At 65.7% G+C, this 55,991-nt stretch carries 55 protein-coding genes and 1 pseudogene (1 of these 56 running past the window's edge); 35 read left to right on the forward strand and 21 right to left on the reverse strand.

Translation table 11 applies throughout. The features are described from left to right. Positions 1 to 159 precede the first annotated feature (159 nt). The 3 genes and pseudogenes from MFF62_RS22350 to MFF62_RS22360 form a co-directional block, all read right to left on the reverse strand. Positions 160 to 512: pseudogene (locus MFF62_RS22350) on the reverse strand (type II toxin-antitoxin system VapC family toxin). Next, positions 512 to 748, reverse strand: coding sequence for a type II toxin-antitoxin system Phd/YefM family antitoxin (locus MFF62_RS22355; RefSeq protein WP_238265303.1), 237 nt, complete (start codon positions 746 to 748; stop codon positions 512 to 514). The pseudogene MFF62_RS22350 and the gene MFF62_RS22355 overlap by 1 nt, the downstream one beginning before the upstream one ends. Positions 749 to 910: 162 nt before the next feature. Beyond that, positions 911 to 2,890 carry a PhoX family protein gene (locus MFF62_RS22360; RefSeq protein ID WP_238265304.1) on the reverse strand — a complete coding sequence of 660 codons (1,980 nt, stop codon included), beginning with the start codon at positions 2,888 to 2,890 and terminating at the stop codon, positions 911 to 913. Positions 2,891 to 3,857: 967 nt separating this feature from the next. Between MFF62_RS22360 and MFF62_RS22365 the strand changes: the two genes are divergently transcribed. From MFF62_RS22365 to MFF62_RS22375, 3 genes are all read left to right on the forward strand, one after another. Then, positions 3,858 to 5,285: an L-lactate MFS transporter gene (locus MFF62_RS22365; protein ID WP_238265305.1), complete on the forward strand. Its 1,428-nt coding sequence runs from the start codon at positions 3,858 to 3,860 to the stop codon at positions 5,283 to 5,285. 19 nt (positions 5,286 to 5,304) lie between these two features. Continuing rightward, a complete protein-coding gene (locus tag MFF62_RS22370; RefSeq protein WP_238265306.1) occupies positions 5,305 to 5,436 on the forward strand; it encodes an MFS transporter small subunit in 132 nt (43 codons plus the stop codon). Positions 5,437 to 5,600: 164 nt separating this feature from the next. Beyond that, a complete protein-coding gene (locus tag MFF62_RS22375) occupies positions 5,601 to 6,395 on the forward strand; it encodes an SDR family NAD(P)-dependent oxidoreductase (protein ID WP_238265307.1) in 795 nt (264 codons plus the stop codon). A 24-nt stretch (positions 6,396 to 6,419) separates the two neighbouring features. Here the strand turns inward: MFF62_RS22375 and MFF62_RS22380 are convergent, their stop codons facing one another. Beyond that, complete coding sequence (locus tag MFF62_RS22380) at positions 6,420 to 7,421, reverse strand: SDR family oxidoreductase (RefSeq protein WP_238265308.1); 1,002 nt, start codon at positions 7,419 to 7,421, stop codon at positions 6,420 to 6,422. Between the two features lie 214 nt (positions 7,422 to 7,635). Here MFF62_RS22380 and ligD point away from each other — a divergent pair, with 214 nt between their 5' ends. The 5 genes from ligD (at position 7,636) to ku (ending at position 13,917) form a co-directional block, all read left to right on the forward strand. Further along, a complete protein-coding gene (gene ligD / locus MFF62_RS22385; RefSeq protein WP_238265309.1) occupies positions 7,636 to 10,248 on the forward strand; it encodes a DNA ligase D in 2,613 nt (870 codons plus the stop codon). 168 nt (positions 10,249 to 10,416) lie between these two features. Next, positions 10,417 to 10,569, forward strand: a complete 153-nt coding sequence (locus MFF62_RS22390; protein WP_238265310.1) for a hypothetical protein — start codon at positions 10,417 to 10,419, stop codon at positions 10,567 to 10,569. Positions 10,570 to 10,755: 186 nt separating this feature from the next. Further along, positions 10,756 to 12,774, forward strand: coding sequence for a response regulator (locus tag MFF62_RS22395; RefSeq protein ID WP_238265311.1), 2,019 nt, complete (start codon positions 10,756 to 10,758; stop codon positions 12,772 to 12,774). Positions 12,775 to 12,801: 27 nt separating this feature from the next. After that, on the forward strand, positions 12,802 to 12,945 hold the full coding sequence (locus tag MFF62_RS22400) for a hypothetical protein (protein WP_283205366.1): 144 nt from the start codon (positions 12,802 to 12,804) through the stop codon (positions 12,943 to 12,945). Positions 12,946 to 12,951: 6 nt separating this feature from the next. After that, positions 12,952 to 13,917, forward strand: a complete 966-nt coding sequence (gene ku, locus MFF62_RS22405) for a non-homologous end joining protein Ku (protein ID WP_238265312.1) — start codon at positions 12,952 to 12,954, stop codon at positions 13,915 to 13,917. Positions 13,918 to 14,041: 124 nt separating this feature from the next. Here ku and MFF62_RS22410 read toward each other — a convergent pair whose 3' ends face one another. Continuing rightward, positions 14,042 to 14,512 (reverse strand): BON domain-containing protein, encoded by a 471-nt coding sequence (locus MFF62_RS22410; RefSeq protein ID WP_238265313.1) that lies wholly within the window; start codon positions 14,510 to 14,512, stop codon positions 14,042 to 14,044. 399 nt (positions 14,513 to 14,911) lie between these two features. Between MFF62_RS22410 and MFF62_RS22415 the strand changes: the two genes are divergently transcribed. After that, positions 14,912 to 15,154, forward strand: coding sequence for a hypothetical protein (locus MFF62_RS22415; RefSeq protein WP_238265314.1), 243 nt, complete (start codon positions 14,912 to 14,914; stop codon positions 15,152 to 15,154). 662 nt (positions 15,155 to 15,816) lie between these two features. On the opposite strand, the gene MFF62_RS22420 is transcribed toward MFF62_RS22415, so the two are convergent. Continuing rightward, positions 15,817 to 16,803, reverse strand: coding sequence for a tripartite tricarboxylate transporter substrate binding protein (locus tag MFF62_RS22420; RefSeq protein WP_238265315.1), 987 nt, complete (start codon positions 16,801 to 16,803; stop codon positions 15,817 to 15,819). Between the two features lie 98 nt (positions 16,804 to 16,901). Next, a complete protein-coding gene (locus MFF62_RS22425) occupies positions 16,902 to 18,008 on the reverse strand; it encodes an alpha/beta fold hydrolase (protein ID WP_238265316.1) in 1,107 nt (368 codons plus the stop codon). Positions 18,009 to 18,133: 125 nt separating this feature from the next. Between MFF62_RS22425 and MFF62_RS22430 the strand changes: the two genes are divergently transcribed. After that, complete coding sequence (locus MFF62_RS22430; RefSeq protein ID WP_238265317.1) at positions 18,134 to 19,081, forward strand: LysR family transcriptional regulator; 948 nt, start codon at positions 18,134 to 18,136, stop codon at positions 19,079 to 19,081. 94 nt (positions 19,082 to 19,175) lie between these two features. Here MFF62_RS22430 and MFF62_RS22435 read toward each other — a convergent pair whose 3' ends face one another. From MFF62_RS22435 to pcaH, 6 genes are all read right to left on the reverse strand, one after another. Then, positions 19,176 to 21,848, reverse strand: a complete 2,673-nt coding sequence (locus MFF62_RS22435; RefSeq protein WP_238265318.1) for a tannase/feruloyl esterase family alpha/beta hydrolase — start codon at positions 21,846 to 21,848, stop codon at positions 19,176 to 19,178. A 132-nt stretch (positions 21,849 to 21,980) separates the two neighbouring features. Next, positions 21,981 to 23,177: a 4-hydroxybenzoate 3-monooxygenase gene (gene pobA, locus MFF62_RS22440; protein WP_238265319.1), complete on the reverse strand. Its 1,197-nt coding sequence runs from the start codon at positions 23,175 to 23,177 to the stop codon at positions 21,981 to 21,983. A 99-nt stretch (positions 23,178 to 23,276) separates the two neighbouring features. Next, positions 23,277 to 24,455 (reverse strand): bifunctional 3-oxoadipate enol-lactonase/4-carboxymuconolactone decarboxylase PcaDC, encoded by a 1,179-nt coding sequence (gene pcaDC / locus MFF62_RS22445; RefSeq protein ID WP_238265320.1) that lies wholly within the window; start codon positions 24,453 to 24,455, stop codon positions 23,277 to 23,279. Between the two features lie 12 nt (positions 24,456 to 24,467). Further along, on the reverse strand, positions 24,468 to 25,853 hold the full coding sequence (locus MFF62_RS22450) for a 3-carboxy-cis,cis-muconate cycloisomerase (protein WP_283205367.1): 1,386 nt from the start codon (positions 25,851 to 25,853) through the stop codon (positions 24,468 to 24,470). Between the two features lie 104 nt (positions 25,854 to 25,957). Beyond that, the gene (gene pcaG / locus MFF62_RS22455; protein WP_238265321.1) at positions 25,958 to 26,527 is read right to left on the reverse strand and encodes a protocatechuate 3,4-dioxygenase subunit alpha; all 570 of its coding nucleotides are present in this window, start codon (positions 26,525 to 26,527) and stop codon (positions 25,958 to 25,960) included. A gap of 3 nt (positions 26,528 to 26,530) precedes the next feature. Then, positions 26,531 to 27,244 carry a protocatechuate 3,4-dioxygenase subunit beta gene (gene pcaH, locus MFF62_RS22460; RefSeq protein WP_238265322.1) on the reverse strand — a complete coding sequence of 238 codons (714 nt, stop codon included), beginning with the start codon at positions 27,242 to 27,244 and terminating at the stop codon, positions 26,531 to 26,533. A 95-nt stretch (positions 27,245 to 27,339) separates the two neighbouring features. Here pcaH and MFF62_RS22465 point away from each other — a divergent pair, with 95 nt between their 5' ends. From MFF62_RS22465 to MFF62_RS22490, 6 genes are all read left to right on the forward strand, one after another. Next, positions 27,340 to 28,317, forward strand: a complete 978-nt coding sequence (locus MFF62_RS22465) for a LysR substrate-binding domain-containing protein (protein WP_238265323.1) — start codon at positions 27,340 to 27,342, stop codon at positions 28,315 to 28,317. Between the two features lie 154 nt (positions 28,318 to 28,471). Beyond that, complete coding sequence (locus MFF62_RS22470; protein ID WP_238265444.1) at positions 28,472 to 29,005, forward strand: shikimate kinase; 534 nt, start codon at positions 28,472 to 28,474, stop codon at positions 29,003 to 29,005. Positions 29,006 to 29,137: 132 nt separating this feature from the next. Continuing rightward, positions 29,138 to 29,923, forward strand: a complete 786-nt coding sequence (locus tag MFF62_RS22475; RefSeq protein WP_238265324.1) for an SDR family NAD(P)-dependent oxidoreductase — start codon at positions 29,138 to 29,140, stop codon at positions 29,921 to 29,923. Then, positions 29,910 to 31,697, forward strand: coding sequence for an alpha,alpha-trehalase TreF (treF, locus tag MFF62_RS22480; RefSeq protein ID WP_404990820.1), 1,788 nt, complete (start codon positions 29,910 to 29,912; stop codon positions 31,695 to 31,697). The genes MFF62_RS22475 and treF overlap by 14 nt, the downstream gene beginning before the upstream one ends. A gap of 412 nt (positions 31,698 to 32,109) precedes the next feature. Beyond that, a complete protein-coding gene (locus MFF62_RS22485; RefSeq protein ID WP_238265326.1) occupies positions 32,110 to 32,295 on the forward strand; it encodes a hypothetical protein in 186 nt (61 codons plus the stop codon). 16 nt (positions 32,296 to 32,311) lie between these two features. Next, positions 32,312 to 32,788, forward strand: coding sequence for a type II toxin-antitoxin system VapC family toxin (locus MFF62_RS22490; protein ID WP_238265327.1), 477 nt, complete (start codon positions 32,312 to 32,314; stop codon positions 32,786 to 32,788). Here MFF62_RS22490 and MFF62_RS22495 read toward each other — a convergent pair. Next, entirely contained in the window at positions 32,775 to 33,773 is a 999-nt protein-coding gene (locus tag MFF62_RS22495) for a tripartite tricarboxylate transporter substrate binding protein (RefSeq protein WP_238265328.1), read from the reverse strand. The genes MFF62_RS22490 and MFF62_RS22495 overlap by 14 nt on opposite strands. A gap of 34 nt (positions 33,774 to 33,807) precedes the next feature. Then, positions 33,808 to 35,022: a CaiB/BaiF CoA transferase family protein gene (locus MFF62_RS22500; RefSeq protein ID WP_238265329.1), complete on the reverse strand. Its 1,215-nt coding sequence runs from the start codon at positions 35,020 to 35,022 to the stop codon at positions 33,808 to 33,810. A gap of 144 nt (positions 35,023 to 35,166) precedes the next feature. Here MFF62_RS22500 and MFF62_RS22505 point away from each other — a divergent pair, with 144 nt between their 5' ends. The 3 genes from MFF62_RS22505 (at position 35,167) to MFF62_RS22515 (ending at position 37,303) form a co-directional block, all read left to right on the forward strand. Next, positions 35,167 to 36,078, forward strand: a complete 912-nt coding sequence (locus MFF62_RS22505) for a LysR family transcriptional regulator (RefSeq protein ID WP_238265445.1) — start codon at positions 35,167 to 35,169, stop codon at positions 36,076 to 36,078. Positions 36,079 to 36,219: 141 nt separating this feature from the next. Further along, a complete protein-coding gene (locus MFF62_RS22510; RefSeq protein ID WP_238265330.1) occupies positions 36,220 to 36,612 on the forward strand; it encodes a cupin domain-containing protein in 393 nt (130 codons plus the stop codon). Positions 36,613 to 36,634: 22 nt separating this feature from the next. Continuing rightward, the gene (locus tag MFF62_RS22515) at positions 36,635 to 37,303 is read left to right on the forward strand and encodes an MliC family protein (protein ID WP_238265331.1); all 669 of its coding nucleotides are present in this window, start codon (positions 36,635 to 36,637) and stop codon (positions 37,301 to 37,303) included. A gap of 42 nt (positions 37,304 to 37,345) precedes the next feature. Here MFF62_RS22515 and MFF62_RS22520 read toward each other — a convergent pair whose 3' ends face one another. The 5 genes from MFF62_RS22520 to MFF62_RS22540 all read right to left on the reverse strand — a co-directional run bounded on the left by MFF62_RS22520 (position 37,346) and on the right by MFF62_RS22540 (position 42,307). Then, positions 37,346 to 38,311 carry an acyl-CoA dehydrogenase family protein gene (locus MFF62_RS22520; RefSeq protein WP_238265446.1) on the reverse strand — a complete coding sequence of 322 codons (966 nt, stop codon included), beginning with the start codon at positions 38,309 to 38,311 and terminating at the stop codon, positions 37,346 to 37,348. A 22-nt stretch (positions 38,312 to 38,333) separates the two neighbouring features. Further along, positions 38,334 to 39,494, reverse strand: a complete 1,161-nt coding sequence (locus tag MFF62_RS22525) for an acyl-CoA dehydrogenase family protein (protein WP_238265332.1) — start codon at positions 39,492 to 39,494, stop codon at positions 38,334 to 38,336. A 71-nt stretch (positions 39,495 to 39,565) separates the two neighbouring features. Continuing rightward, a complete protein-coding gene (locus MFF62_RS22530) occupies positions 39,566 to 40,585 on the reverse strand; it encodes a Bug family tripartite tricarboxylate transporter substrate binding protein (RefSeq protein WP_238265333.1) in 1,020 nt (339 codons plus the stop codon). Positions 40,586 to 40,640: 55 nt separating this feature from the next. Further along, positions 40,641 to 41,102: a MaoC family dehydratase gene (locus MFF62_RS22535; RefSeq protein ID WP_238265334.1), complete on the reverse strand. Its 462-nt coding sequence runs from the start codon at positions 41,100 to 41,102 to the stop codon at positions 40,641 to 40,643. A 38-nt stretch (positions 41,103 to 41,140) separates the two neighbouring features. Then, complete coding sequence (locus MFF62_RS22540; protein WP_238265335.1) at positions 41,141 to 42,307, reverse strand: CaiB/BaiF CoA transferase family protein; 1,167 nt, start codon at positions 42,305 to 42,307, stop codon at positions 41,141 to 41,143. Positions 42,308 to 42,417: 110 nt separating this feature from the next. On the opposite strand from MFF62_RS22540, the gene MFF62_RS22545 reads away from it, so the two are divergent. Next, a complete protein-coding gene (locus MFF62_RS22545) occupies positions 42,418 to 43,326 on the forward strand; it encodes a LysR family transcriptional regulator (protein ID WP_238265447.1) in 909 nt (302 codons plus the stop codon). Between the two features lie 55 nt (positions 43,327 to 43,381). On the opposite strand, the gene MFF62_RS22550 is transcribed toward MFF62_RS22545, so the two are convergent. After that, entirely contained in the window at positions 43,382 to 43,666 is a 285-nt protein-coding gene (locus MFF62_RS22550; RefSeq protein WP_238265336.1) for a hypothetical protein, read from the reverse strand. Between the two features lie 512 nt (positions 43,667 to 44,178). On the opposite strand from MFF62_RS22550, the gene napE reads away from it, so the two are divergent. The 15 genes from napE to MFF62_RS22625 all read left to right on the forward strand — a co-directional run. Next, a complete protein-coding gene (napE, locus tag MFF62_RS22555; RefSeq protein ID WP_238265337.1) occupies positions 44,179 to 44,343 on the forward strand; it encodes a periplasmic nitrate reductase, NapE protein in 165 nt (54 codons plus the stop codon). A 93-nt stretch (positions 44,344 to 44,436) separates the two neighbouring features. Further along, positions 44,437 to 44,763, forward strand: coding sequence for a chaperone NapD (locus MFF62_RS22560; protein ID WP_238265338.1), 327 nt, complete (start codon positions 44,437 to 44,439; stop codon positions 44,761 to 44,763). Further along, entirely contained in the window at positions 44,744 to 47,239 is a 2,496-nt protein-coding gene (gene napA / locus MFF62_RS22565) for a periplasmic nitrate reductase subunit alpha (protein WP_238265339.1), read from the forward strand. Before MFF62_RS22560 ends, napA begins: the two co-directional genes overlap by 20 nt. A 19-nt stretch (positions 47,240 to 47,258) precedes the next feature. Further along, positions 47,259 to 47,804, forward strand: a complete 546-nt coding sequence (locus MFF62_RS22570) for a nitrate reductase cytochrome c-type subunit (protein ID WP_238265340.1) — start codon at positions 47,259 to 47,261, stop codon at positions 47,802 to 47,804. Between the two features lie 39 nt (positions 47,805 to 47,843). Next, entirely contained in the window at positions 47,844 to 48,443 is a 600-nt protein-coding gene (locus tag MFF62_RS22575) for a NapC/NirT family cytochrome c (protein ID WP_238265341.1), read from the forward strand. 16 nt (positions 48,444 to 48,459) lie between these two features. Further along, the gene (gene ccmA / locus MFF62_RS22580) at positions 48,460 to 49,086 is read left to right on the forward strand and encodes a cytochrome c biogenesis heme-transporting ATPase CcmA (RefSeq protein WP_404990825.1); all 627 of its coding nucleotides are present in this window, start codon (positions 48,460 to 48,462) and stop codon (positions 49,084 to 49,086) included. Then, entirely contained in the window at positions 49,083 to 49,751 is a 669-nt protein-coding gene (gene ccmB / locus MFF62_RS22585; RefSeq protein WP_238265343.1) for a heme exporter protein CcmB, read from the forward strand. The genes ccmA and ccmB overlap by 4 nt, the downstream gene beginning before the upstream one ends. A gap of 4 nt (positions 49,752 to 49,755) precedes the next feature. After that, on the forward strand, positions 49,756 to 50,523 hold the full coding sequence (locus MFF62_RS22590; protein ID WP_238265344.1) for a heme ABC transporter permease: 768 nt from the start codon (positions 49,756 to 49,758) through the stop codon (positions 50,521 to 50,523). Next, positions 50,520 to 50,654 (forward strand): heme exporter protein CcmD, encoded by a 135-nt coding sequence (gene ccmD, locus MFF62_RS22595; protein ID WP_238265345.1) that lies wholly within the window; start codon positions 50,520 to 50,522, stop codon positions 50,652 to 50,654. The genes MFF62_RS22590 and ccmD overlap by 4 nt, the downstream gene beginning before the upstream one ends. Further along, positions 50,654 to 51,109 (forward strand): cytochrome c maturation protein CcmE, encoded by a 456-nt coding sequence (gene ccmE, locus MFF62_RS22600; RefSeq protein ID WP_238265448.1) that lies wholly within the window; start codon positions 50,654 to 50,656, stop codon positions 51,107 to 51,109. Before ccmD ends, ccmE begins: the two co-directional genes overlap by 1 nt. After that, positions 51,106 to 53,136 carry a heme lyase CcmF/NrfE family subunit gene (locus MFF62_RS22605; RefSeq protein ID WP_238265346.1) on the forward strand — a complete coding sequence of 677 codons (2,031 nt, stop codon included), beginning with the start codon at positions 51,106 to 51,108 and terminating at the stop codon, positions 53,134 to 53,136. The genes ccmE and MFF62_RS22605 overlap by 4 nt, the downstream gene beginning before the upstream one ends. After that, positions 53,133 to 53,690, forward strand: a complete 558-nt coding sequence (locus MFF62_RS22610; RefSeq protein ID WP_238265347.1) for a DsbE family thiol:disulfide interchange protein — start codon at positions 53,133 to 53,135, stop codon at positions 53,688 to 53,690. Before MFF62_RS22605 ends, MFF62_RS22610 begins: the two co-directional genes overlap by 4 nt. Next, positions 53,674 to 54,738 (forward strand): cytochrome c-type biogenesis protein CcmH, encoded by a 1,065-nt coding sequence (locus tag MFF62_RS30945; protein WP_404990821.1) that lies wholly within the window; start codon positions 53,674 to 53,676, stop codon positions 54,736 to 54,738. The genes MFF62_RS22610 and MFF62_RS30945 overlap by 17 nt, the downstream gene beginning before the upstream one ends. A 149-nt stretch (positions 54,739 to 54,887) precedes the next feature. Further along, positions 54,888 to 55,274, forward strand: coding sequence for a LysR family transcriptional regulator (locus MFF62_RS22620; RefSeq protein ID WP_238265348.1), 387 nt, complete (start codon positions 54,888 to 54,890; stop codon positions 55,272 to 55,274). 79 nt (positions 55,275 to 55,353) lie between these two features. Beyond that, a protein-coding gene (locus MFF62_RS22625; RefSeq protein ID WP_238265349.1) for an AI-2E family transporter crosses the window boundary here: on the forward strand, positions 55,354 to 55,991 show its 5' portion. The gene runs 421 nt beyond the window's last position; the window shows 638 of its 1,059 coding nt (coding positions 1-638); it begins with the start codon at positions 55,354 to 55,356; its stop codon lies off the right edge, out of view.

Raw genomic sequence — 55,991 nt, forward strand, 5'->3', positions numbered from 1 at the left:
TGAACCAGTTTGCTATTCTCTATGAGGAACGCTTCACCCACCCCGCATCGCTGAGATAATGCTGGCTCACCGGCTAAGTTGACGGTGAGCCTTTAACTGCCCTGAACACAAAAACGCTGACAGGCCCGGCATCGGCGCGAAACTCAAATAAAATCCAGCCTACGCGCGGATCACCAGGTCCGAGTACTTCCAGACATGCTCATCCGCCGACAATAGCCGCAAAGGTTCCGTGATGGACTGGGCCACCAGCAAGCGATCGAACGGATCGCGGTGATGATCTGGCAAGCTGCACACTGCGGCTGCGTGTGCCTTCGAGACCGGCAGCTCCAGGAATCCCGCTGCGCCATCTCCGCGATCAGTTCGTCCACGTCTACCGAGATCTTGTCGAGGCCTGCCTTGATGGATATCTCCCAGATCGTTGCCGCGCTGACATAGACCTCAGCCGCATCGACGATCAACTGACGCGCTTTCTTGGATAGTTTCCGGTCACCCGAAACGGCCCACAGAAAAATTACCGTCCTTCGAACGCCGCCAGCAAGTCGTCGGGGAGCGGCGCGTCAAAGTCGTCCGCAATCTGGATCTTTCCCTTCAGTCCGCCAAGGCGCCGTGGACTCTTCTTCTCGACAAACGGCACAAGGCGCACCATTGGCTTGCCCGCCTTGGCAATCACGACCTCATGGCCCTCCACTACCGCCTCGATGAGCCGCGAAAGATTCGTCTTAGCCTCATGGATGTTTCCAGTGTGCATGCTTTGCTCCCGGCAAGCGCTGAATGGAACTTAGTCTAGCTTTAGTCCATTTTTCGCCGCAAGTTCATATGCCGGATGTGCCGGGCAGGAGCGCACCAAAGCGAAAACAAAAAAGCCGCGGGCATCGCTGCCCGCGGCTTTCTTTCTACCGGACGGCGTGGCTTACTTGCCCAGCTTGACGCTCGTGGCGTCGGCGGTCAGGTAGCCCACCGATGCGCCCAGGCCGTTCTTGTAGTTGGCCAGCACCAGCGGCTCCACCACTGCCTTGACCTGCGTCTTGATGCCGTCGCCAGCGTGCTGGAAGTTGCTCATGATGTAGGTCCAGCCGTTGATTTCGTCCACGGCGTGCAGGCCCGTGGATTCGCCGCCAGCCGGCACCGACATCAGGCGCGACAGCTTCTTCGTGTCGACGTTGTACGCCCACAGGAAGTTGTTGGTGTGGCGGCTGCTGTCCTCGCCGATGAACAGCGTGCGCAGCTTTTCCGAGAACTTGAGGTTGTCGGGGTTACCGATGGTTTCCGGATCGGAGGTGTTGCCCAGCGCGTCGGCCGTGATGTCCTTGCCGACCAGCAGCGCCTGCGTATGCACCGGCACCCATTCGCTGTTGATGGCCGCGCCGCCCGTGTCCTTCTGGCCGCCGCCCAGCTTGTGCTGCATCACGCCGCCCGAGTTGATCGCGGCCGGTACGCTGATGTTGGCTTCGGAGTACCACGATGCGTGGCCCTGCACCATCGACTCGACGATGTTCTGCAGTGCTGAGTAGGCGATCTTGTCCTTGATGTTGACGGTCGTGCCTTCCATCTTGGTGAAGCCCATGCTGCCGCCAACCATGGCCGCGTAGCGGTGGGTTTCCAGGAATGCCGCCACCAGTTCCTTGCCGGCCTTCACGCGGATCCACTGCGCGGCGCCGCTGTACATCACCTTCTTGTAGGTGAGGTCGGCCGGGTCGGTGGCCGAGTAGTCCATGATGTCGGCAAACGTGTGCGACTTGGCCCAGGCTTCCACTTGCGCGCTGGTGGCATGGCCGAGCTTGATCCAGGTAAGGTCGGCGCCAGCGGCGGCCGGGTCGACCGAGAAACCGCTGCCCACCTTGGCCACGTACAGCGTACCGGCCGACAGGTCCTTTTCCTTGTCCGCCACGAACATGAACAGGCCGCTGTTGGTGGCGTCGTCGCCCATCAGCACCGTGCGGTTGTCCGGCATCACCTGAACCAGCTCGTGCGAGATGCGGCCCAGGCAGTAGTGCTTCTTGATCGTGCCGGTGCCGTCGGTGTTGACCGTCACTTCGGGCAGGTGGCCGTACAGGTACGGGTTGAACGGGATCGAGGCCGTGCCGTACAGGTTCAGCGCGAAGTCCAGGCACTGGGCGTTGGCCGAGGCGGTGCGTGCGTCCGGCTCGTACTCTTCGCTCGACAGGTGCGTGTTCCACGGCGACAGGCTCGCGCCGCAGGTGATCCACAGGCCGTTGGCACTGGACGTATCGACGTTGTGGTACTTCACCAGCTTCAGCTTGCCGGTGGCCGGGTCCTGGTCCAGCGTCAGCACGGCGATCGGCGACGGCAGGCGGCCGTACATGCTCTTGAGCTTGGCCTGGTCCCACGTCGTGTATTCGAACTGCACCACGGCAAAGACCGTGTTGCCCGCCACGCCGTCCACCTTGGCGCCGTCGATCTTGAGCAGCGACGTGCCGTCCGGCGAATCCGACCAGAACTGGCTGTTGTTCACCGACGGGTCGAGGATCGGGTTGTTGTTGATGTCGAAGTAACCGCCGGCCAGGATCTTGCCGCCCTTGCCGTCCGACACCATGTCACCGGTCATGAAGAACGGCTGGTAGGCCAGCTTGTAGGTCTGGGTGGTGTTGTCGCTCAGCTTCACGGTCAGGCTCGAACCCACCGTGGTGGTGGCCATGGCGGCCGGGTTGCTCAGCGAAGGCGCCGGCATGGCCGTGAACTCGGCCGAAACGAACGTCGGCGTGGCAGCGCCCGGCGTGGTACCGCCGCCCGGCGTGACGGTGGCCGGCGCATCGTCGCCGCCGCCGCAACCGGCCAGCAGCGAAGTGGAAGCCAGGCCCAGCGGCAGCATCGGCGCGCCGGCCAGGAGTTTCAGTGCCTTGCGGCGCGAAGCGTCAAGTTTCTCGAACATCAGGATTTTCCGTCTGGTAGTTGTAAAACGCCGCGAGCCGAAATTGCCCGGTACGTTCTCCCTTGTGAGGTCGGCGGCACAAAAAGCCGCGCCGGAACGCATCCTATTGGCGCTTTATGACAACAAGTTGAACCCGACGTGAATGGCATACACGTAAGCGGTGCCTTGCATGCCCGACGGACAGGCGGTACAAATCACAGCCAAAAAAAACGCCGCAGCCAGCTTCTGGCCGCAGCGTGTCAATTCGCCGGTCCGCACGACACCCACATGTCGCCCGTTGCACCCCATTGCTGGTTCGACCGGCTTGTCCTTTCATGGCAGAGAAAAACCGCCATGAGGCCGCATCGTAGGGGGGCGGCATGTCGCTTTCATGACAACGTGTCTTGACATCCGGTCAGCCGGAAAAATCGACGGATGTTCGTACTGGAGGGTGCCGCGCGGGGCGGAAAACAGGCCCGCGAATGGTCACCAGACTGTGGTGAAAATCAAACGGACGCGGGAAACCACTGGGAAATTTGTCTCATCAACACCGTAAATTCAGGCTCGGCGGGAATATGTCATTCTTAGCCTATTGAAGTGAGCAATCCGGACGGCTATGGTTCTGCGCATAATATTTTCCACGGCAATATATGCAACACCGAGCATATATTGTTCGCCCCAGCCGGAAAAACAATGAACCATTCCGTAACGGGACGCCTCGCGTCTCCAGCCGCCCTCATTTCCCGGTCCGCCGGGTTTTGCAGGCGCGCGTCCGCGCGCCCAGATCCGTTTATCCGCTTTGTAGCAACCCCGTAGCAACCGTTGTCACGGCCGGGCCAAAACGCCTCTGAAAGCCCGCTGTGATGACAACCTCTGGAAGTAATCCGGCCCAGGGTGTGACGGGGTCAACCGACGGGCCAGCCAGTCCCGCCGGGCGCGCCAGACTGCATGGACGGATTACCGAGGATCCACGACTGGAGAACATTCAATGAGCAGTGTTATGAATGATGGTGGCACCCCGTCCCAAGGGCCGGCGCCGTTTTTTTCAAAGGAAGCGACCTACGCCAAGCCGGGTTTTTCCCGCTGGATGGTCCCGCCCGCCGCGCTTGCGGTGCACCTCTGTATCGGCCAGGCCTATGCATTTTCGGTGTTTAATGCCCCCCTTTCCAAGGTGATCGGCATTACCGAATCGGCCCCGGACGACTGGAAGCTGACCACGCTGGGCTGGATCTTTTCGCTGGCGATTTTCTTCCTGGGCATTTCCGCGGCATTCGCGGGCAAATGGCTGGAACGCGTGGGCCCGCGCCGCACGATGTTCACGGCGGCCTGCTGCTTTGGCGGCGGTTTCCTGATTTCGGCACTGGGTATCTACACCCACCAGATCGTCCTGCTCTACCTGGGCTACGGCGTGCTGGGCGGTATCGGGCTGGGCCTGGGCTACGTGTCGCCCGTGTCCACGCTGATCCGCTGGTTCCCGGACCGTCGCGGCATGGCAACCGGCATGGCCATCATGGGCTTTGGTGGTGGTGCGATGATCGCCGCGCCGCTGTCCGTGGCACTGATGAACCACTTCAAGAGCGCCACCTCGGTGGGCGTGACCCAGACCTTCCTGGTGCTGGGCGTGGGTTACTTCATCTCGATGACCATCGGTTCGCTGGCCATCCGCGTCCCGCCGCCCGGCTGGAAGCCGGAAGGCTGGACCCCGCCCGTGGTCGAGAACAAGATGATCACGCGTAACCACGTGCACATCGACGAAGCGCTGAAGACCCCGCAGTTCTACCTGCTGTGGCTGGTGCTGTTCCTGAACGTGACGGCCGGTATCGGCGTGCTCGGCCAGGCTTCGCTACTGATCCAGGAAAGCTTCAAGGGCAGCGTGACCCCCGCCGCCGCGGCCGGTTTCGTGGGCCTGCTGTCGCTGTTCAACATGGGCGGCCGCTTCTTCTGGGCATCGTCGTCGGACTGGATCGGTCGCAAGAACACCTACTTCGTGTTCTTCGCGCTGGGCGCCGTGCTGTACTGGCTGGTGCCGCAACTGGGCGCCAGCGGCAGCATCGCGCTGTTCGTGCTGGGCTACTGCGTGATCATGTCGATGTATGGCGGCGGCTTTGCCACCATCCCGGCTTACCTGGCCGACATGTTCGGCACGGCCTTCGTGGGCGGTATCCACGGTCGCCTGCTGACCGCCTGGGCCGCCGCCGGTATCGCCGGTCCGGTGCTGGTGAACTACATCCGCGAATACCAGGTGTCCCATGGCGTGGTTGGCGCACAGGCCTACGCGATGACGCTGCACATCATGGCAGCACTGCTGGTGGGCGGCTTCGTCTGCAACCTGCTGGTGTCGCGCGTGAACGCCAAGCACCACATGAGCGATGCCGCCGTGGCCGGCCTGGGCGCCAGCGCCGGTGCGGCCCACTAAGCGTCAAAGGAGTCTACGAATGGAAAACCAGAACCTGAGCGCACATCCGACCAACAAGGCCCTGCTGGGGGTCTTCTGGCTCTACGTGCTGGTGCCGCTGGTGTGGGGCGTGTCGAACACGATCACCCAGGCACTGAAGCTGTTCCAGTAAGCCTGCCCCACCCAGGGCATGCACCAAAAGGCCGCAAGCAATTGCGGCCTTTTTTTCGTCCGGGCACGGCCGGAATGCAGCATTCCACGCATGTGCCTTGGCGCCCTGCCGTTGGCTTCATACACTTGACTGGCCTTTCCCACCCACCCTGAACTGGAGTGCACATGAAGATCGATCTGTCGGACAAGACTGCCCTGGTAACCGGTTCCACGGCCGGCATCGGCTTTGCCACGGCGCGCGGCCTGGCCGAGTCGGGCGCGCGCGTGATTCTCAACGGCCGCAGCCAGGCCAGCGTGGACAAGGCCATCGCCGCGCTCAAGGCCGCTGTGCCGGGCGCCGCCGTCGACGGCTTCGCGGGCGACCTCGTGGACGCCGCCGTCGCCGACACGCTGGTCGGCAAGCACCCCGACATCGACATCCTGGTGAACAACCTTGGCATCTTCCAGCCGCAGGACTTCTTCGAGATCCCCGACAGCGAGTGGTCGCGCTTCTTCGAGGTCAACGTACTGTCCGGCGTGCGCCTGTCGCGCGCCTATGCACCGGGCATGGTCAAGCGCAAGTGGGGCCGTATCGTGTTCGTGTCGTCGGAATCCGGCGTCAACATTCCCGTCGAGATGATTCACTACGGCTTTTCGAAGACCGCGCAGCTCGCGGTATCGCGCGGCCTGGCCAAGCGGCTGGCTGGCACCGGCGTGACCGTGAATTCGGTCCTGCCCGGCCCCACGCTGTCCGAAGGCGTGGAGGCAATGCTCAAGGACGAGATCGCCAAGACCGGAAAGTCTGCAGAGGAAGTGGCCGCCGACTTCGTCAAGGCGCATCGCAGCACGTCGCTGATCCAGCGCGCAGCGTCGGTCGAAGAAGTGGCCAACATGATCGTCTACGCGTGCTCGAAGCAGGCATCGGCCACCACCGGTGCGGCGCTGCGCGTCGATGGCGGCGTGGTCGATATCATCATCTAGACGGCATCTGACCGACGGCGTGGCCTACCCGCGCCGGTGGCGCAGCATGGCGGCCATGGCCGCCGATGCCCCCACCACCAGCGCCGTGGCCAGGATGGGATGGCGGGTCGACGTGGTGTAGGGGCACGACTTCAGTGTGCGCCGGTCGCCCACGCGCTCCACCAGGCTGTTGCCTGCCGCGTGCAGGGCGTTGTCGTCGCGCGGGCCGGCTGGCGTGTCGGTCTGCTGCGCCCGGCCCATGAAGCGCCGCATGAAGCGGTCGAACGTATGCGGGGCGTGATAGGCCGCGGCCGAGAACGCCTTGGCCGCCGCGCCCACGAACATGTCGCGGCGCGGATGCTGGGCGGCGAACAGGATGGCATCGGCTGCCATGGCCGGGTCGTAGAGCGGCGGCGCCTGCTTGGGCTCCACGTGCAGAAAGTTCTTGGCGTGGGTGACGATGGGCGTGTCCAGGCCCGCAGCCTTGATCAGCGTCACCGATACCGGCGCCTTCTCCTGTTCGAGTTCCAGCCGCAAGGTGTCGGTGAATCCCTTGATGGCGTGCTGCGACGCCGCGTATGCGCTTTGCAGCGGCAGCGGGCAGTCGCAGGACTCGCTTCCCATGTTGATGATGGCCCCGCCGTTCTGGCGCAGATGCGCCACCGCCGCCAGCGATCCGTGCACTGCGCCCCAGTAGTTGGTTTCGAACAACCGGCGGTGGTCTTCGAGCGGCACATTGTCGTGACGGCCGAAGATCGTCACGCCGGCGTTGTTGATCCAGGTGTCGAAGCCGCCAAAGCGCTCGATGGCCGTCTGTGCCACATGCGCCACGTCCTCGTGCTTGCCCACGTCGGCGGCCACCGTGATGACCTCGGCACCGTGTTCGCGCAGTTCCTCGGCAAGCCGGTGCAACGCATCCTCGCCGCGTGCCACCAGCACCAGCTTCGCACCCAGCCCGGCGGCCTTGCGCGCCGTTACCAGCCCCACGCCACTGGTGGCGCCGGTCAGCACGATCACCTGCGAGCCGATCTTCTTGAGGGTTTTCATCTTGCCTCTCATGGTTGGGTCAAACCTTCCTGGCTGATCGCACATCCCGTGCCCGGCGTCTGCTCTCGTCTCCGCCCGATGTGCGGCGCAGCAATCGGCGGTCCGCTTTTACAAACACGGTAAAGTCCGCCGGCCATGTAGGACGACTTCCACTTTTCCGCGTCGCCCACGCTGCATAAGCTGGAACGACCCTCGCTTCCCGCAACGGCCCGCCATGGCGAAGACGCCTTCCGCATCCCCGCGCACGCAGACCACGCAGCTGGACAAATACCAGCGCAAGCGCGATTTCGCCGCGACGCCCGAGCCCAGCGGCACCGCCGGCAAGAAGGCCAAGCGCGCCAACGGCTGGGCGGCCCACGCGTTCGTGATCCAGAAGCACGCCGCCCGCCGGCTGCACTACGACTTCCGGCTCGAAATGGACGGCACGCTGAAAAGCTGGGCCGTGCCGAAAGGGCCCAGCTACGATCCGGCCGACAAGCGCATGGCCGTGCATGTGGAAGATCACCCGCTGGACTACGCCGATTTCGAAGGGGTGATCCCGGCGGGCCACTATGGCGCCGGCACGGTCATCGTCTGGGATCGTGGCGTGTGGATTCCCGACACGGACCCCGAGGCCGGCTATCGCGAGGGCAAGCTCAAGTTCGAACTGCGCGGAGAAAAGCTGCAAGGCCACTGGACGCTGGTCCGCATGGGCGGCAAGAAAGCGCGCGACGACAACGCCTGGCTGCTGATCAAGGAGCGCGACGCCTATGCGCGGCCCGCCGCCGAATTCGACGTGATCGACGCCATGCCCGACAGCGTGCTGACCGGCACGGCAAAGACGGCGCGCAAGAAGCCGGCCGGCGCAGCAACCAAAGCCAAATCGGGCGCCAGGACCAAGGCCGGCGGCAAGACATCGGTCACGTTGCCCAGGGGCGCCACAAAGGCCGCCCTGCCACTGGCCCTGGCGCCCCAACTGGCCACGCTCGTCGACAAGCCGCCCACGGACACCAGCCAGTGGCAATACGAAATCAAGTTCGACGGCTACCGCATCATGGCGAGCATCGACGGCGACGACGTGCGGCTGTTCACGCGCAATGGCAACGACTGGACCTCGAAGCTTCGCGCGCTGGCCGCTGAAATTGCCAGCCTGGGCTGGCCCGATGGCTGGCTGGACGGCGAAATCGTGGTGGTCGATGCGCAGGGCATCACCGACTTCCAAGCGTTGCAGAATGCCTTCGAGACGTCGCACGCCGAAGCCATCCAGTTCTATGCGTTCGACCTGCCCTACTACGCCGGGCACGACCTGCGCGCGGTACCGCTGGCCGAGCGCCGCGCGCTGCTGCACGGCCTGCTGGCCAGCCACACGCCGGGCGGGTTGCGCTTCAGCGACAACTTCGAGGGCGCTCCGCAAGACATGCTGGACGCGGCCTGCCGCATGAAGCTGGAGGGCATTATCGGCAAACGCCTGGACGCGCCCTACGTCAGCAAACGCGCCAGCTCGTGGATCAAGCTCAAGTGCCAGAACCGGCAGGAGTTTGTGATTGGCGGCTATACCGACCCCAAGGGCAGCCGCAGCGGACTCGGCTCTTTGCTGCTGGGGCTGCACGACGCCGACGGCAAGCTGCGCTACGTCGGCAATGTCGGCACCGGCTTCGACACGGCGATGCTCGACGCGCTGCGCAAGCAGCTTGAACCGCTCGGCATCGACGACACGCCCTTCGACCCGCTGCCGCGCGGCATCAAGGGGCACTGGGTCAAGCCCAGGTTGGTGGCGGAGGTAACCTTCGGCGCCTGGACGCGCGAAGGCCGCATCCGGCATTCGGTATTCCACGCGCTGCGCACGGACAAGCCGGCCGCGACCGTCACGCTGGAGAAGCCAGTGCACGCCGAGGCGGCACCGAAGCGGGCATCGACGGCGAAGAAAGCCGCGTCGAAAGCAGCATCGAAGCAGAAAACCGCCATCGGCAACGTGGCGGTCAGCCATGCCGAGCGGGTCATCGACAAGTCCACTGGGCTGACCAAGGGCGATCTCGTGGCCTACTACGCCAGCGCCGCCGACCTGATGCTGCCATTCCTGCGCGGTCGCCCGCTGGCCCTGGTGCGCGCACCGTCGGGTATCGACGGCGAGCAGTTCTTCCAGCGCCATGGCGACACGCTGCACGTGAAGGGCGTGAAGGCGCTGGACCCCGAACTCTGGCCCGACCACCCGCCGCTACTGACCGTCACCACGGCGTCGGCCATCGTCGAGGCGGCGCAGCTCAACGTCGTGGAATTCCACACCTGGAACGCCAGGGCGCGCGCCATCGACAAGCCCGACCAGATCGTCTTCGATATCGATCCCGGCGAGGGCGTCCGCTGGCGCGAGATCCAGGAAGCCGCCAGCCTGATCAAGGCACTGCTCGATGCCTTGGGGCTGCAGAGCTTTCTAAAGACCAGCGGCAGCAAGGGCCTGCACGTGGTAGTGCCGCTATCCGCCCGCGCCGGCTGGGATGCCGTGCGCGACTTTGCGCAGGACGTGGTGACACACATGGCGCACACGATTCCCGAGCGCTTTGTCGCCAAAAGCGGTCCGCGCAACCGGATTGGAAAGATTTTCATTGATTACCTGCGCAATGGTGTCGGCGCTACCACGGCTGCCGCGTTCTCGGCGCGTGCCCGGCCAGGGATAGGCGTTTCCATTCCGGTCAGCTGGGATGAACTCGGCGACCTGACCGGCGCGGCCCAATGGACCATCGCCAACGTGCAGCCACGGCTGGACGAACTGGCCCGCCATGACCCGTGGGCCGGCCACGACGCGGTACGCCAGACCCTCACGCGCGCCCGCAAGCTGCTCGACGACGCCTGACCTGCTCGCCCCTCCGGGCGCATGCATCCCCGACGCCACAACGGCTCCCCGACATCGCTGCGGCGGTGTCGGCGTCCGTCTGTCAGCCATCGCGCCATAAGCGGCACGGTTCTTGCCACTGACCTCCCAGAACGTGGCCCCAACGGGCCGCGCGCCCGACAAGAACCAATGAGACAAGACCCCGATCCCTGGTATTCGAGTGAGTTCTGGCAACGCGTCATTATTGGCGTGCTGATGCTGGTACTGGCCTACATGCTGGCCTCGCCGGCAGATGCCGGGGTCGCCAGCCACCCAGGACACTCCAACGCTGCAGCGCGCTAGACGCGCTGCACGTGCAGTTTGAAAATGCGTCAAAGATACAAATGATATGGGCCAAGAAACGGTAAAAATTACAATTCGCGATAACTCGACGCCACCGGAGTGCTTCCGGACAGCGCTGACGGCGCACGCCCAGATCTTGCAGATTCCCGCCATTACGGAAGCGGTGGAGCTCGCCGCCAGTCAGCCATGAACGCCTCGCCCACGCCCGCCCATCATCCGACGCGCCGCCCGCTGGTCCTCAATGTCGAGGGTCGCGAAGGGCCGCGTTACGTCAAGAGCCGCATCCTGAACCGCGCGGATTTCTCCGTACTGGAGGCTTCCGACGGCCAGGCGGCGTTGTCGCTGGTACGCCAGCATGCTCCGGACCTCGTGCTGCTTTCCGGTCAGCTATCGGACATCGACGGTCTCGATGTGTGCCGCCTGCTCAAAAGCGACCCGCAGACCGCTCGGACCATGGTCCTGCTGACGGCTCCGGGCATCACCGATTCGCATCGCCGCGTGCAGGCGCTGGACGGCGGCGCCGACAGTTTCCTGGTGGAGCCGTTGGAACCCGAGGAACTGGTATCGAACATCAACGCGCTGCTGCGCATGCGCGGCGCCGAGGATGCCTTCCGTCGCACCTCGCAGGCGCTGCACGAAAACGAGGACCTGTTCCGCCAGTTGGCCGAGGCACTGGCCGACGGGGTCTGGATCTTCGATCCCGCGGCGAATCGCTTCCTGTTTGTCAGCCCTTCGTTCGAAGCACTCTGGGGCCGCCCCACCGACACAGTGAAGCAGGACCCCACGCGCTGGCTGCAATGGGTAGCGCCCGAAGACCGCTCGCGCCTGGATTCGGAATGGCGCAGCATGCTGCGCGACGGCCGGCTCGACTCCGAGTTCCAGCTTGAACGCCCCAACGGCGAAATCCGCGAAGTGCACATGCGCGCGTTCCCGGTACGTGGCGCTGATGGTCGCTGCCTGCGCGTAGCGGGCATCTGCCAGGATGTGACGCGCCACAATCGCGCCGAGCGCACGCTGCACAACGAAGAGCGCCGCAAGGACGAATTTTTGGCCATGCTGGCGCACGAACTGCGCAACCCGCTGGCGCCGATGCGCAGTGCCGTCGACCTGCTGCAGCAATTCTCGCCCACGCGTGAGGACATGTTCCGTGCACGCGACATCATCGGCCGCCAGCTTCACCACATGACGCGCCTGGTGGACGAATTGCTGGACGTATCGCGCTTCAACCAGGGCAAGATCACGCTGCGGCGCGACCTCGTGGAGTTGCGCGGCGCGCTGAACACGGCGGTCGAAACCGTTCGGCCGCTGCTGGAGACCCGCCGGCACACGCTGCGACTCTCGCTGCCCGAACAACCGCTGCCGCTGCGCGGCGACATGGTGCGTCTCACGCAAATCTTTGGGAACCTGCTGCACAACGCGGCCAAGTTCACGCCCGAAGGTGGCCAGATCACCGTGGAAGCCACTGCGGCGGACGGCAAGGTCGTCGTCCGGATCCGAGACAACGGCAACGGCCTGTCCACTGCGCTACAGCGGCAACTGTTCGACCCGCTGGCGCCCGAGGCCGGCAACAGCGAGGCTGCGTCGCAAAGTAATGCCGAACACGACGACCGACCGGCCGGCGCGCAGGCGCCGGTCACCGACCCCGACAACTTCGCCGCGCGCGAAGGCCCCGGCATCGGCCTGACACTGGTACAGAAACTGGTGACGCTGCATGGCGGGCGCATCAGCGCGGAAAGCCCGGGCAAGAACCTGGGCAGCACATTCATCGTCGAGCTGCCTGTGGAGCCGTGGCAGAACTGGCATCCGAGCAGTGGCAAAACGCCTGTGCAGATGGCTGCCGCGCCGCACACCATCATGCTGGTGGACGACAACGTCGATGCGCTCGAAGCCATGACGATGACACTGGAAACGCTGGGCCACACCGTGGTGACTGCCCCCGACGGCCAGAGCGCCCTCGACTGCGCCGCCAGCGTGCGTCCGGACGTGGTGCTGCTGGACCTGGGCATGCCGACCATGGACGGATTCGAAACCGCCAGGCGCCTGCGCGAGATCCCGGAACTGCGTAATGCGCGGCTGGTGGCATTGACCGGATTCGGCCAGCCCGACGACCGGCGCCGCACCCGTGCCGCAGGATTCGACCTGCACCTGGTGAAGCCTGCGGATCTCAACGCGCTGACGCGGCTGCTCGATGAACTCGATGCCTGAAGCCTGAGCGCACGCACAAGGATCACGATGCATATCACACCCGAACCCGACATCACGCCCCCGAAGCCGGAAATTCCGCCCCCGGAACCGCCCGACATGACGCCGGAGCCGGTCAGCGATCCGCCTCCCGGCGACGTGCCGCCGCCTCCGCCGCAACGCGCGGCTGGGTGACGGCTCATGTCGCGCGTCATCTGGAAGGGCGCCATCAGCTTCGGGCTCGTGAACATTCCCGTGTCGGTGAAGCCCGCCTCGCGCTCGCATTCGCTTGACCTCGATCTGCTGGACAAGCGCGACATGGCGCCGGTGGGCTATCAACGCATCAACAAGCACACCGGCAAGCCCGTGGAACGCGGCGATATCGTCAAGGGCTACGAGTACGAGAAGGACGAGTACGTCGTTCTGAACGACGAGGACTTCAAGCAGGCGAATGTCGAGGCTACCCAGACCGTGGACATCGTCAGCTTTGTCGACGCTGCATCGATTCCGCCCTACTTCTTCGACGCGCCCTACTACCTGGAGCCGGACAAGCGCGGCGAGCGCGGCTACGCGCTGCTGCACGAGACGATGCGCAAGACCGGCCGTGCTGCACTGGCACTGGTGGTGCTGCGCAATCGCCAGCACCTGGCGGCGTTGATCGTGGCAGGCAAGGCGCTGGTGCTCAACACGATGCGTTTTGCCGACGAAGTGGTGCCGGTCAAGGACCTGACCCTGCCCGGCGGCAAGAAATCTGCCGCCACTGCCCGTGAAGTGCAGATGGCGACGAAACTCGTGGAAGACATGAGCGAGGACTTCAAGCCCGAGCAATATCACGATACCTATCGCGAGGACTTGCTGGCCCGCATTCACGACCGGGTCAAGGCCGGCAAGACCCATCTGCTGACAAAGGCCACCGACGAGCCGGTGGCGCGCAAGGGCGCCAAGGTCATCGACATGATGGCGCTGCTCAAGCAGAGCCTTGGTGGTCGTGGCAAGGATGCCGCGAAGACTCCCGCAAAGAAGGTGGCGGCGAAGAAGGTCACGGCGAAGCAGGCCGCTGCGAAGAAACCTGCGGCAAAGAAGTCCGCAGCGAAGAAGGCCGCCGTGAAAGCAACGCCGTCAACAAAGGCGGCTACCCGCAAGGCTGCGGCACGCAAGGCGGCCTGACCTTCTACCCTTCAGGAATTCGGAACCACAAAGAAAAAGAGCCGCGACACGTGGGAGAGTCGCGGCTCAGCGCAGGGCGACCGTAGTCGCTGCGCATCATCAACCTTTACATATCACCGCCCGCTCAGCGCGACGAAACCTTCAGGTGATCGCTCACAGAATCGACGCCTTCCACCGAGCGCACCGAAGCCACGGCCATCTCATGCTGCTCCGCGCTCGGCACCGAGCCCGTCAGTTTCACCACGCGGTCCTTGGTCTTGACGTGGATGCCGGTGGACTTCAGATCCTTCGTGGCCAGCAGCTTGGTCTTGACCTTCGTGGTCAGGGCACTGTCAGTAACGGCCTGCTTGGCATTGTCGACACTGGCATCAGTCTTGGCGCCCGTGGAAGCGGCCGGCAACTTATCCCGGTCACCGTCCGAACGGCCCGGCACGCTGGTCGCATTATTGGCCGGTGGCTGCATCGTCGTGCCACCCGTGCTACCCGTGGTATCGGCCACCTTCATGAAACCACCTGCGTCCAGGGCATGGGCTCCGCCTGCAGCAGCCAGTGCGGCAACCATCATGGCAACGCGAAGAGTCTGTACGGTTTTCATGGTGTTATCTCCTTGTTAGCGTTTGAAACGCGTTGAATCAAGCTTTGATTCACACTGAATGTACTGTGCCATTCGCGAATACGATCCGGCGACGCGCGGGACGTCACCGACACCGTTGCATAACACTCTGCAAGTAGCGTTCCAATGCATTGCCATATCGCAACGATGGCTGGCATCCGCTGATTTCAAGCGGCGCGCCGGGTCATGAAAGGACGTCGGCGCGACCGTGCATCGGCCTCGGCGTGAAAAGCATGCATGCGTTGTAATTCGGGGCGTTGGCCATGTCGCGCATCGGCTACCTGTATGTCTGACAGATGCCATACGCCCCACATGAGCGAGTGGCACGCCGATTGCTCATACCCCTGTGCGGCAAGCCCGCCGCGCGACTTGGAGACAGCAATGGGACAGCAGCAAGGTAGCCAGCAAGGTAACCAATCCCAATCGGGACAAAAGCAGCAGGAGCAGCAACCCGGCCAGCGCGGCGACCAACAGCAAGGTAGCCAGGATCAACAGCGCCAGCAGGGCGGTGGCCAGATGGGCAACCAGGACAAGCGTTCCGGCCAGCCTCAGCAGGAAAGCGGCATGGGCAACCAGCAAGGATCGCAACAGGGTTCCCAGCAGCAAAAGAACCGCCAGCAGTAAGCCTGCGTAACGCCAGCTTTTCCGGGGCCCGCAGTGACATCTCCACGGTTGTCACAACACGCCTGAAGTCAAGACGTGCCTTTCCGAAGCGGTGCCCCTGCGCCGGAACACCCTCACGGGTGTTCCGGCGTCTTTCGTTTTATGTCGCGGATTTTCGCTCTCCTCTCCCGCAAAGCGGGAGAGGAGAGAACAGTGATGACGACTCGCAGCTAGAAATAGAAACGCCCAAGGGCTCGGCGCTTCCAGGATCACAGGGGAATACGCGTACTGCCAAGGGCGGGATGGACGCATCCTAGCAACACCATTTGCACGCTGCAAGCCGTCTTCCGTCGCGCTTCGCCTGGCGTTATCGAGAAGCAGAACCACCGGAAAATTGCAACGTCCTGCGTGCCACGCCTGACGCGGGCTGTTGTGAAGATGTGTCTAAAGGATGAGACGAATCTAATTTTCTTGCCGCTTTGCAGATGGACCTCATTCAAGCGCTCTCGCTACTTGTTTGCTCCCCTCTCCCGCAAGGCGGGAGAGGGGCTGGGGGTGAGGGTCAGCATTTCAAATCGGAACAAGTCGCAAATTGAGCCGCAATGCCCTCACCCCCAACCCCTCTCCCACTGCGTGGGAGAGGGGAGCAAAACAGTACGGCAATCGAGAGAAAAAGAGTGACCTCACCCAAGCCGATTCGACACCACGGCCACAGCCTGGCGCCAGACTTCGCGTTGCCTGTCCAGATAGTCGATGGCCTGCTGGCCAGTCAGGCTCAGCGGTTCCGCGCCGCCCTGCGCCAGGCGATGGCGCAGCGAAGGACTGCGCAGCAGGCGTGTCAGCCGTGCAGATAACATGGTGCGACGCGATTCCGGCATGCCCGGCGAAGCCAGCACACCATACCAGGCGTCCTGCAGCATGTCCGGTATGTCTGCCTCGGAGAACGTGGGGACCGAAGCCGCCAACGGGCTGCGCGATTTGCCGGTGACAGCCAGGGCGCGTACGCGGCCCTGTTGCATCAGGGGCAAGGCCGCCTGCAGCGTGCTGACCAGCAGCGCCACGTGGCCGCCCTGCAGATCGACCAGCGCGCGTGCACTGCCGGGATAAGGCACGTGCGTCATCGAGACACCGGCATGGCGGCACATCAGTTCGCCCACCAGATGGGCGCTGGAGTGGATGCCGAGCGAGGCATAGGTGATTTCACCCGGGCGCTGCCGGGCCAAGGCCAGCAGCCGCTGTAGCGTCGCGCGCGCCTCGTCGGGCTGGGTGCGCGTGCCGTCGCCGGCGATCAGCAGCACATGCGGGGTACTGGCGACGATGGCCATGGGCTGCAACTTGCGGGCGGGAGGTTCTGGGCTGCTGGCGAGCAGTGGGCCGATGCTGACCGACCCGACCGTGCCCAGCAGCAGGGACGGACGTTCGGCGCTCGCGCGCGCGGCCTCGTGCAGGGCAATCTGTCCGGCCGCACCGGGCCGGTTGTCGACGATCGTCGGTTCGCCATCGCCGGTCAGGCCGTCCGCCACGATGCGGGCGATGCTGTCGGCACCGCCACCGGCTGCATAGCCAACCAGCAGGTGCAGGGGCTCGGCGGCAACTGCGGAGAGCCAGGGGCGCGCCAGCGGCAGCACCAGTAATGCCGCGGTGACGCGCCGGCGAACGGGAACTGACATGAAGGTGGCACGAATCGGAAATCTGCCGCATCGTAGCACTGTGCGCCAGCGTCCGCCGCCCGGACAAACCCGCCTGACCGGCCCTGCGGTTCAGCCGCTCAGTTCTGCGGCGGGCGGCAGGCGGCGCCGCTGGCGTTGGCGGCCGGGTCCATGCCAAAGACCGCCTGCGCGCCGCATTGCGATCCGAACATGCGTGCCTGGTCGTGCCCCACGCCCACCACTTCGGACGATCGATGGGCGCTGGCCTGCCCCGGCTTGGCCAGCACCTGCTCGTAGCGCCAGTAGGCGCGCGCACGCTGCAGCCGCGTGGGGCCCTCGGCCTCGGCGCCGCACGCCTTGTCCAGGACGCGGTGATTGGGATCGTTGTCCTCGCTGCCCACCATATAGGTCACCTGGCGCTGCATGTAGCGCTGGTAGAGCTTCATGCCGTCGGCGCCCTTGGCATAGGCCACCATGTCGCGCATGCCGTAGCGGTACTTGTCGTAGTCCGCGCAGACCGAGGTGCTGTACGGGGCAAAGCGGCGATAGTCGGGCGCGACGGGCCGATCCGGCGTGAAGTACAGATAGGACGATGGATTGGCCACCACGTAGCGCAGGTCGATGCCCGACGCGCGCACCTTCTCGTCGACGTTGTTCAGCACGGCATAGCGGTGCACGATCTGCGCGCCGCCCGAGTGGCCGGCGACGGTCACCTTCCTGACCATCGGCAAGCGCTGCTTGTTGGTGACGTAGGCCAGCAGGTCGTCCAGCACCTGCAGCGAACTGACCCCGGCGCCGGGGCCCGATACCGCGTCCTCGCCGCCGATCCAGCCCTGTACCGTCCAGACCGGCATGTTGTCGAAATGCTTGGCCGCATCGGGCGTACCAGGGAAGTTCGGTGCCACCAGCAGCACTTCGTCCGGATTACGTCCGCTGGCCTTCAGCAGATCCGCGCCGGCTTTGTAGTAATCATCGCCATTGCGCTGCAGGCCATGCTGGACAAACACCACTTCACGGATGCCGCGCAAGTCGCCGCCCAGCGGATGATTGGCGTAGACGGGAAAGTCGTAGCCCGCGCCGGCACCCAGGTGCACGCGCTGCCATTGCGGTGTCGCCGCGGCGGGCGCCGCAGCAGGCGCGGCGGCCTTCTGGCTGGCGCAACCGGCCAGCGCCAGCACAGCGGCGGCAAGCATGGCGAGTGACGGATATCGGGTAACGCGGCACATGGAATGTCTCCTTGGAATAGTCATGTCGCCCGCGTGCATCGGGCGAAACGCCAATACTACGTCTGCCGTGGCCCGACGTAAAATATATGCATCACAGAATTTCCATATGTATTGGATATATATCGATGGAGCTGAGACACCTGCGTTACTTCCTGGCCGTGGCCGAGACTGGTTCGGTCACACGCGCCGCCGAACAACTCGGCATCCAGCAGCCGCCGCTGTCGCAACAGCTCAAGGCGCTGGAGACCGAACTGGGCGTGACCCTTTTCGAGCGCCAGCCGCGCGGCGTGGCGTTGACGGCCGCCGGCACCGCGCTGCATGCCGACGCGGTCGACCTCTTCAGCCGTATCGAGCAGATGCGCGCACGCATGCAGCGGATGGCACGCGGCGACGAAGGCGCGCTCGCCATCGGGTTCACCAGCTCGGCGGCGGCACACCGGCTGACGCCGGAGGTATTGCGTGCATGCCGGCGGCAATTTCCGCGCGTGGCGTTGTCGCTGAACGAATGCAATGCCGCCGAGGCGATCGAGCGGCTGGCCGATGGCACGCTGAACGCCGCATTGCTGCGCGCGCCCGTGCTGCATCCCGAAGGCGTGCGCTTCGACTTGCTGTTGGAAGAAGAGATGGTGATCGCGCTGCCGCTCGACCACGCGCTGCTGCGGCGCCGCGCGCTGCGCGGGCAGAATGCCGGCGCGCCGGTGTCGCTGAGCGAACTGGCATCCGATCCGTTCATCCTGGTGCGGCGTCCCGGTGCGCCGGGCATGTACGGCGACCTGCTGCACGAGTGCGAGGCGCTGGGCTTCACGCCACGCATCGGTGCCGAGGTGGAGCGGATGCTGACCAACCTGAATCTCGTGGCCGCCGGCGCGGGCGTCAGCGTGGTGCCGGCGTCGATGGCTGGGCTGAACCGGCATGGCGTGGCCTACTGCCGCATGGTCGAAGCCGACCGGCTGCGCGCGCCGCTGACGCTCGGGTATCGGGAGGGACAGGACGACGTGGCGCTGGCCGCGCTGGTGGCACTGACACACCGCATTGCCGCGCGCCATCGCAAAAAGGCCCAGGACGGCGAGTAGCCAACCTGGGCCTCAACTGGTGACGACGAGGCCGCTACGGGGCCGCCCCACTCCCCGCGCAAACAGGGGCGGCCCCGGCGGCCGTGCGCTGGCGTCAGTGCAGCAGCCCCACCTCGAAGCGCCCGGTGGCGGTGCCGATCAGCAGGCCACTGTTGTAGAGATAGGAAGCCGCCACGCCGCCGCTGGCACCGATCACACCCGGCACCGGCGTGTTGTAGGCCAGCGTGCCCGACGCACCATTACGGACGATGCTCGTGCCATTCAGGTCTGCATTGACCTGCGCGCCGTCGGTGGCCATCACGCGATAGGCACCATCCGCCGCACCTGCCGCCAGGCCCGCTGCCGACTGCTGTGCGTAGATGTTCATGCCATAGGCCGTAGCCGAGCGCGTCAGGATGACCGGCACCGGCGATCCGTTGACCATGCCGCTGATCAGCGACCCGCTCAGCACCCCGTCACCAGCCGCGATGGTGCCACCCACGAAGTAATCGAACGCGTTGCGCGCGGCATTCCACACGATGTAACCCTTGGTCGTGTTCGTGCACGCAGCGTCATAGACGATGTAGCCGCCGCCGGCACTGGCTGCGCACGTTTGCCACGTGGCCGCCGATGACCGCAGCCGTGCCGAGCCGTTGCGCACCGTGACCGACCCATTTGCCACGGCGGTCTCCACGCCGTTGAGGTTGTAGATGTCGGCCACCTGCTTGTAGTCGGCCGAGACGTTCTGGAACGCCACCAGTGGCAGGAAGCCCACGCCCGATACCGGCTTGACACCGGCAGCCAGTACGCCGCCGCCAGTCAGCGTGAACTGCGCGCCGTTCTCGTCGCTGGCGTAGGTGCAGCCGCCCTGCGAAACGAGCTGGCCAGTCATCACGGTGTTCGCCGCGCGCTGCTTGCTGGCGTCGATCGTCACCGTGTACTTGAGCGTGGCCGGATCGATGCGTACCGACAGTTCCTCGCCATTGGTGTTGCCGCCCTTCCAGGTGGTGGCCACCGACGGCATGTTCAGGCACGACTGCACGATGCCCGACGCCCCTTCGCAGGTGTAGTTCACGGCCGCATCGGCGCTGCCCGTGCCCTTGTACTTGGGCCACGACGGATACTGGCAAAGCGGTCGCGTGCGGCCATAGGTGCCGGCATTGGTATCCATCACTTCGCGGGTACCCGGTGCCACGCCCATTTCCACCCAGTTTTCAAGCGCGGTCAGCGAATTCCATGCCGGCAGGAAGCTGCCGGTGCCATGGCCCATGCCCGGCACCGTGTAGAAGCGGATGCCCTGGTCCACCGCCGTCTGCCCGACGCTGCCGATGACGGCCTTGTACCAGGCGATGGTGGAATTCGGGCTGATCACCTCGTCGGCCAGGCCGTGCAGCATGATCAGGCGGCCGCCCCTGGAGAGGAATCCCGACAGGTCCGGGTTCGTGGCATCGGTCAGCGCCGAGACGGCCTGCACGCGCGACGTCCAGCTACCCGGGCTTGCCGGATCGAACGTCAGCGCGTCGAACGTGGCGTTGCGCGTGACGAAGAACTTCACCCACTGGTCGCCGGTGACGTACATGTTGGCGTCCGCCGTGGTAGCCGGGTTGCCGGGCACCGCACGGGTGCCGAGATCGCGCGTGGTGAACGGTCCTGCCACCAGCGCGCCTTCCAGCAGGTTGTACCCGCCCGCGACGGTCACGCCGTTGGCCAGCGGATAGCTGAGCTGCAGCGGCTGTTCGATGGCCTTGACCGTGGCGATCTGTGCATCGGACAGACAGGTGTCGCCGGTGTCGGCGCCGCCCACGCAGCGCAGGCTGGCCAATACCTGCATGCCGCCCACGCGGCAGCCCTCGACATTGCTCACCACCTTGTCGGCCACGCCGTCGAGCGTGTCGCACGCGTCCATGGCGGCCTTCTGCACCATCAGCGTCTTGTTGATGTTGAGCCAGCCGGCCCCGCCGTTCAGGTACAGCGCGCGACCCACCGCCACGTTCGACAGCCGTGTGCCCGTGTAGTTGAGCGCGGGCTCGTTGGCGATCACACCGTTGTAGTCGGCTGGCCAGCGCTGGATATAGCTCAGTGCGTCGCGGCCACCCGTGGACGTGCCCAGGAAGTACGTCCGCGTGGGCGCCTTGCCGTAACGCTGCGTGATCAGCGCGATGGCCACGTCATGGGTCTTCTTGAGCGTGTCACCGCCGTAGTTGGCCAGCGCCTCGTCGTTGGTGGCAAAGCGGCCATCGGTGATGCTGGTGCTCTGGTGGCCCGAATCGTCGCCCCAGGTGGCATAGCCGCGCGACAGCGGCGCGGGATCGTCGGGCAGCGCAAAGCGTACCGTCTCGGTGCCGTCGATCAGCGTGCCGTCAAAGCCGCCGCCGCCGAACTGGATGCCCTTGCCGTTCCATTGCGTGGGCAGGTTGACCGCGAAATTGATGCTCGACGCCGAGGCGTCGACCGGCGCAATGGCGCCGCGCACCTGGCAGTACTCGCCCAGCGTATTGCCGGTGGCGTTCGCCGTGATCAGCGTGGCCTTGGTCACGCTGGCGCCGCCCGTCGGCAACATCAGGTTCGATGCGGCCAGCGTCGTGCCGGCCAGTGCGTTACACGCGTCGAGCGCGCTGAGCGCCGGCGCGGCGGGCGTATCGCCCGTATTGCCACCCGGCCCTGCGCCGCCTGCGCCAGTCGTGGCGGGCGCGTCATCACCGCCGCCGCAGGCCGTCACCAGCAATGCCGCAGACAAGGCGGCGGCCAGCCGCCACGCATGGCGGCGGGTCTTCAGTCCCGTAGTCATCTTCGTCTCCTCCAGTGCAGCCGGTACTTGTGCCGGCATGCTGGTGCGAGACGGTATCACCGGGGTGATGCCACGTAAAATATATGTCTATATAGCAATCCATATGCAATACATATGGATAAGCAGGGTCTGTCAGCGTGGCAGACCGACGTAGTTTTCGGCCAGCGACCGGCAAGCGGCCTCCGAGCTGACCAGATAGTCGAGCTCCGCCTGCTGGATGCGGTGCGCGAAGGCGTCGGCATCGGGAAAGCGATGCAGCAGCGAGGTCATCCACCACGAGAACCGCTCGGCCTTCCAGACCCGGCTCAGGCATCGCGCCGAGTACAGGTCCAGCTCCTGCGAATCGCCGTGCCGATAGTGGGCGATGAAGCCGTCGGCCAGGTACAGCACGTCGCTGGCCGCCAGGTTCAGCCCCTTGGCGCCGGTGGGCGGCACAATGTGCGCGGCATCGCCGGCCAGGAACAGGCTGCCGAAGCGCATCGGCTCGCAGACAAAGCTGCGCAGCGGCGCGATGCTCTTTTCGATGCTGGGTCCCGTGACCAGCGCTTCGGCTGCTTCCGCATCGAGCCGGCTGCGCAGTTCGTCCCAGAAGCGGTCATCGCTCCAGCCTTCCGCCTTCTCGGCCGACGGCACCTGCACGTAGTAGCGGCTGCGCGTCTTCGAACGCATGCTGCACAGCGCGAAGCCGCGTGGATGGCTGGCGTAGATCAGTTCGTCGGCCACCGGCGGGGTCTCGGACAAGATGCCGAGCCAGCCGAACGGATACACCCGCTCAAAAATCTGCTTCGACGCATCGGGCACGCTGGCGCGGCTGACGCCATGAAATCCGTCGCAGCCCGCGATGAAATCGCAAGACACTTCGTGCTCGATGCCGTCCTTGCGATAGCACACGCGCGGCCGGCGGCCATCGAAGTCGTGCAGCGACACGTCCTGGGCCTCGTAGACCGACGGCATGCCGGCTTCCTGGCGCGCCGCCATCAGATCGCGCGTGACTTCGGTCTGGCCATACACGGTGACGTCGCGCCCGATCAGCGCGTGGAAGTCGATGCGGTGGCGCACGCCGCCGAACGACAGTTCGATGCCGCGATGTACCAACCCCTCGGCGCGCAGGCGGGCATCCACGCCGGCTCGCGCGAGCGCGTCCACTGTCACGCATTCCAGAATGCCCGCACGGATGCGGCTCAGTACGTGTTCCGGGCTGCGCTGCTCGATGACGATATTGTCGATGCCAGCCACGGTCAGCAGTTGTCCCAGCAACAGCCCAGCTGGGCCGGCGCCAACAATGGCAACGCGGGTGGAATGGGCATGCGGGGTGCCTTTGGGGGCCACGGACTGTCTCCTGGTTTAATGTCGTTATCTGGTTCAACACCCCGTCCATGCGACGCGAGAGGGATCGGGTTCGCTGCCCGCCCTCTCCCGCCAGTTCCGTTACTGCTTGCCTGCGTCGATCTCGGCGAAGATTTCCCCGGCCATGTGGAATGCCGAGTTGGCAGCCGGCACGCCGCAGTAAATCGCGGTCTGCAGTAGCAGCTCCTTGAGCTCTTCACGCGTCACGCCGTTGTTGGCGGCCGCGCGCAGATGCAGCTTCAACTCCTCGGAACGATTGAGCGCCACCATCATCGCGATGGTGACCAGGCTGCGCGTATGGCGCGGCAACCCCTCGCGCGTCCAGATCTCGCCCCATGCGTAGCGTGTGATCAGGTTCTGGAATTCCTCGTTCAACGGCGTGAGCTTCTGCAGCGACCGGTCAACGTGCGTGCTGCCCAGCACCGCGCGGCGCACCGAGAGGCCCGCCTCGTAGCGTGCGTGGTCGTCGGTCACCGGCAGCCTGCCGTGGATGAAGTCCAGCAGCGCAGCGGTGAAACGCCCCGGCTGCTCGCGGTTGGACAGATGTGCGGCAGACAATTCCACATACCGGGCGTCCGGAATGGCGTCGGCCAGCGCACGGCCCTCGGCGGCAGTGGTGGAGGGATCGTCGCTGCCGGCGATGACCAGCACGGGCACCTCGATCGTCGTCACCGCCTGGCGCAGGTCGGCGTCGCGCAGCGCCGTGCAGCCGAGCGCATAGCCACGCGGGTCCAGCCGCTGCAGCACATCGCGCAGGTCGTCAAGCGCGCTGCCCGCCGTATTGCGAAAACCCTCGGTAAACCAGCGGCCCAGCGACGCATCCACCAGCGGTGCCATGCCGTCGCGCAGCACGCCGTCGATGCGCGCGCTCCACGAATCGGCCGTGCCGATCTTCGGCGCGGTGTTCGCGACAACTACCTTCGAAAAGCGCGCCGGCGCATTGACGGCCAGCCACTGGCCGATCAGCCCGCCAATCGACAGGCCGCAGAACACGGCCTGTTCCACGTTCAGTGCATCGAGGATAGCCAGCACGTCGCCGCCGAGCACATCGACCGTGGTCTCCGATGCCTCGGTCGTGGAGCGGCCGTGACCGCGCATGTCGTGTCGCACCACACGAAAACGGCCGGTCAGCGCTTCGGCCTGCGGCTTCCACATCGTGTGATCGGTACCCATCGAGTTCGAGAAGATGATGACGGGCGCGGTGTCAGGGCCGTCGACGGTGTAGAACAGCCGGGCCCCGGCGTGATCGAGGTAAGGCAAGGTGGTCTCCTGTCAGGCGTTGGATCGTTGCGCGCGCATGTCGCGCCAGGCCGCGACGGCGGCATCGGTGAAGCTGGTGGATTGGCCCGCGTAGCGCGTGGGATCGGCAAGCCGGTCGAGCGCGGCATCGTCAAGCAGCCCCTGGTGCGACGGATCTTCGGCCAGTGTGCGCGCCAGGGCGTCGCGCAAGGTCGTGCCATCGGCCACGGCGCGGCGTGACGCCTGCTCGACCAGGTGATGTGCCGGCAGCCGGCCGATGTGCCGGCCCAGTTCGAGCATGGCGGCCTCGCCGAGGATCAGGCCGTGCGTGATGTCGATATTCGCCCGCATGCGCGCGGCGTCGACCTGCAACCCGGCCGCGACTTCACCCATCTGGCGCAGCGCGCCGGCCGCCAGCGCGACGATCTGCGGCAGCGTGTCCCATTCGGCCTGCCAGCCGCCGAGCGCACGCTCGTGTTCCTGCGTCATGCCGGCCAGCATCGTGGCCACCAGCGGCGGCACGCGCACGGCCGCGGCCAGAACCGCCGCACAGCCCACGGGATTGCGCTTGTGCGGCATCGTGCTGGAGCCGCCCCGGCCAGCTCCCGCAGGTTCCGATACCTCTGCCACTTCGGTCTGCGTCAGCAGCGAGATATCGCGCGCCATCTTGCCCAGTGTGCCGGTCAGCATGCCTAGCGTGGTGGCCACCTCTACCAGCCGGTCGCGCTGCGCATGCCAGGCCAACACCGGCACGTCCAACTGCAAGGCTCGCGCGAAATGCAGCGCCACCGCCGGCGCGTCGTCACCAAGGCTGGCCAGCGTGCCCGCCGCGCCGCCGAACTGCAGCACCACGAGCTGGGAACGTGCTGTATCCAGCCGCGCCACGTCACGGCGCAGCGCATCGAGCCAGCCCGCTGCCTTCAGCCCGAACGTGGTGGGCAGCGCGTGCTGCAGCCAGGTGCGCGCCACCATCGGCGTGGTGCGATGCTTGGCAGCCAGCACGGCGCACGCATCGCCCGCCGCCATCAGGCCGGCGTCGATCTCCTGCAAGGCGTCGCGCAGTTGCAGCACCAGTGCGGTGTCGATGATGTCCTGGCTCGTGGCGCCCCAGTGCACGTAGCGGCCCGCTTCGGCGTCGCGCGCCGTCACGGCGGCCGTCAACTGCTTGACGAACGGAATCGCCAGGTTGCCGGCGGCAACCGCATCCTGCGCCAGCGCGTCCAGGTCGATGGCATCAATTGCGCAGACCTGCTCGATGATGATGGCGGCTGACTCGGGAATGACGCCGCACTGCGCTTCGGCGCGCGCGAGCGCGGCTTCCACGGCCAGCATGCGGCGCACCGTGCCGGCATCGGAAAGGATGTCCAGGACGGGAGGGCTGCCGAACATCGGGTCGGTCAGGCGGGAAAACGTTGGCATGGTCGGTTGGGGGCGAACCGCTTGGCTTGCCTTGATGGCATGCGCCGATTGTGATGCAAAACGCGGCGCCGGTGTGAGCCGGCGCCGCGCGGGGGGCATGGCGTTCAGATGTCGAAGAACACGGTTTCGTCTGGGCCCTGCAGCACCACGTCCCAGCGGTACCGGCCTGGCCCGTCCGGCTGGGCCACCAGCGTGGCGCGACGTTCCGCCGGCACGCATGCCAGCACGGCATCGGTGCCGTTCGCGGCCGCTTCGTCAGGAAAGTACATGCGCGTGGCCACATGCTTGACCAGTCCGCGCGTGAACACCGACACCATGATGTGCGGGGCCTGCGGGCGGCCATCGCCATCAGGCACCACGCCTGGCTTGACCGTGGTGAAACGGAACGAGCCATCGGCCTCTGTGGGCACGCGGCCAAAGCCGGTAAAGCCCGGTACCAGCGCCAGTTCGCGCTTGTCCTCGGGATGGCGATAGCGACCGGCCGGATTGGCCTGCCAGATTTCGACCATGCCATCGGGCACGGGCTCGCCGCGTCCGTCGATGACGCGGCCTTCGATCACGATGCGTTGCGCGGCCAGGTCCGGCGCATCGGCGGTCAGGTCAGCGCAGTTCAGCGCGGTCAGGCCGATATGCAGGTAGGGACCCACGGTCTGGGATGCGGTGACGTACAGCATGGCTTACTCCATGGGCGTGGCATCGCGGCCGCGCAGCACGATATCGAAACGGTAGCCCAGTGCGTACTCGGGCGCCGTGGTTTCCCAGTCGAACGTGGCGATCAGGCGATTGCGCGCCTTTTCGTCCGGCACGCACTGGAAGATCGGGTCGTATGCCAGCAGCGGATCGCCGGGGAAGTACATCTGCGTCACCAGCCGAGTGGCGTAGGCATTGCCGAACAGCGAGAAATGGATGTGCTGGGGCCGCCAGGCGTTGTGGTGGTTGCGCCAGGGGTAGGCCCCGGGCTTGATGGTCTTGAACTGGTAGTGGCCGTTGGCATCGGTGATGGTGCGGCCTTCGCCCGAGAAATGCGGATCGAGCGGGGCGTCGTGCTGGTCGCGTTTGTGCGTGTAGCGGCCGGCGGCGTTGGCCTGCCAGACCTCGATCAGCGCGTTGGGCACCGGCCGGCCGTTCTCGTCGAGCACGCGGCCCGTGACCAGCATGCGCTCGCCAATCGGCTCGCCGCCGTTGCCCACGGTCAGGTCGTTGTCGCCATCGCGGACGAATTCGGGGCCGAATGTCGGGCCGGTGACTTCGGACAGCGATTGCGGCAACACGACCAGCGGCTGGGCCGGCGACCGCAGTTGGGTCGAGGCGTACGGGTCGAAGCGGTATTCGGGCTGGGTATTCCAATACGGGCGGCGATATTGCGCCGGGCGATCAGAGCGTGGGGGCATCGCTCGGTCTCCGTTGTGATGGGGTGGCATCGACTTTAAGCAGTGCCAGAAGTCATGTAAATTGAGTTCTGGCGTAATTATTATGAATTTTTGTTATGCAAGTGAAGCGCGCGCCCCGCCCTGCCCCAACATCCACCACCGTCTCCACCGAGGCATTCCGCAGCCGCATCCGGCTGCGCCACCTGCACTGCTTCGTGGCCGTGGCCCAGGCCCAGCATCTGGGGCGGGCCGGCGAGCAGCTCGGGCTGACCCAGCCGGCGGTGTCGAAGACGCTGACCGAGCTGGAGGAACTGACCGGTACGCGGCTGCTGATCCGGCAGCGCGCCGGCACCGGACTGACCTCGGCCGGGATGCGGTTCCTGCGGCATGCGCTGCGTGTACTGGAGGATATCGACGCCGCCGCCGACAGCATGGCCGGCGCCGACGCCCCGCGTCACGAGCGCATTCGCGTGGGCACGCTACCCAGCATCGTGCCGGCGTTGCTGCTCGATGCCGTGAGCCGGTTCCGCGCCATCCATCCGGACGTGGGGCTGGCCGTGCAGAGCGGCATGAACCGTACGCTGATCGACCTGCTCAAGGCCGATGTGCTCGACGTCGTGATCGGCCGCATGGACGACCCTGCCGCCATGGAGGGGCTGTGGTTCGAATCCCTGGCGGCCGAACCGCTGGTGCTGGCCGTACGCGCCGGTCATCCGCTGGCATCGCAGGCCCGCCCGGCGATGCGCGACGTGCTGGCATGGCCGATGGTGGTGCCTGCGCTGGGATCGATCCCCCGGCACAGCACCGAAAGCCTGCTGGCGCGCCACGGCTTCACGCTGCCGGACGGCTGCCTGGAAACCGCCGATGCCTACCTGGGCCGGCTGCTCACGCAGCGGGGCGACAACGTGTGGGCCGCGCCGCTGTCCGCCACGCGGCAGGCGGTGGAGGCCGGCGAGATGGTGGTGCTGCCCATCGACACGCACGGCACCGAGGAGCCGATCGGCTTGCTGCGCCGCAGCGACCGTACGCTCGAACCGATGGCCGAAGCGTTCGCGGAGGTCATCCGCCGCACCGCCGCCGAGCGGCACGGCTGACGCGCCACGCATTTATTGCCCTGCAAACCCAACTTCGCGCCGCTATGGCGAAAACGCCATTACGTGCTACCGTTGCGCAGAACGGTACGACACGCCGCGGCGCACACCTTTGGAACCCCAACCCGCAACGGACAACCTCTTTTTCATCGGCTTCATGGGCGCCGGCAAGACGACGATCGGGCGAACCGTCGCGCGTCAGCTTGGCCGTCCGTTCTTCGACACCGACCATGAAATCGAGTCGCGCTGCGGGGTGCGCATCACCACCATCTTCGAACTGGAAGGCGAGGAAGGCTTCCGCCAGCGCGAAACGCGCATGCTCGACGAGCTGACGCAACGCAGCGGCATCGTGCTGGCTACCGGCGGCGGCATCGTCATGCGCCCCGAGAACCGCGAAATGCTGCACTCGCGTGGCCACGTGATCTACCTCGATGCCACGCTGCCCGAACTGTGGCGCCGCGTGCGGCGCAACCGCAACCGCCCGCTGCTACAGGTGGACAACCCCCGCGCCCGGCTGGAAGCGCTGTTCTGCGAGCGCGATCCGCTCTATCGCGAGATTGCCCACCTGATCATGCCCGCGCACGCCGGCACGGTGGTGCAGGCGGCGGCCAACGTGCTGGCCCAGCTTGGGCTGGCCGCACTGCTCTCCGCTGAAGACCCCGAAGCCCAGGACCCCGCCACGCACGATTGAGCGCGTGGCTGACAGGGCGGTCCGGCATAGGCCGACAGCGCCACGCTGGCGCCCATGGCAAGGTGGGCATACCGTTGAACTTAGTGCCGCGCGCGCGGCTCTGACGGTGACACCCCACCCAGGAGGTTCCTCATGCGGCTGCAAGGCAAGACGGCACTGGTCACGGGCGGCGCGGGCGGCATAGGCCGTGCCATTGCGCTGCGGCTGGCCCAGGAGGGCGCCGATATCGTTGTTGCGGTGCACCGGCACGATGCCGAGGCCGACGACACCGCCAATGGCGTGCGCGCCGCCGGCCGGCGCGCGTTCGTGGTGGCCGGCGATATCGGCAACGTGGCGCAGGCGCGGGACATCGTCGACCAGGCCGTGGCGGCCATTGCGGCGGTAACACCCGGCGGCAGTCTGGACATTCTGGTCAACAATGCCGGCGTCGAGGTACGGGCGCCGTTTCAGGACGTGACAGAGGCCGACTACGACCGCGTGCTCGATACCAACCTCAAGGGCCCGTTCTTCCTGACCCAGCAGTTCGTGAAGCATCGCCTGGCGCGCAAGCTGGGCGGCAAGGTGATCAACATCAGCTCGGTGCACGAGGACCTGCCGTTCCCGCATTTCACCAGCTACTGCGCCAGCAAGGGCGGCCTGCGCATGATGATGCGCAACCTGGCCATCGAACTGGCACCGGCCGGCATCACGGTCAACAACATCGCACCAGGTGCGATCCAGACACCGATCAACCGCAACCTGATGGCCGATCGCGCGGGACTGCAGGCGCTGTTGACCAATATCCCGCTGGGGCGCCTGGGACAGCCCGAGGAAGTGGCCGGTCTGGTGGCCTACCTGGCCAGCACCGATGCGGACTACATCACCGGCGCCACGCTCGTCATCGACGGCGGCCTGCTCTGGAACTATGCGGAACAGTAACCCTCCCCCGGCCGGGAGCGCGCCGCACGTGCCCCCGGAAACCCTGCCCGCCAACGCCGACGCCGAACCGCATCCGGCCGCGCCGGAGCATGCGCGCAGCCGGCCCGCGGCGGCGCCGTCGCATTGCCACGGGCACGCGCCGGCCGTCACGCATCTACCCACCCCGGGGCCGTGCACGCTGCCTGGCTGCGCGGCGGCCGACGCCGTGTCGCCGGCGGAGCGGTATGCCGAGCTGTTCATCGACGTGCAGGCTAGCGGCATGTTCGCGGACAGCAAGACGTTTCCCGACTGCATTCCGCGCGATGCCCCCGAGGCCATCCTGGCGCGTTACCGCACGCAGCGCGATGCGGCCGGCTTTTCGCTGGAGGAATTCGTCCGCACCCACTTTGCACGCGAGGTGGTGCCCGACGATCACTACGAATCCAATCCGGACAACTCGCTGCGCGAGCACATCGACGGCCTGTGGCCCGTGCTGACGCGCGAGCCCGCCGAGCATCCGCCGATGTGTTCGCTGCTGCCGCTGCCCCAGCCCTACGTGGTACCGGGCGGGCGCTTTCGCGAACTGTATTACTGGGACTCGTATTTCACGATGCTGGGCCTGTCCGCCAGCGGCCGGCACGACCTGCTGCGCGCGATGGCCGACAATTTCGCCTATCTGATCGATACCTACGGGCTGGTGCCAAACGGCACAAGGTCCTACTACCTGAGCCGTTCGCAGCCGCCAGTGTTCGCGCTGATGACCGACCTGTTCGAGGACCAGGGCGTCGACGCAGCCGTGCGCTACCTGCCGCAACTGGCGCGCGAACATGCCTTCTGGATGGACGGCGCGGACCACCTGGCGCCGGGCCACGCCTACCGGCGGCTCGTGCGCCTGCCAGGCGGTGCATTGCTCAACCGCTACTGGGACGACCGTGCGCATCCGCGCGAGGAAGCCTACCTGGAAGACGTGGCCACGGCCCGGCGCGCTGCCCGCCCCGCGCACCTGGTGTTCCGCGACCTGCGCGCGGCGGCCGAGTCGGGCTGGGACTTCAGCTCGCGCTGGTGCGAGCCCGACCTCGTCGACGGACAGGCGTCCTGCGACCTGGCCACCATCCGCACCACGGCCATCCTGCCGATCGACCTGAACGCGCTGCTCTGGCACACCGAATGCCGCCTGTCGGAACTGTCCGCCCGCGCGGGCGATGACGAGGGCGCCGCGCGCTATCGGGACGCGGCGCAACGCCGGCACCAGGCCATGGCGTCGATCATGTGGGACGACGGCGCGGGCATCTTCGTCGATTTCGATTGGCACCGGGGGACCCAACGCCCCTACCTCAGCGCAGCCGCGCTGATGCCGCTGTTCCTGGGCCTGGCCACACCGGAGCAGGCCGCGCGGGTGGCCGACGCGGCAGCGGCCAGGCTGATGGCCGAGGGCGGACTGGCCACCACCGAGATCGATTCGGGCGAGCAATGGGATCGGCCCAACGGCTGGGCGCCGCTGCAATGGATCGGCATCATGGGCCTGCGCCGCTATGGCTTCGACCCGCTGGCCGACGACGTCGCGCATCGGTGGCTGCGGACCGTGGCCAGCCTCTACGCGTCGGAATACAAGCTCGTCGAGAAATACCGGCTGCAGCGGCGGCGCACGGGCAGCGCGGAAGGCGGCGGCGGAGGCGAGTATCCGCTTCAGGACGGGTTCGGATGGACCAACGGTGTGGTCAGCGCGCTACTGACCATGTATCCCGGCCACCCCGCGCAGCAATGCAAGGCCGGAGACCCCGCATCCGCCGATTGACGACCTGCGGCCATGGCATGTTGCGGCGTGGCAAGGGCTGGCGAGCCCTGAAATGTCGCGCATTCGGAATTTCGTTCTTTTGTTCAGAATTTCACGCTGCACTGCACCCAATCACCGCGATTGTTCCGCCAACGCCAATAACTCATGTGAGTTATTGGCGTTGCAGGCAGGCAACGTCACACTTGCCGCAGGGTCATTCGACACGACCCCAAACGACTTGGCAACTCTTACTACCCCGACGATCCCGCGCGTCGGGGTATTTCTTTTTGTCGTTGCTTTTTTTGCCGTTGCTTTTTCGCTCCAGCGGGATTGCCCTGGATCAACGCCCCGCGCCCCGTAACATTCGGACAAGAATTTCGGGTCTTCCCCGGTGCAGGATGGCGCCTCGTTCATCCACTGACGGAGGTCCATCATGAAGCATCCCGACAAGCCTTCCACCGCGAAGCAGGGCGACAGCGCCACCGACAACAAGGCAGGCGGCAAGTCTCGCCCGGCGCGCTCACGCAAACCCGCCCGCAAACAGTCGTTTGCCGCATTCCTCAGATCGATTCCGCCCGGCGATGCGTTCGACGAGCAGGACTTCGCACGGATTCAATGAGAGGGGGAACACGGCGATGTATCTGGTCGATACCAATGTCATCAGCGAAAGCCGCAAGGGGCGCCGCGCCGACGCCGGCGTGCAGGACTTCTTCGAGGATGCCGAGATCGAAGGGCGCGCCCTGTTCCTGTCGGTGGTCACGATGGGAGAACTACGTCGCGGCGTGGAGCTGAAGCGCTTTCGCGGCGACAAGCAGCAGTGCCAGGTGCTGGACGACTGGCTCCTGGCCGTGCAGCGCCGCTACGCGCACAAGATCCTCGGTGTCGACCAGCGCATCATTGAACTCTGGGGGCACCTGCGCGTGCCGTATCCGGAGAACGCGCTGGACAAGATGATTGCCGCGACGGCCCTGGTACACGGACTGACCGTGGTCACGCGCAACGTGCGCGACTTCGCCCACACCGGAGTACGCACGGTCGATCCGTTCGACGGGGAGCCGCGCGAATGCGGCCCGCCGGCGGCGTCGATGAAGATGGCGATCAGCTTGCGCTGATGCCCTTGGCCTTGACGATCGCGCTCCAGCGGTCGTAGTCCTTGTTGAGCCGCGCCTGCATCTGCTTGCCGTCCTGGAACGATGCAATCGCGCCCGCGCTGACCAGCTTCTGCTGCAGCTCCTTGTCCTTGCCGATGATGTCGCGCGTTTCGGTCGCGATGCGGTCGACAATGGGCTGCGGTGTGTCGAGCGGCGCGATCAGGCCGCCCCACGAGTCGAAGTCGAAGCCCGGGAAACCCTGTTCCGACACGGTCTTCACACCCGACAGCAGCACCTTGGCATTGGGCGAGCTGAGCGCAATGGCCTTGAGCTTGCCGGCGCGGATATGCGGCAGTGCCGCCACCACATCGGCAAACATGATGCCGACCTGGCCACCCAGCAAATCCGCCACCGCCGGCGCGCTGCCACGGTAGGGCACGTGCAGCATGTCGAAGCCGCCCAGGTCCTTGAGCTGTTCCATGGCCAGGTGGCCAAAGCTGCCGGTGCCCGAACTGGTGTAGCTCTGCGGCGTCTTGCTGGCCTTGGCAAAGCGGATCAGGTCAGGCAGCGTCTCGACGCCAGGTACCACTGCGGGGTTGATGACGATGGCCATCGGCAACACGTAGACCGTGGCCACGGACAGGAAGTCCTTCTTCACGTCGTAGGCATTGGTCTTGTACATCAGCGGCGCCAGCAGCGCGGGCATGCCGAACATCGACAGGTTGTAGCCATCGGCCGGGCTGCGGATGAATGCCGCGGTGCCGATCGAACCCGACGCGCCGGGCTTGTTCTCGATGATGACCTGCTGTCCCAGGCGTTCCGACAGCTTCTGCGCCACGATGCGCGCGGCGGTATCGGTGGGGCCACCGGCCGGAAATGCCACGACCATCTTGATGAACTTGTCGGGCCAGCCGGTCTTGGCCAGCACCGACGGCATCACGGCGGCCAGCGACGCGGCGGCGCCTGCTTTCAGTACATGGCGGCGGGTCAGCAACAGCTTGGTCATTGTCTTGTCTCCTGTAGATCGATGGTTCGGGGTGTCAGATCACGCCTCGGGAATGCAGGTCGGCGATGGCGTTGTCGTCGAGCTTCAGCATTTCCTTGAACACTTCGTGCGTGTGCTGGCCCATGTGAGGCGGCGGCATGCGCACGGGCAGGCGTTGGCCGTCGAGCGCATAGGGTGGCGCGAGCACGGCCTGGGCGCCGGCTTCGCTGTCTTCAAATCGATGCAGCAGCCCGGCCTGCGCCGTGCGCTCGGATTGCAGGGCATCCAGCATGCCCAGCACTTCCCCGCACGGAATCTGCGCGGCGGTCAGGCGCTGCAGCAGGTCGGCCCGGGTAAAGCGCGCCAGCCGCTCGCGCACTGCCGCGAGCAGGATGTCGCGATGTGCCGAGCGCGCAGTGTTGGTCGCGAAACGTTCGTCGTCGGCCCACTCGGGACAACCAATCACCTCGCGGCAGAACCGCTGGAACTGGCCGTTGTTGCCGACGGTGATCACCAGCGGGCCATCGGCGGCTTCGAAGACGCCATAGGGCACGATGGACGGATGCGCATTGCCGAACTTTGGCGGATCGCCGGCCTTGAGCAGCGCCTCCATGCCGTAGTAGGACGTGATCATCAGCCCGCAGTCGTACAGCGCCATCTGCACGTGCCGGCCACGGCCGGTGCTGTGGCGCGCGTACAGCGCGGCAAGAATGCCCTGCGCGGCGTACATGCCCGTGAACATGTCCACGGCGGCCACGCCAAACTTCAGCGGGCCCTGCCCTGCTTCGCCGTTGGTAGCCATCACGCCCGACTCGCCCTGCACCACGAGGTCGTAACCGGGGCGCTCGGCTTCAGGCGTGAAGCGCGCGTAGCCGGAAATCGAGCAGTACACGAGGCGCGGATTGAGCTGGCTCAGTTGTTCGTAGCCCAGGCCGAGTTTTTCGGCGCCGCCCACCTTGAAGTTCTGCACCACCACGTCGCATTGCGCGGCCAGTTGCCGGGCCAGCGCCAGACCCGCCTCGCTCTGCAGGTCCAGCGTGACCGACCGCTTGTTGCGATTGGCGCTATTGAAATAGGAGGTGTTGCGGGTGCCGATGCGCACGCCCCAGTCGCGGGTGTCGTCGCCGCGAGCCGGGTGTTCCACCTTGATCACGTCGGCGCCCAGGTCGGCCAGCGCCATGGCGCACATCGGTCCTGCCAGCACGCGCGACAAGTCCAGCACCCGCACGCCGGCCAACGGCAGCGGCGGTGCCAAGTTTTCTTGATTCATTGAGATGCGTCTCCCAGGCCCGGATGGATCCTGAAGGGAGATCCGGTTGTCGTTGTCAGTGCAGATTGTCCATATGTTCCAAATGCTTGACAATTGCAACCGGTTTTCAACATATATGACACCTCAAAGTTGACAAAGCTGCCGATGGACCTGAACGCACTGGCACTCCTGGTGGACATCATCGAAGCGGGCAACCTGAGCCGGGCGGCCAGCCAGCTCGGCATGAGCCGCGCCAACGTGAGCAAGCGGCTCAACCACTTCGAGCGCCAGCTAGGCGCCGAACTGCTCAGGCGCAGCACCCGGCAATTGGAGCCGACCGAACTGGGCTGGCAGCTCTACGCGCATGGGCGGACGATCCGCCATGAGCTGATGGCGGCGCAGGAATCGGTGCAGAGCCTGGGCAAGCGGCTGGGCGGCACGGTGCGCCTGAGCGTGCCGGGCGGGTTCGGCCAGCACACGATGTCCGCGTGGTTCATCGAGTTCATGGCGCTGTATCCGGCCATCACGCTCAATGTCATCTTCGACAACGACATAGAGGATCTGATCAAGGGGGCGGTGGACTTTTCCGTGCGCGTGATGACCGAGGCACCCACCAACGCCGTGGCTCATAGCCTGGGCGACGTGGAATACGTGGCATGCGCCACGCCCGAACTGGTGCGCGAGTTCGGCATGCCGCGCACGCTCGACCAGTTCCGCGACCTGCCGCTGATCACATCGGAGCTGACCGGCCAGAAGCTTCACGCCGTGGGCAGCGACGGTGCGGCACGCGGTACGCCTCATATCCGGCCCCGCCTGATGTCGGCGAACTTCTTCTTCCTGCGCGACGCCATCCTCAAGGGCCTGGGCGTGGGTCTGGTGCCGCGCTACATGGTCGATCGCGACCTCGCGGCCGGCACGCTGCTGCAATTGCCGCTGCCACCGCAGGACTTGGCCTTCCTGCGCACCACGATGTACTTGCTGTACATGCCGTCCCGCTACCAGACACGCGCGGTCACGACGCTGATTGGCTTTCTGCGGGACAAGGCAACGGAGGCCCAAGGCCGGTCGGAACGATAGCCACGGACATCCCGAGTCACTTTCCGGCCGGGTATCGCGCCTTCGCACCGTGCCGCAGAGCCGCTGACCGTACAGACAATGGCGAACGCGCGGCTAAACTTATGGCTTTACCGCCCCGGCCTTCGCCCCGAACCACGATCCATGCAATCCCCGACTTCCGCCGTATCTGCTTGCCCGCCCCTGGTCGACTTCCGTGCCGAGCCAACGCCGGCCCACGACAATCCCCGGCCGGACCGCCTGGTCAGCGGCAATCCCGACCGCACCACGTGGACACACTACAGCGCGGCGCAAGGCGACTTCGACTGCGGCATCTGGGCCTGCGAGCCCGGCGCGTGGCGCATTGCGTTTCCGGCGGGCAAGGAGGAGTTTTTCTCGGTCATCAGCGGACGGCTCCGCATCACAAGCCATTCGGGTGATGCACGTGAATTCGGCCCGGGCGACGCCTGCGTGATCCCTGCAGGGTTCGAAGGCGTATTCGAGGTCATTGAAGCCGTACGCAAGCACTTCGTCGTGATCGATCGCAGCGCGGGCTGAGCGGCCCGCAGGAGACCCTGCCATGTCCAGATGCCTCGTCCTTCTGACCGCTACCGCCTCGGCACTCTGCATGGTCGCGCCAGTGCAATCAGCGCGAGCGGCCTCATCGGCCCAGGCTGCCGCCTCGCCGAGCTTCGACTGCAAGAAGGCCGACGGCCAGATCGAGCAACTGGTCTGCAAGGACACCACGCTGGCGCGGCTGGACCGCGAGACCACGCGGCTGTACGGGCTGGCGCTCGACGCGCGCTCGCTGCCCACGCCGCAAAAGAAGACGCTGCTGGCCGAGCAGCGTGGCTGGATCAAGGGGCGCAACGACTGCTGGAAGGCCGACGACGCGCGCACCTGCACCGCCAACACCTACCTGCAGCGCATCTACGACCTGCGCCACGCCTACGCGGGCGCCCGCACGCAGGACGATCGCGGCATCAGCCGGGGTCCGTTCAGTATCCGCTGCCCCGGCGTGGACGCGGTCATCGCCGGCACCTTCGTGCAGACCGATCCCGGCTACGCCTACCTGCGCTGGCTGGACCAGCGCGTGGTGCTGCTGCAAACACCGGCTGCCTCGGGCGCGCGTTACGCCGCCACGCTCAAGGACGGCGACGCATTGTTCTGGGACAAGGGCCCAGACGCGCAACTGGTGCTGCCCGGCAAGCCCGAGATGAGCTGCCGCGTGGAGATGACGGCCAACTAGGCCGGCCGACACCGCTTCGCCACCTCAGCCAGGCCACCTCTGCTACGCGGCTTCGCCGCTCCACGCGCGGATGATATCGACCGCGGTTCCCTCGGCATCGCACGCGGCCTGGCCGATCTGGCGCGCCCAATAACGCTCCGATCCGTCTGCCATGCGCCAGGCATGCAGCCGGCGCGTATAGAGCTGAAGATCGTATTCGGCCGTCACTCCAATGGCGCCATGCACCGCGTGGGCCATCGACGTGACCGGCGTAACCGCGTCGCTGGCGTTGAACTTGGCGATGGCCGCATGCATGCGCTGCGGTTGCCACCCGGCCCCGGCAAACGCGATCTGCGCGGCCATGCGAGCGGCTGCCACGTGCTCGGCCATGACGCTGATCTGATGCTGGATCGCCTGAAACTTGCCAATGTGCCGGCCAAACTGCTCGCGGTCATTCGCATATTGCAGCGTCAGATCGAAGACGCGTGACAAGGCGCCAGCCATCTGCGCGGCACGCAGCGCCGCCCCGATCGTGAGCACCGTACCGGCCGGCAGGGCAAAGCCCGCCGCAGGCATGCAGGCAATGCTGACCGTCAGGTCGCCATGCACGCCGGTGGGCGCCACGTTCGCGGCATCGCAATGCACAAGCCAGACGCTGTCGGCCTGCTGTGCCAGGAACCACGTAGCCGTGGCGCCATCGGCCACGTGCGTGCGGGCCTGTCCGTCGAAACTGGCCAGCGCGATGGGGCCGGCGGGAATATCAATGCCGGCGCGATGCAGTAGCGCCCGGGCGAACATCGTCTGGGCCAGTGGCAGCGGCATCGCGTACCGGCCCGCGAGACATAGCATCGGCAGCACGTCGGGCAGCGTCAGGCCGGCATCGGGCAACAGGCTGTCGGCAAAGCCGCTGGCGTCGAGCAGTGTCCATAGCGGCGACGGGTCAGCGCCCGCCTCGATATCGCGCACGGCCGACGGCGTGCAGTGATCGCGCAGCACCGATTCCAACGCATCGGCGTAGATGTTTTCCATGCCATTCATGGCGGCCTCCATTTCAGCGCAATCCCAGTCCGCGCGCGATCATGCCGCGCAGGATCTCTCGCGTACCGCCCCGCAGCGAATAGGTGGGCGAGATCTGGCTCACATAGGCGGCCGTGCGATAGAGGTCGGCATCGGCGGCCAGCGCCGGATCGTCACCCAGGGCCGCCTCGGCCAGTGCGCCAATCGATTGTTCGAGCTCGGTGCCCAGGTCCTTGACCACGGCGGCTTCCACCAGCGGGCTCTCGCCGGCGGCCACCCGGCCGGTCACTGCCAGCGACATGGCGCGCAGCGTGGCCAGCCGCCCCATGATGCGGCCTATCGTGACTGGGTCGCGCTGCCCGGCAGGCAGCCGGCGCAACGCCGCCAGCCATGCGTCCAGCAGCACCACGCTCGAATACAGCCGCTCCGGACCGCTACGCTCGAAGGCCAGTTCCGCGTTGACCTGCTCCCAGCCCGCGCCTTCCTGCCCGACCAGAGCATCGGCGGGCAAGTCCACATCGTCAAAGCTGACTTCGGAGAAATGCGCATCGCCTGCCAGGTCGCGGATCGGCCGCACGGTCACGCCCGGCAGCGACAAGTCGACGATGACTTGCGACAATCCCTTCTGCCGGTCTCCCGCCTCGCCGGATGTGCGAACCAGTGCCAGCATGAAGTGGCAGCGGTCGGCATTGGTCGTCCAGATCTTGCGGCCATTGAGCCGCCATCCGCCGCCCGGCCGCGGCACCGCGCGGGTGGCCACGCTGGCCAGGTCCGAACCCGAGTTGGGTTCGCTCATGCCGATGCAGAAGAATGCCTCGCCGCGACAGATGCGCGGCAGGTAGAACGCGCGCTGGGCATCGCTGCCGTAGCGCAGGATCAGCGGACCGCTCTGCCGGTCTGCGATCCAGTGCGCCGACACCGGCGCGCCGCACGCCAGCAGCTCTTCCACCAGTACGAAGCGTGAGAACGCGTCGAGCCCAGCCCCGCCGTACTGCGCGGGCAGCGTGATGCCGACCCATCCGCGCCGTGCCAGCGCCTGGCTGAAGCTCGCATCAAAACCCATCCACGAGCGCGCCCGCACATCGGGCGGCAGCGCGGGCAAATGCTCGCGCAGAAGGTCCTTCACCTGCCGCCGGAATGCCGCGGCTTCGGCCGGCAACGCGGTCAGTGCGAACGTGCCAAACAGCGAATGCAATGTCGACTCCTTGATGTGACAGAACCTGCCGGTACGTGCCCCAGTACGTACCGGCACATGCCGGCGGCCGGTCAGTCCAGCGTCACGCCGGTGTCCTTGACCACCTTCTGCCAGCGGTCGATTTCCTGGACCAGATACTTGCCGTAGGCGTCGGGGCTCGACCCGCGCGCCTCGGCTCCTTGCGCAGCCAGGCTGGCGCGGACATCGGCCGAGGCCAGCGCCTTGAGCGCCGCCGCGTTGAGCCGGCGCACGATTTCGGGCGACGTCTTGGCGGGCACCATCATCCCCTGCCACGCGCCCACCTCAAACCCCTGCATGCCCGATTCCGCCAGCGTCGGCACGTCGGGCAACTGGGCACTGCGCGCGGCACTGGTCACGGCCAGGGCCTTCATGCGCTTGTCGCGGATAAACGGCAGCGACGAGTTGATGGTGTCGGTCATGAACTGCACTTGCCCGCTGGCCAGGTCGGTCAGCGCCGGGGCACTGCCTTTGTACGGTGCGTGCACGGCATCGAGCCCATTGGCCTGCAGGAACAGGAACGCCGCCAGGTGCGTGACGTTGCCATTGCCGGCGGAACCATAGGTCATCTTGCCGGGGTTGGATTTGAGCCACGTGACGAACTCCGGCACCGTGTTCACCGGCACCTGCGCGTTGACTTCCAGCACCAACGGCACGTTGGCCGTCATCGCCACCGGCACCAGGTCGCGCTTCACGTCATACGGCAGCTTCTTGTACAGCGCCTGGCTCAGTGCAATCGACGACGTGTTGTAGAGCACCGTGTAGCCATCGGCCGGCGCCTTGGCGACGATCTCGTTTCCGATGTTGCCGTTGGCGCCGGGACGGTTGTCCACCAGTACCTGCTGGCCGAGTTCGTCCGACATCTTCCGCGCAATCACGCGCGACACGAGGTCGGTGGGGCCGCCCGGCGGGAACGGCACCACCAGCCGGATCGGCCGGTCGGGGTAGGTGGCGGCCAGCGCCGGGTGCAGCGGCACGGCTGCCGCCAGCGCACAACCCGCAAGCGCCAGCAACCAACCGCGGCGCGACGGAACGTTCAAGCAATGCCTGGCATTTTTGCTCTGGAATGGCATGGTTGTCTCCTCCGGTAAAAACCGTGTGTACGACGCCGGGTGTCTTCAGGCCCCTTCAGTCCTGACGCCCGGCCAGCAGCCGGCGCGCCGTGTACGTCATGACCAGTTCCTGCCGCTGGTTGAACACCTCGATCGAGGAATCCACCACGGCGCGGCCGCTCTTCGATGTCGGGCGGACGCCGGTCACCGTGATGCGCGCGTGGATCGTGTCGCCCACCAGCACGGGACCAAGAATCTTCTGCGTCAGTTCCAGCATGGCCAGGCCGGTGCCCTGGATCATCGTCTGCAGGATGAAGCCCTCGATCAGCGAATACGTCAGCGCCGCCGGCACGGGGCGCCCCTTGATGGCACCCGCCTCATAGCCTTCCTCGATGAAGATGGCCTCCAGCATGCCCGTCACCGAGATGAAGTTGACGAGGTCGGTCTCGGTGACCGTGCGCCGGAAGGTCTCGAAGACCTGGCCTTCGCGAATGTCCTGCCAATAGAAGCCCTGCCCCAGGCGTTGCGGCTGCGTCATGTGTGTCCCCTCTTGTCTCTGGTTTTGCAAAATCGATATCAGCCCAGCGCGGCAATGTCGTCATCACTGAGTCCAACACTGGCCAGCACCTCGTGCGTGTGCTCGCCCAGGCGTGGCGGCACGCTGGCGTGGGCGCGCTCGCCGTCGAAGCGGACAGGCGCGCCGGGAAAGCGCAGCGTGCCCATGTGCGGATCGTCGACCTGATCGAAGAAGCCGGTCGCGCGCAGGTGCGGATCGTCGACGAGTTCATCCAGGTCATTCACGCGTGCCACCGGGATCTGCAACGCTTCGCACAGTTCGATCCATGCGGCGGTACTGCGCTCGCGCACCAGCTCGCCGGTGATCTCGTAGAGCGTTTCGATGTGCCGGGTACGCGCGGCGATGTCGGTGAAGCGCGCGTCAGCGGCCAGGTCGTCACGGCCGGCCGCGCGGAAGAAGTCGCGCCAGTGTGCGTCGGTGTACGGCATCATGCAGACGTAGCCGTCGGCCGTCTGGTACGGGCGGCGCAACGGCGCCAGCACGCGCGGATAGCCGGCGGCGGCGCGCGGCGGCTCGAAATGCTGGCCATACAGATGCTCGACCAGATTGAATGCCACCATCGACTCGAACATCGGCACTTCCACCATGCCGCCCTTTCCGCCGTTGCGCGCGCGTCCGGCCAGCGCTGCGGAAATCGACAGCGCCGCCACCAGCCCGCTGGTCTTGTCCGCGGAAATCGTCGGGAAGTAGCGCACGGTGCCGGTCTGCGCGGCCATCAGCGCGGCATTGCCGCACAGCCCCTGGATGATGTCGTCATAGGCGGGGCGCCCGCCATAGGGTCCATCCTCGGCAAAGCCCAGCAGGCTGACGTACACGAGCTGGGGATGCCGGGCCATCACGCTGGCCGGGTCCAGGTCCAGCTTGCCAAGCTTTTGCGGGCGCATGCTGTGCAGAAAGACATCGGCCGTTCCCAGCAAACGGTGCAGCGCGGCCTGTGCGGCGGGTTGCTTCAGGTTCAGCACCACGCTCTTCTTGCTGCGGTTCACGCCCAGGAAAATCGCCGACATGCCGTCCTCGGTGGCCGGGCCGGTACGGCGCGTGGAATCGCCATCGGGGGTTTCCACCTTGATCACCTCGGCACCCAGGTCGGCCAGCCACTGGCTGGCGTAGGGGCCCATCACAACGGTCGACAGGTCGACGACACGGACACCGAATAGGGGCAGCATCGCTGTGTCTCCTTTGCATTTCATGGTTCTGATGGGGAGACAGCGTAGTCCAGCGCGCCGCTTGCGTCTAATATTAGATTTTTAGGAATTGATATCCATTGCATATCACCATGGACCTGCGCCAGCTCCAGCAGTTTGTCGTGCTTGCCGAAACCGGTAACTTCCACCGCGCCGCCGAACGGTTGCATATGGCCCAGCCGCCGCTCTCCATTTCGATTCGCAAGCTGGAGGAATCGCTCGGGACGCCGCTGTTCGTCCGCACCACGCGCGGCGTCAGGCTGACGCAGGCCGGCGAGGCGGCGCTGAACGATGCTCGGCGCGCGCTGTTCCATGCCGAACAGGCCCGGGCCGCCGCGCAGTCGGCGGCACTTGGCGAACGCGGCGCGCTGCGCATCGGCTTTGTCGGGTCGGCTACCTATGCCCTGCTGCCCCGGCTGATTCCGGCATTTCGCGGCGAACACCCCGGCATCGAACTGATCCTGCATGAATCGACCTCGGCGTCGATCCTGGACCGCATCGAGCGCGGCCAGCTCGACGCCGGCCTGGTACGGTTTCCGATCCTGAGCAGTGGACCGTTCCAGCTACTGCCGCTGGAATCAGACACCTTCCTGGCCGCCGTGCCCGCCGATAGCCGCTTCGCGGCACAGGACAGCATCGCCCTGAAAGCACTGGCCGAAGAGCCCTTCATCATGCATCCCGGCGCCGATGTGCCGAACCTGCGGGCCGTGGCGATGCTGCTATGCCAGCAGGCCGGGTTCGTGCCGCGCATCGCACAGGAAGCGGTACAGGTGCAGACCATTGTCAGCCTGGTTGAGAGCGGCCTGGGCGTGGCGCTGGTGCCGGGAGTCGCGGCCCGTTACACCAACCGGCGCGTGCGCTTTCTTCGCCTATCGAGCCCGCGTCCGGCCGCGCGCATCGGCATTGCGCTGGCCACGCAGCAACACACCGATGACCGCCATGTCCTGCGGTTCGTGGCCGCCGCCCAGCGAGTCGCGGAGGATCAGGCGCCGCCGGCTTGATACGGACCAGGAGGGGGTCAAAGCTCCAGCCTGGATTTCGGCCAACGGCTTCCGTCTAGCTGCGCAGAAAAAACACAATATGCCCTCGACCGCTTTCCGCATTGCTTGATATCTGGCGGACAAGCAGCCTATCGCTTCCCGACACCCACATGATGCCGCCCAAGGTTCCGCATGCCACGAAGAACACCAACTTGGAGTACTTGAATCGCTTACCCCTCTCGATCACCGCGAAGATGTGCTTCTTCTCCTCGTCTGTAAATTTCCGGAACTCCTTGCCCGCCTCGCCCAAGCGGGAAAACAAACGCATGATCGGCACATCGTCGCGCCAATAAGCAATCACCTTCTCCTTTGCCTTGCGAAGCGCCGGAGTCTTTCTCCAACTCGGTGATCACCTTGCAGTTGACATAGTCCATCATCAGTATCTTTAGCTTGAGATAGCAACGATTTCACCAGCGTCGACGGAAATTCAGATTCGAAGTAATTCGAAAGATCCCGGGAGAGGTAGCGAGATCAACAGCTATGCGTTGTTTGTGTTGTAAGCGTCCTGCTGGCTTTGCGTCGATAACCAGCCGGACCATGGTTTCGGACTTAAATGCTCAGGCGGACACTAATTCACATCAGCAGGCCAATGTTTGGCAGATCGAATTTATTCAACATCGCTGCGAAGATCGTTAAATCACGACGTGATGACTTGGCGAGACCCTGAATCGGCATGCCAATCCCGCCGGATGTCTATGTGGGTCTGAACTCGCGCTCGAGTGCGCAGCTTGACACCTCACATCGCCGTTCCTTTAATGAGTTACGCATGACCGGCGTGACGGCCGGTAAACCGATGCGAGAGCCGAGGGGAATATGGGATCAGGTAGCGTTGACGATCCGCAGCGCAAGAAGGAAGAACTGCGCAGCTTCCTTTTTCTGACAGCCGTAATGGTGCCGGTGCTGTCCATCGTCGTCGTGGCTGGTTATGGCTTCATTGTCTGGATGAGCCAATTGATTAGCGGCCCTCCGTCGCACTAAGCGACAGTCTGAGCCGATAAGAGCAAATTGGCCCAAAGGCCAATTGCGAAAAGAAGGAAAACCTGCAAAAGCAGTCTTGTCAGGGGTAACCGCATGCCTGAAAGACCTTCTATCCCGATTCATCCGGCGGGTCCGGATGACGAATGGCATATCGCCGGCATCATGGTGTTTGCCCATCCCGCCAGCCTGGACCACGTGCGCCGCACCATCGATGCGATGACCGGTGCCGAAATCCATGCCGTCAGCGATACGGGCAAGCTCGTCGTCACGGTCGAGGCCCCCACCTCGCACGCCATCGTGGCACAGCTCACCTGCCTGCACCAGCTCGAAGGCGTGATCTCCGCCACACTCGTCTATCAGCACAACGAAGACGCCGCAGCCATGTACGAGGAGCTTCCCGATGTCAGTCACGCGTCGTGATTTCATCAAGCAGACGGCCATCGCGGCAACCGCATCGGTGGCGGGCATACCTGTTCCTGGCCAAACCGCCAATTTCGTCACGGACAGCGAAGTCACCAAACTGAAGTGGTCCAAGGCACCCTGCCGTTTTTGCGGCACCGGTTGCGGCGTGACGGTCGCGGTGCGCGACAACAAGGTGGTGGCTACCCAGGGCGATCCGCAATGCGAGGTCAACAAGGGGCTGAACTGCGTCAAGGGGTATTTCCTGTCGAAGATCATGTACGGCCAGGACAGGCTGACCAAGCCGCTGCTGCGCATGAAGAACGGCAAGTACGACAAGAACGGCGAATTTGCCCCGGTCAGCTGGGATCGCGCGTTCGAGGAGATGGAACGGCAGTTCAAGCGCGTGCTCAAGGAAAAGGGCCCCACCGCCGTGGGCATGTTCGGCTCGGGGCAGTGGACGATCTGGGAAGGCTACGCCGCGTCCAAGCTGATGAAAGCCGGCTTTCGCTCGAACAATATCGACCCGAACGCACGCCACTGCATGGCGTCGGCGGTAACTGGCTTCATGCGCACATTCGGCATGGACGAGCCGATGGGCTGCTACGACGACTTCGAAAACGCCGACGCCTTCGTGCTCTGGGGCTCGAACATGGCCGAGATGCACCCCATCCTGTGGACGCGCATCACCGACCGCCGCCTTAGCCATCCGAAAACGCGCGTGGCGGTGCTGTCCACATTCACGCACCGCTCATTCGACCTGGCCGACCTGCCCATCATCTTCACGCCGCAGACCGACCTGGCGATGCTGAACTACATCGCCCATCACATCATCCAGACCAACCGCGTCAACAAGGACTTCGTCAACAAGCACACGGTGTTCAAGGAGGGCGTGACCGACATCGGCTACGGCCTGCGTCCGGACAATCCGCTGCAGAAAGCGGCCAAGAACGCTGGCAACCCCACCGATGCCAAGCCGATCACGTTCGACGAGTTCGCGAAATTCGTAGCCAAGTACGACGCCAACTATGTCAGCAAGCTGTCTGGCGTGCCGAAGGACAAGCTGGAAAAGCTGGCCGAGCTGTACGCCGACCCCAACGTCAAGGTCATGTCGCTGTGGACCATGGGCTTCAACCAGCACACGCGCGGCACGTGGGTCAACAATATGGTCTACAACGTGCACCTGCTGACCGGCAAGATTGCCACGCCGGGCAACAGTCCGTTCTCGCTGACGGGCCAGCCCTCGGCCTGCGGCACCGCGCGCGAAGTGGGCACGTTCTCTCACCGGCTGCCGGCCGACATGGTGGTCACCAACCCGAAGCACCGTGAAGAGGCCGAGCGCATCTGGAAGCTGCCCGCGGGCACCATCCCCGACAAGGTCGGCTACCACGCCGTGCTGCAGAACCGCATGCTCAAGGACGGCAAGCTCAACGCGTACTGGGTGCAGGTCAACAACAACATGCAGGCCGCCGCCAACATGATGCAGGAGGGCTTGCCCGGCTATCGCAACCCGGACAACTTCATCGTCGTGTCCGATGTCTATCCGACGGTAACCGCGCTGTCGGCCGATCTGATCCTGCCCAGCGCCATGTGGGTGGAGAAGGAAGGTGCCTATGGCAACGCCGAGCGCCGCACACAGTTCTGGCATCAGCTTGTCGATGCGCCGGGCGAGGCGAAATCCGACCTGTGGCAGTTGATGGAATTCTCCAAGCGCTTCAAGGTAGAAGAAGTCTGGCCGGCCGACCTGATCGCCAAGATGCCCGACGTGCGCGGCAAGACGCTGTTCGATGTGCTGTACCGCAACGGCAATGTCGACAAGTTCCCGACCAAGGAAGTCAACACCGAGTACAACAACGCCGAAGCCAAAGCGTTTGGCTTCTACGTGCAGAAAGGGCTGTTCGAGGAATACGCAAGTTTTGGCCGCGGCCACGGCCACGACCTGGCGCCGTTCGATGCCTACCACGAGGCACGCGGGCTGCGCTGGCCCGTGGTGAACGGCAAGGAAACGCGCTGGCGCTATCGCGAAGGCAGCGATCCGTATGTGAAGGCCGGCACCGGCTTCCAGTTCTATGGCAACGCCGACGGCAAGGCGGTGATTTTCGCCCTGCCCTACGAGCCGCCCGCCGAATCGCCGGACAAGGAATATCCGTACTGGCTGGCCACCGGCCGCGTGCTGGAGCACTGGCACTCGGGCTCGATGACCCGCCGCGTGCCGGAGCTGTACCGCGCGTTTCCGAATGCGGTCTGCTTCATGCATCCGGAAGATGCCAAGTCGATGGGCCTGCGACGCGGCGTGGAGGTGGAGGTGGTATCGCGGCGCGGACGCATGCGCACCCGGGTGGAAACGCGCGGACGCGACGTGCCGCCGCGCGGCCTGGTCTTCGTGCCGTGGTTCGACGCGAGCCAGCTCATCAACAAGGTGACGCTCGATGCCACCTGCCCGATCTCGCTGCAGACCGACTTCAAGAAGTGTGCGGTCAAGATCGTGAAGGTATAACGCCGTGAAAGGAGACGCCATGAAGCCGAGCCGATCCCGGACAGCCCTGCTGGCGTTCAGCGCCTGGATCCTGATAGCCGTGGCGACGCTGCTGGTGCCGCCCGCCGGCGCGCAGGGGCTGGTCGATTCGATGCGTGGCCCGACGCCGGTGGCCGACGAGACCAAGGCGCCGCTGCTGTATCCCACCGAGAACAAGGATGTGCGCCGCACGCGCAACTACACGATGCAGCCGCCCACCATCCCGCACAAGATCGACGGGTACCAGCTAGATAAGGACTTCAACCGCTGCATGTTCTGCCACGCGCGCACGAAGACCGAGGAAACCGGCGCCATCCCGGTCAGCATCACGCACTACATGGACCGTGACAACAACGTGCTGGCCGAGGTCTCGCCGCGCCGCTACTTCTGCACGCAATGCCATGTGCCGCAGGCCGACACCAAGCCGCTGGTAGGTAACTCCTTCGTCGATGTGGAGACGATGCTCAAGCGCGCAGGTGCACAAAAGGGTGCCAAGTCGGGGGCCAAGAGCGACAGTGCCAAGACCGGCACCACCAGCACGAAGTAGGCGAAAAGGGCAGATCAAACGGATCAACCGGGACATGCGATGACGGGCAGACTCTGGGATCTCATCAAACGCTACTGGCGCACGATCAACCGGCCCAGCGCGTACTTCAGCCTGGGCTTTCTCACGGTGGGCGGCTTCATTGCCGGCGTGATGTTCTGGGGCGCGTTCAACACGGCGCTGGAGTTGACAAATACCGAGCAGTTCTGCACCGGCTGCCACGAGATGCGCGACAACGTCTACCAGGAACTTCAGGGCACCATTCATTTCACCAATCGCAGCGGCGTGCGCGCCAAGTGCTCCGATTGCCATGTGCCGCATAACTGGACCAGCAAGATGGCGCGCAAGATGCAGGCGTCGAAGGAGGTCTGGGCCAAGATCTTCGGCACCGTGGACACGCGCGAGAAATTCCAGGAGCATCGGCTGACGCTGGCGCAGCACGAATGGGCGCGCTTCAAGGCCAACGATTCGCTCGAATGCCGCAACTGCCACGACTACCAGTCGATGGACTTCACGCGGCAGAGCCCGCGCGCGCAGGCCATGCATTCCACCTACCTGGCCAACAAGGAAAAGACCTGCATCGATTGCCACAAGGGCATTGCCCACCGGCTGCCCGACGTCGCCAAGGCCGAGGGCGAGTAACGCCATGACGGCGACGATGCTGGAGGCCAGCGGCCTGACCGTCCGCCGCATGGGTCGGACCGTGTTCCGCGATATCCATCTGGCACTGGCACCGGGCAGCCTGCTGCAGGTGGTTGGCCCCAATGGCGCCGGCAAGACCAGCCTGCTGCGCGTGCTCTGCAGCCTGCTGGAGCCGGCCGCCGGGCGCCTGGCCTGGCGCGGGCGCACGGTGCGTGCCGGCGATGCCGAGTATCTGTCCAACCTGGCCTACGTCGGCCACACCAACGGCATCGACGCCGATCTCAGCGCCATCGACAACCTGCGCTTTGCCGCGCGCATGGCCGGGGTCCAGCCCGATACCCAATCGCTGGGGCAGGCGCTTGGCCGGCTCGGGCTCGATGCCGTGGCCAGCGTCCCCTTGCGGACGTTGTCGCAAGGCCAGCGCCGCCGCGTGTCGCTGGCGCGACTGGCCCTGGCGCCGCGCGCGTTGTGGCTGCTGGACGAACCGCTGACATCGCTCGACCACGGATCCGCCGAACGCTTCACGGCTCTGCTCGACGGCCATCTGGATCGAGGCGGCATGGCGGTCATCGCCACGCACCAATTGTTGCCGGCTACCGGCGGCGTGCTGGACCTAGGCACGCCCGGAGCACAACCGTCATGATCGGCGCGCTGCAGTCCGTCATCGCACACGACCTGTCGGTTGCCTGGCGGCGGCGCAGCAGCCTGCTGGCCAGCGTGGTGTTCTTCGTGATCGTGTCGAGCCTGTTTCCGTTGGCGATTGGCCCCGACCCGCAGCAGTTGCGCGCGCTGGCGCCCGGCATCCTGTGGGTGGCCGCCCTGCTGGCGTCGATGCTGTCGCTGTCGCGGCTGTTCGCGCAGGAATACGCCGATGGCAGCCTGGACCAGTTGCTGCTGTCGCCGCACCCGCTGGCACTGCTGGTGCTGGGCAAGATCTGCGCGCACTGGCTCACCAGCGGCGTGCCACTGCTGCTGTTGACGCCGCTGCTCGCGCAGCAATACAGCCTGCCCGGCGGCGCCACGCTGCTGTTGTCCGCATCGCTGCTGGTCGGCACGCCCGCGCTGAGCCTGATCGGCGCTGTCGGTGCCGCCTTGACGCTGGGCGTGCGCGGCGGTGCCGTGCTGCTTTGCATCCTGGTGCTGCCACTGTCGATTCCAGTGCTGGTGTTTGGCGCCAGCGCCGGCGCTGCCGCCGATGCGGGACTTGCCGTGGCGCCGCATTTTTCGCTGCTGGGCGCCTGCCTGGCGCTGTCGCTGCTGCTCTGCCCGCTTGCCACCGCGGCGGGCCTGCGCATCGCGATGGAGTGAGCCGATGACCCGCGACGCCTCCATCCCTGATACCAACCGCCGCACGCCACCAGTTCGACCCAACTGGACGCGGCTGGCCGCGCCGGTGCGCTTCTATCCGCTGGCCGGCAAGCTGGCACCCTGGTTTTTCGCGCTGGCCGCCATCTGGCTTGCGGTCGGGCTCTGGCTCGGCTTCGTCGTGGCGCCCACCGACGCGCAGCAGGGCGAGGTCTACCGCATCATCTTCATCCACGTACCGGCCGCGTGGATGTCGATGTTCATCTACCTCGTGATGGCCATCTACTGCGCGTTGGCGCTGGTGCTGCGCACGCGGCTCTCGGCGATGATGGCCTCTGCGCTGGCCCCCACCGGCGCGATGTTCACGTTCCTGGCGCTCTGGACCGGCGCGCTGTGGGGCAAGCCCACGTGGGGCACGTGGTGGGTCTGGGATGCGCGGCTCACGTCCGAGCTGATCCTGCTGTTTCTCTACCTTGGCTTCATCGCGATGGAATCGGCCATCGACGAGCCGCGCCGCGCCGAGCGCGCCTGCGCCGTGCTGGCACTGGTTGGCGTGGTCAACCTGCCCGTGATCTATTTCTCGGTGCAGTGGTGGAACACGCTGCACCAGGGCGCATCGGTCAGCCTGACCGCCGCACCCACCATGGCCACGACGATGTTGGCCGGCATGCTGGCGATGACGCTGGCGTGCTGGACGTACACGATTGCGGTGACCCTGGTGCGCGTGCGATGCATCCTGCGCGAGCGTGGCGAAGTGCGGGTGGCTGGGCCATGAGCACACACGCCGCCTATATCGCCGGGGCCTTCGGCATCGCATTCCTGGCCGTCGCGCTGGAACTGCTGTGGCTCGCCAAGCGCGGGCGACAGCGCCACGCCCAGAGTGACAACCTGGACGACGCGCCATGATGACCGCGCGCCAACGCCGCCTTGGGCTGCTGCTGGCCGCGCTGGTATGCGGTGGCGTGGCGCTGGCGCTGGTGCTCAATGCGTTCCAGTCGAACCTGGTGTTCTTCTTCAGCCCGAGCCAAGTGGCCACGCACGAGGCGCCCACGGCCCGTGCGTTCCGGCTGGGCGGCCTGGTGGCGCCTGGGTCGGTCCGCCGCGAAGCCGAAAGCCTGACCATCCGCTTCGTGGTGACCGATACGCGGCACGATGTGCCGGTGGTCTATCGCGGCCTGCTGCCCGACCTGTTCCGCGAAGGTAAGGGTGTGGTGGCGCGCGGCACGCTCGACGCCGGCGGCACGTTCGTGGCCAGCGAGGTACTGGCCAAGCATGACGAGAACTATATGCCGCCGGAAGCGGCCGAAGCGCTCAAGCGCGCCGCAAACGACGGCAGCACGGACCAGAAGGCACAGCGATGATGGTCGAACTGGGTCACTTCGCGTTGATCTGCGCACTGCTGGCGGCGCTGGTGCAGGCCGTGCTGCCGCTGGCCGGTGCGCCGCGCGGCTTCGTGCCGTGGATGGCGCTGGCCCGCCCAGCCGCGGTACTCCAGGGGCTGCTGGTGCTGGCCGCGTACGTGGCGCTCACGGCAGCGTTCGTCGGCGATGACTTCAGCGTGCGCTACGTGGCGGCAAACTCCAACAGTGCGCTGCCGCTGATCTATCGCATGGCGGCCGTGTGGGGCGGCCACGAGGGGTCGATGCTGCTGTGGACGCTGATGCTGGCGGGGTGGTCCTTTGCGGTGGCAATGTTCAGCCGCCGTCTGCCGCTGGCCTTCGTGGCACGCGTGCTGGGCGTAATGGGTGCCATCAGCAGCGGCTTGCTGCTGTTCCTGCTGTTTGCGTCGAATCCCTTCATCCGGCTGCTACCGCGCGCCATGGAAGGCAAGGACCTGAACCCCCTGCTGCAGGACCCCGGCATGGTGTTCCACCCGCCCTTCCTCTACATGGGCTACGTGGGCTTTGCCGTGGCGTTCGCGTTCGCCATCGCGGCGCTGCTCGAAGGACGCCTCGACGCGTCGTGGGCGCGCTGGTCGCGGCCATGGACCATCCTCGCGTGGATGTTCCTGACCGTGGGCATCGCGCTGGGCAGCATGTGGGCCTACTACGAGCTGGGCTGGGGCGGCTGGTGGTTCTGGGACCCCGTGGAAAACGCATCGTTCATGCCGTGGCTGGCCGGCACGGCGTTGATCCACTCGCTGGCCGTCACCGAAAAGCGAGGCGCATTTCGCGCATGGACAGCAGTGCTGGCCATCTTCACTTTCTCGCTGAGCCTGCTGGGCACGTTCCTCGTGCGCTCCGGCGTGCTGACGTCGGTGCACGCGTTCGCGGTAGACCCCCGGCGCGGCATCTTCATCCTGACGCTGCTGGGGCTGGTTACCGGGCTGGCGTTGGCCATCTTTGCCTGGCGCGCGCCACAGTTGCGGCGAGGCACCGATTTCGGGCTGGCGTCGCGCGAAAGCTTCCTGCTGGCCAACAATGTGCTGCTGGCCGTGGCCACCTCGGCCGTGTTGTTAGGCACGCTGTATCCGCTGCTGCTCGATGTACTGGACCTGGGCAAAGTCTCGGTGGGGCCCGCGTACTTCGAGCAGGTGTTCGTGCCGCTGATGGCGCCCGCCGTGCTGTTGATGGGCGCGGCGCCGCTGGCCCGCTGGCGGCGTGGCGAACTGCCGCCGATTGCGCGCCGGCTGCGCTGGGCAGCGGTGGCCAGCGTGGTCGTCGCCATCGGCCTGTGGCTCGTGCTGCGCAATCGCTCGGCCCTGACCGGCCTGGGGTTGGCGCTGGCCATCTGGTGCATCGCCACCGCGCTGGTCAGCCTGGCGGGCCGGCTGCGGCACGCGCACAGCCTGTGGCAGGCACTACGCCAACTGCCGGCGGGCTATTGCGGCATGCTGCTGGCACACGTTGGCGTGGGGGTCTTCGTGGTAGGCGTGACGCTGGTGAACAGCCAGGAGACCATGCGCGAACTGCCGATGCGGCCCGGCGACACCGTGACGGTGGACGGTTACGAATTCCGCTTCGACGGCGTGGTGCCTGCCGTGGGGCCCAACTACGAGGCGCTGCGCGGCATCATCACGGTCCATCGCCAGGGCCGCTTGCAGACCACGCTGGTGACCGAACGGCGCATCTACCGCAGCCAGGACATGCCCACCACCGAAGCGGCGATCGATACCGGCTTCACGCGCGACCTGTACGTAGCTATCGGCGAAGCGGCCGGCGAGAAGGTCTGGGCCGTGCGCATCTACGTGAAGCCGTTCGTGAAGTGGATCTGGGCCGGCTGCGCGCTGATGGCGCTGGGCGGACTGATTGCCGCATGCGACAGGCGCTACCGGGTGCGGCATCGAGTGACGATCTCCACGCCGTCGCTCGACAGTGACGGGCGCGACAGCGTGCCGGTGCCGCAGCCCGTCATCGCCACGCGCCGCTACCAGGAGCCCAGCCCATGACGCGCTATCTGCTGCCGCTGGCGATCTTCCTGGCCATCGTCGTCGCGCTCGGCGCCGGGCTGCGCCACGATCCGCGCGAGCTGCAGTCGGCGCTGGTGGGCAAGCCCGCGCCTGCGTTTGCCCTGCCGGTACTGCCGGTGCCAGGCCAGCCCGAGCGCATGGTGCAGGCGGCGGATATGCGCGGCAAGATCTGGATCCTGAACGTCTGGGCGTCGTGGTGCGCGGCGTGCCGCACCGAGCATCCGGTACTGGTGGACTTCGCGGCAAAGTCGCCCGTGCCGCTCTACGGGCTCAACTACAAGGACACCACGCCGGCCGCCGAGGCCTGGCTGCAGCAGATGGGCAATCCGTACGTGCAATCGCTGGTCGACGCCGACGGCCGGGTCGGCATCGACTTCGGCGTCTACGGCGTGCCCGAGACGTACATCATCGACGCGCAGGGCACGGTGCGGTATCGGCAGGTGGGTCCGGTGACGCCCGATGTGCTGGAACGGCAGATCAAGCCGGTGTTGCAGCGGCTGCAACAGGGAGGTGCGCGTGCGAATCCTGCCTAGGCCGTTGCGCGGCTGGCTGACGGCATGGCTGCTGGCCGTGCTGTCGTGGCACGCCGGCGCGGCGCCATTGTCCGATGCGGAACTCGATGCGCGCGTGCATTCGCTATCGCAGCAACTGCGCTGCCTGGTGTGCCAGAACCAGACCCTGGCGGACTCCAACGCCGAACTGGCGGTGGACCTGCGCCGGCAGATCCGCACCCAGTTGGCCCAGGGCGCCAGCGATTCGGCCATCAAGGATTACCTGGTGCAGCGCTACGGCGACTTCGTGCTTTACGATCCGCCGTTCAAGCCGTCGACGTGGTTGCTGTGGTTGGGACCGTTTGTGTTACTGGTTGGGATTGTCTGGTACTTGCGCAGGCGTGGTAGGTCTGGCAACGCCTTACCCTCACCCCCGGCCTCTCTCCCGCAGGGCGGGAGAGAGGCGCAAGACAGCGGCGAGAAGGCGCGTTTGGGTGCGCCCCGCTCCCGCTGGACCACCGCCATCCTGTCCCTGGCATTGCCGCCCGCCGCCGCACTGCTCTATCTCCACCTGGGCACCCCCGCCGCCGTGATCCAGGGCACCGACACACACAGCCTCTCCGGTGACGCCCACGCGCCCGACATCTCGCAGATCGAAACCATGGTCGACCAGCTTGCGCGACGCCTGCAGACAAACCCGCAAGACGCCAATGGCTGGTCGATGCTGGCCCGCTCGTACACGGTGCTGGAGCGGTTCGACGATGCGGCGGCGGCCTACGCGCGCGCCGTGGCGCTGGCGCCGGATGTGTCGGCGCTGCATGCAGACTATGCCGATGTGCTGGCGAGTCTCAACAACGGGTCGCTGGAAGGGCCTGCGATGGAACAAATCAAGGCTGCGCTCGCTGCCGATCCGGACGATCCGAAAGGGCTGGCGCTGGCGGCCAGTGCCGCCGCCGAGCGTGGCGACACAGCCGGGGCCATCGGCTACTGGCAACGGCTCTACCGCCTGCTGCCGCCGGACTCGCAGACCGCCGCGCGCGTGGCCGCCAATCTCGCGGCAGCCCAGGGCGCCGCAGCGACGACGAAGTAGCGCGAACACACGTCCCGCCTCGATTCGTTCTAGGCATGTTGCGATGTGAATTGCGTGCACTGCCGGGTGTTTGTCGAGGGACAAGCCTGGTCGCGGTGAATCGCTGCACAATCCGGCCTCATTGCATTTGTGCTTTAGGCAGCATCAGTATGTGGGACATCAATCAATCCCTGCCGGAGTCCGCTCCCCAAAGCGAGACACCGCGCCACACGCGTCTCGCCCTGGCCATTCACATCCGTCCGCCCGACTACCTGTACGGCGCCCTGCCCCTTCGGCACATCAACACCTCCCGCCTGCGCCGATTTGTCATGCTGATGCATCACGAATCGGCCATTGTGGCAGGGCGTCATACCGGCATCCGGGCCGCCTGCATCCACTACGCGGTCCGTCGTCTCGAAGACCGCCTGTCCACCCAGCTCTTTGTCCGCGAGGCTTCGTCGATGCATCGCACCGCCGCCGCGCAACGCCTCTATCCCTGTGCCATCCGGCTGCTGTCGATGTGGGACAACCTCGTGGCCGAATCCGTGCGCGCGTGACGCCACCGGCCCATCGCAACGGACGGCTCCGGCAAACATCGTAGAATGGCCATTGGCTCGCGAACTGAGGAATCGACTCATGGCCGACCCCGAAGGTCTGCATCACAAGACGTTCCTGTTGTTGCTGGCGATGGTCACCATCGCATTTTTCTGGATCTTGCTGCCCTTCTATGGCGCGGTGTTCTGGGGCGCGGTACTGGCCATCATCTTCGCGCCATTGCAGCGGCGGCTGGTGGCGGGCCTGCGCGGCCGCACCAACATCGCGGCGCTGCTCACGCTGTTGCTGGTGCTGCTGCTGGTGATCCTGCCACTGATCTTCATCACGATGTCGCTGATCCAGGAGGGCGTGAACCTCTATGACAACGTTCGCTCGGGGCGGATCAACTTCGGCCACTATTTCCAGTCCGCCGCCGATGCGTTGCCACCCTTCGTGCGCGACATCCTGGCGCGTGCCGACCTGGCCAGCATTTCTGACGTGAAGGACAAGCTCAGCGCCAGCGCGCTGGTGGCCAGCCAGGCCGTAGCCACGCGGGCGCTCAGCATCGGCCAGAACACGGCGCAGTTCATGATCAGCTTTGCCATCATGCTCTATCTGCTGTTCTTTCTGCTGCGCGACGGCCCGCAACTGTCGCGCCGGCTGCGCCAGGCGGTGCCGCTGAGTGCGTCGCACAAGGTGCACCTGATCCAGAAATTCACCACGGTCGTGCGCGCCACGGT

It is taken from the genome of Cupriavidus pauculus, assembly GCF_022179805.1.
Classification (GTDB): domain Bacteria; phylum Pseudomonadota; class Gammaproteobacteria; order Burkholderiales; family Burkholderiaceae; genus Cupriavidus; species Cupriavidus pauculus_E.

Excerpts from the sequence above, each read along its gene's own strand:
- MFF62_RS22570 (WP_238265340.1), top strand. The coding sequence starts at position 47,259 with ATGAAGCCGAGCCGATCCCGGACAGCCCTGCTGGCGTTCAGCGCCTGG.
- MFF62_RS22485 (WP_238265326.1), top strand. The coding sequence starts at position 32,110 with ATGAAGCATCCCGACAAGCCTTCCACCGCGAAGCAGGGCGACAGCGCC.
- MFF62_RS22415 (WP_238265314.1), top strand. The coding sequence starts at position 14,912 with ATGGGACAGCAGCAAGGTAGCCAGCAAGGTAACCAATCCCAATCGGGA.
- MFF62_RS22435 (WP_238265318.1), bottom strand. The coding sequence starts at position 21,848 with ATGACTACGGGACTGAAGACCCGCCGCCATGCGTGGCGGCTGGCCGCC.
- MFF62_RS22400 (WP_283205366.1), top strand. The coding sequence starts at position 12,802 with ATGCATATCACACCCGAACCCGACATCACGCCCCCGAAGCCGGAAATT.
- ccmA (WP_404990825.1), top strand. The coding sequence starts at position 48,460 with ATGCTGGAGGCCAGCGGCCTGACCGTCCGCCGCATGGGTCGGACCGTG.
- MFF62_RS22520 (WP_238265446.1), bottom strand. The coding sequence starts at position 38,311 with ATGGAAAACATCTACGCCGATGCGTTGGAATCGGTGCTGCGCGATCAC.
- MFF62_RS22605 (WP_238265346.1), top strand. The coding sequence starts at position 51,106 with ATGATGGTCGAACTGGGTCACTTCGCGTTGATCTGCGCACTGCTGGCG.
- MFF62_RS22505 (WP_238265445.1), top strand. The coding sequence starts at position 35,167 with ATGGACCTGAACGCACTGGCACTCCTGGTGGACATCATCGAAGCGGGC.
- MFF62_RS22430 (WP_238265317.1), top strand. The coding sequence starts at position 18,134 with ATGGAGCTGAGACACCTGCGTTACTTCCTGGCCGTGGCCGAGACTGGT.
- napE (WP_238265337.1), top strand. The coding sequence starts at position 44,179 with ATGGGATCAGGTAGCGTTGACGATCCGCAGCGCAAGAAGGAAGAACTG.
- MFF62_RS22535 (WP_238265334.1), bottom strand. The coding sequence starts at position 41,102 with ATGACGCAGCCGCAACGCCTGGGGCAGGGCTTCTATTGGCAGGACATT.
- pcaH (WP_238265322.1), bottom strand. The coding sequence starts at position 27,244 with ATGCCCCCACGCTCTGATCGCCCGGCGCAATATCGCCGCCCGTATTGG.
- MFF62_RS22355 (WP_238265303.1), bottom strand. The coding sequence starts at position 748 with ATGCACACTGGAAACATCCATGAGGCTAAGACGAATCTTTCGCGGCTC.
- MFF62_RS22510 (WP_238265330.1), top strand. The coding sequence starts at position 36,220 with ATGCAATCCCCGACTTCCGCCGTATCTGCTTGCCCGCCCCTGGTCGAC.
- MFF62_RS22495 (WP_238265328.1), bottom strand. The coding sequence starts at position 33,773 with ATGACCAAGCTGTTGCTGACCCGCCGCCATGTACTGAAAGCAGGCGCC.
- treF (WP_404990820.1), top strand. The coding sequence starts at position 29,910 with ATGCGGAACAGTAACCCTCCCCCGGCCGGGAGCGCGCCGCACGTGCCC.
- MFF62_RS22395 (WP_238265311.1), top strand. The coding sequence starts at position 10,756 with ATGAACGCCTCGCCCACGCCCGCCCATCATCCGACGCGCCGCCCGCTG.
- ccmD (WP_238265345.1), top strand. The coding sequence starts at position 50,520 with ATGAGCACACACGCCGCCTATATCGCCGGGGCCTTCGGCATCGCATTC.
- MFF62_RS22360 (WP_238265304.1), bottom strand. The coding sequence starts at position 2,890 with ATGTTCGAGAAACTTGACGCTTCGCGCCGCAAGGCACTGAAACTCCTG.
- ccmE (WP_238265448.1), top strand. The coding sequence starts at position 50,654 with ATGACCGCGCGCCAACGCCGCCTTGGGCTGCTGCTGGCCGCGCTGGTA.
- ku (WP_238265312.1), top strand. The coding sequence starts at position 12,952 with ATGTCGCGCGTCATCTGGAAGGGCGCCATCAGCTTCGGGCTCGTGAAC.
- MFF62_RS22475 (WP_238265324.1), top strand. The coding sequence starts at position 29,138 with ATGCGGCTGCAAGGCAAGACGGCACTGGTCACGGGCGGCGCGGGCGGC.
- napA (WP_238265339.1), top strand. The coding sequence starts at position 44,744 with ATGTCAGTCACGCGTCGTGATTTCATCAAGCAGACGGCCATCGCGGCA.
- MFF62_RS22465 (WP_238265323.1), top strand. The coding sequence starts at position 27,340 with ATGCAAGTGAAGCGCGCGCCCCGCCCTGCCCCAACATCCACCACCGTC.
- MFF62_RS22425 (WP_238265316.1), bottom strand. The coding sequence starts at position 18,008 with ATGTGCCGCGTTACCCGATATCCGTCACTCGCCATGCTTGCCGCCGCT.
- MFF62_RS22610 (WP_238265347.1), top strand. The coding sequence starts at position 53,133 with ATGACGCGCTATCTGCTGCCGCTGGCGATCTTCCTGGCCATCGTCGTC.
- MFF62_RS22540 (WP_238265335.1), bottom strand. The coding sequence starts at position 42,307 with ATGCTGCCCCTATTCGGTGTCCGTGTCGTCGACCTGTCGACCGTTGTG.
- MFF62_RS22545 (WP_238265447.1), top strand. The coding sequence starts at position 42,418 with ATGGACCTGCGCCAGCTCCAGCAGTTTGTCGTGCTTGCCGAAACCGGT.
- MFF62_RS22410 (WP_238265313.1), bottom strand. The coding sequence starts at position 14,512 with ATGAAAACCGTACAGACTCTTCGCGTTGCCATGATGGTTGCCGCACTG.
- MFF62_RS22380 (WP_238265308.1), bottom strand. The coding sequence starts at position 7,421 with ATGAAAACCCTCAAGAAGATCGGCTCGCAGGTGATCGTGCTGACCGGC.
- ligD (WP_238265309.1), top strand. The coding sequence starts at position 7,636 with ATGGCGAAGACGCCTTCCGCATCCCCGCGCACGCAGACCACGCAGCTG.
- MFF62_RS22420 (WP_238265315.1), bottom strand. The coding sequence starts at position 16,803 with ATGTCAGTTCCCGTTCGCCGGCGCGTCACCGCGGCATTACTGGTGCTG.
- MFF62_RS22370 (WP_238265306.1), top strand. The coding sequence starts at position 5,305 with ATGGAAAACCAGAACCTGAGCGCACATCCGACCAACAAGGCCCTGCTG.
- MFF62_RS22590 (WP_238265344.1), top strand. The coding sequence starts at position 49,756 with ATGACCCGCGACGCCTCCATCCCTGATACCAACCGCCGCACGCCACCA.
- MFF62_RS22490 (WP_238265327.1), top strand. The coding sequence starts at position 32,312 with ATGTATCTGGTCGATACCAATGTCATCAGCGAAAGCCGCAAGGGGCGC.
- MFF62_RS22450 (WP_283205367.1), bottom strand. The coding sequence starts at position 25,853 with ATGCCAACGTTTTCCCGCCTGACCGACCCGATGTTCGGCAGCCCTCCC.
- MFF62_RS22375 (WP_238265307.1), top strand. The coding sequence starts at position 5,601 with ATGAAGATCGATCTGTCGGACAAGACTGCCCTGGTAACCGGTTCCACG.
- MFF62_RS22575 (WP_238265341.1), top strand. The coding sequence starts at position 47,844 with ATGACGGGCAGACTCTGGGATCTCATCAAACGCTACTGGCGCACGATC.
- MFF62_RS22515 (WP_238265331.1), top strand. The coding sequence starts at position 36,635 with ATGTCCAGATGCCTCGTCCTTCTGACCGCTACCGCCTCGGCACTCTGC.
- MFF62_RS22365 (WP_238265305.1), top strand. The coding sequence starts at position 3,858 with ATGAGCAGTGTTATGAATGATGGTGGCACCCCGTCCCAAGGGCCGGCG.
- pcaG (WP_238265321.1), bottom strand. The coding sequence starts at position 26,527 with ATGCTGTACGTCACCGCATCCCAGACCGTGGGTCCCTACCTGCATATC.
- MFF62_RS22560 (WP_238265338.1), top strand. The coding sequence starts at position 44,437 with ATGCCTGAAAGACCTTCTATCCCGATTCATCCGGCGGGTCCGGATGAC.
- MFF62_RS22470 (WP_238265444.1), top strand. The coding sequence starts at position 28,472 with ATGGGCGCCGGCAAGACGACGATCGGGCGAACCGTCGCGCGTCAGCTT.
- MFF62_RS22390 (WP_238265310.1), top strand. The coding sequence starts at position 10,417 with ATGAGACAAGACCCCGATCCCTGGTATTCGAGTGAGTTCTGGCAACGC.
- MFF62_RS22530 (WP_238265333.1), bottom strand. The coding sequence starts at position 40,585 with ATGCCATTCCAGAGCAAAAATGCCAGGCATTGCTTGAACGTTCCGTCG.
- MFF62_RS22500 (WP_238265329.1), bottom strand. The coding sequence starts at position 35,022 with ATGAATCAAGAAAACTTGGCACCGCCGCTGCCGTTGGCCGGCGTGCGG.
- MFF62_RS22620 (WP_238265348.1), top strand. The coding sequence starts at position 54,888 with ATGTGGGACATCAATCAATCCCTGCCGGAGTCCGCTCCCCAAAGCGAG.
- ccmB (WP_238265343.1), top strand. The coding sequence starts at position 49,083 with ATGATCGGCGCGCTGCAGTCCGTCATCGCACACGACCTGTCGGTTGCC.